We start from the raw sequence: 57,671 nt of genomic DNA on the forward strand, positions 1-57,671 counted from the left end.
ACCGGCCGCAACCTGACCAGCCGCGCGCTCAAGGCCCGCGACTACGCCCTCTCCGCGTCCCTCCTGTACGGACTGCTCACCGCCGCCGCGCTCGCCGCCCTCGCCGAACCCCTGGCCGGCCTGTTCCTGAGCGACACCGCCACCATCACCGCCGCCGGGCACGCACTCCCCGTCATCGCCATGGGGATGGCCGTCGCCGGGATCGGCCCTCTCGCAGCGGCCTACGCCCAGTCACTGGGCCGCCCCGCACCCGCCTACCTGATCTCCATCGGAACCCTGCTCCTGATCAAGGTTCCGTTGATCGCGGTCCTCGGCCGACTCGGCACCACCGGCGTATGGGCAGCACTGGCCACCGGCGAAGTGGCCACCGCAGCGGTCGCGCTCCTGCTCCTTCGACGCCTGCGGGACGCTACGCCGAAGACTCCTTGAGAAGCTGCTGGACATAGGAGCCCAGCACCGCACCCATGTCCACCGCGTCCGGACTCGTCAGCCACTGCACCTGCAACCCGTCCATCAACGCCCCGAACCCGGCCGCCGCCACCCGCGGATCAACCCCGTCCCGCAACGCCCCCCGCTCCGCAAGCTCCCGCAGCGCGCGATGCACGTACTCCCGCGTCGACCTGTAGTGCTCCCGGAAGTACCGATGCGCGGGATGGTCCTCGGTGATCGCCTCCGCCGCGAGGCGCACGTACAACTCCACCATGCCCCGACGCCGGGCGTTGTGATCGGCCAGGTCGAGCAGATGCCGCACCACCGCCCGGGGCGTGAACACCTTCGGCGCGAGCAGTGCGGAGTCCTCCTCGTCCCGGCGCTCCAGCACCGCCGCCAACAACGCCTCACGGCTGGGGAAGTAGTAGTGGAGACCCACATGGCTGATCCCGGCCCGCTTCGCGATCTCGCGCAGCGAGGCACTGTGAAACCCCTTGTCCGCATACACCGCGACAGCAGCGGTCACGATCTCCGCACGACGCGCACGCCCCTTCGCGTACCCCTCCGAAGACGTCGTCACCCTGGCTCCACCATCAGACATACCCCCATCCTCGCAGCGACGGCAGCCGGGCGACCGAATCCCGAGCAGTGCACGACACCCTGGCCCGTCCAGTGGACGTCAAGCACGCGCGGAAACACGATGGTGGCTCGCCGGAAGCAGGTGCGTTCCCCAGGCAGCGGGGGCGCCATGGGGGATGTGACGGCTGGAGCACCGGTGACCGGCGAGGCCGGAGCGAGGTCATGGCATGCGAGCTGCGGAAGCACCTGCCCGCGCTGTGACCGGTTCGCTCAGCCGATGTACGCCGGAGACACCGCCGCCGTGCTGATGCGTCGGGGTGTGCCCGTTCCGTCGGCCGGGATCGTGTAGAGGTCGGCTCCGTAGTCGCCCGGCAGGGCGTACGTCAGGGTCCGGTCGTCGTGCCAGACCGCCTGGTCGTCAACGCTGCGGGGTTCCGACAGGGCCGTTTCGTGGCCGGTGCGGAGGTCGAGGACGTACAGGTGCCACGGGGCGTCCGCCGCCCCGTGCGGGTGTCGACGATCGCTGCCCGCGTCGAGAAGTTCGTGCCCGCGTAGGAGTCGCCGCCGACGAACGCCGTCCAGGCCGCGTACCGCCCGCTGGGCGAGACCCGTGCCCGGGACGGGATTCCGGGCACGTCGCAATGCCCAGTCGCGCAGCCCGGCGTCGAGGATCACCGCCTGGTAGGTGTCCTGGAGGGCGCCGTGCTTCGCCCGGAGGCGCACGCCGGTGCCCGAAGCGGCAGGGAAGCGGAGGCACTTGACCTCAGACGCGACCCGCGGGCTCGACGGGTCGGACGCCAGCTACCGGCAGGGTGAAGAGCGGATGGAGCAGACACATCATGCCCGGCCTCCGTACCGCTGCTTCGGCGTCCGCACGCGGAGCCCATGTGCGTAGCAATCCCGTGGTCGTGCTGAGCCAAGGCCCCGATCCGGGGCAGCAGGGGGTGCGGGGCCGCAGTCGAGGGCTCCCGGGTGATCACACGAGGAGCGACATGACCAGTTCGTCATCCCGCCGTCTGCGGCGCAGGGCACGGGAAGTATTCGGCTGGCGGCAGCTGCGGCCGGAGCAGTTGGTGGCGATGGAGGCGGTGATGGAGGGGCGCGACACGCTGGTGGTGATGCCCACGGGCGCCGGGAAGTCGGCCGTCTACCAGGTGCCGGGGCTGCTGATGCCGGGGCCCACCGTCGTGGTCTCACCGCTGATCGCCCTTCAGCGGGACCAGGTGCAGGGACTGCTGCGGCGTGAGGGGGCCGACGCGGCGGCCGTGAACTCGAACCAGACCGAGAGACAGAACGCGGCGGTGTGGGACCAGATCAGAGCGGGTGACGTCGACTTCCTCTTCCTGGCTCCGGAGCAACTGGTGAAGGAGGAGGTGATCAGCCAGTTGGCGGCGGTGCGCCCTGCGCTGTTCGTGGTCGACGAGGCCCAATGCGTATCGGTCTGGGGGCACGACTTCCGCCCCGAGTACCTGCGGCTGGGGCAGGTGGTGGAGCGGATCGGGCGGCCGCCGGTCCTCGCGCTCACCGCCAGCGCCGCCGCTCCGGTGCGGAAGGACATCGTGGCGCGGCTCGGCATGCGTGAGGTCCGCGAGATCGTGACCGGCTTCGACAGGCCGAACATCGACCTGGAGGTCATCGCGTTCCGGGACGTGGCGGCCAAGCGGCGGGCCGTCGTGGAACGCGCGGCGGCCGAAGCGAAACCCGGCCTGGTGTACGCGGCGACGCGCCGGGAGGCGGAGGACTACGCGGAGGAGCTCGGCCTGTTGGGGCTGGACACGGCCGCCTACCACGCGGGACTTTCCGCGCAGGAGCGCTCCGACGTGCACGACCGTTTCATGGAGGGGGCATTGGACGTCGTGGTGGCCACGTCCGCGTTCGGCATGGGGATCGACAAGCCTGATGTGCGCTTCGTCCTGCACGCGTCCGCGCCGGGCTCGCTGGACGCCTACTACCAGGAGATCGGCAGGGCCGGCCGGGACGGCAAGCCGGCCCGCGCGATCCTCGCCTACCGGCCCAAGGACCTCGGCCTGCAACGTTTCTTCGCGAGCGGCCGCCCGGACCAGGACACGGTGGCCCAGGTGGCACGGGTACTGAAGGAGTACGACGGTCCCGTGCACCCCAGTGCGCTGCGCAAGCGGACCCGCCTTACGGCGAGCCGGCTCACGGCCGTGGTCAACCTCCTGGAGCAGGTGTCCGCCGTACGCACCAACGACGCCGGAGACCTGGTGCCGACGGGAGAGTTCAGTGCCTCCGAGGCCGCCCGGCGGGCCGCCGAACGAGCCAACGCCCACAAGCGGCTGGAGCGGTCGCGGGTCGACATGATGCGCGGCTACGCCGAGACCGATGGGTGCCGCCGCCGCTTCCTGCTCGGGTACTTCGGAGAGGCATTCGAGGAGGCCGGATCGTGCGGCTCCTGCGACCGCTGCGCGTCGGCCGAGGCGGACGGGCGGGGTGTCACCCTGGGCCCGGAAGTGCTGGCGGGCACCGGCGGGCTCATCGGCGAACCGTCACTCCTCTCGGGGGAGCACACGTTCCGGCCGGGTGCGTCGGTACAGCACGAGCGGTGGGGACGCGGCTCGGTGATGAGCGGCGAGGCGGAGCGGGTGACCGTGCTCTTCGACTCGGTCGGCTACCGCACGCTGTCCCTGACCGTCGCCCGGGAACAGGGGTTGCTCTCGGTCCTCTGACGTACGGGAGGGAAGGGCGTACCGGCGCCGCACGTCACCGCGTGCGGCGCCGGGCCTGGACACGGCGGTCAGCAGCTGAGGTTGCCCCCGGCGGGAACGCCGAATCATCCCTTGGGCAGAGGCTGGACGGCCGGAGTCTCGCGCTCCAGCGCGCCGACGGTGAGGCCCCGAACGCCGGGGGCGAAACACGGCGTGTACTGCTGAAGGGCGAAGATCATGGAACGTGTTTAGGTGGGTACGAACAATGACGTCGGATGCGAGTGGCCGCGCCTCAGCCCAGCACGCGGGGATGCAAGGTGCATTCACGACCTACCGGCGGCCCGCACCGTCGAGGGTCATCACGGCGTCCCGGCGTCCCCCCAAGATCCCTCGGCTCTCAGCCCGGCCGGCTCACTGCCGCCCGGCACGTGCCGTGACCGCGTTCCACGCGACGACGCGCATACGGCTCGTCTGCTCAGACCGCCTTTCCGTTGAGGAGAACATCATCATGAAGGTCCTCGTCGTCCTCACCTCCCACGACCGGCTCGGCGACACCGGCCGTGCCACCGGGTTCTGGCTGGAGGAACTCGCCGCCCCTTATCACCGCTTCAAGGAAGCAGGGTGGGAGATCACCCTCGCTTCCCCGAAGGGCGGCCAGCCGCCGCTGGACCCGAAGAGCAACGAGCCCGACGCTCAGACCGACCAGACCCGCCGTTTCGAGGCGGACATGGAAGCCATGACAGCACTGGCGAACACCATCCGCCTCGACTCCGTCAACGCCGACGACTACGACACCGTCTTCTACCCCGGCGGCCACGGCCCCCTGTGGGACCTCGCCGAGGACGCCGGCTCCGCCCGCCTGATCGAGACCACCCTGCGCGCCGGCAAGCCCGTCGCTCTGGTCTGCCATGCACCCGGCGTACTGCGCCACACCCGCAACGAAGACGGCACGCCCCTCGTCCAGGGCAGGAAGGTCACTGGCTTCACCAACACGGAGGAGGAGGGCGTCCAGCTCACCGAAGTCGTTCCCTTCCTTGTCGAGGACGAGCTCAGGAAACTTGGTGGCAACTACACCAAGCAGGCGGACTGGCAGCCCTACGTGGTCCAGGACGGCCTCCTCATCACCGGCCAGAATCCAGCCTCCTCAGGCCCCGCAGCCGACGCTCTGGTGGAGTTCGTCTCGGCCAACGCCTGAGCAATCGACCGCCTCGGGAACGCCCGATGGCGTGGTCCGGTGGTACGCCGACCGCAACCCCTGGGAGCGCTCGCTCCCGGGGTTCCGACGCTCGTCCCACGGGCCGGAGCCCGCGCCAGGCGGGCGATTGAGCCTGAAAGGTGACGTGGCGTTCGTCCTGACCTGACTGTCCATGTGATCAGGACTCGACCTGCCGCTGAGCTTGTCGGCCGTAGTCAACAGCGGTCCTCGCCCGTGAACGAATCAGTGACCAAACCGTCAAACCGGCACGATAGGAACCGTTGCAGTACTAGACTGCGACCGCTCCAAAACCTGGGATGATCGGGAGGGCGTGCAAGATGAGACGAGCACTGATCAGTGCGTTCGCGGCCGCGGCGTTAGTGATGTCCGGGGGGAACGCCGCCACCGCTTCCAACAGCGTTACGCCGCGCACCACGCATGGTCCTTGCGCGTACAGCCAGACCCCGGACGAGCCGCCGGCGCGCCCCGTTCCGCTGCCGCCCGACCCACGGCGCACGCCCACTCGCGGCACGGTCGACTTGGCTGTTCCGACCAGTCAGGGCCCGCTTCCGCTGGCCCTGGACCGAGCCAAGGCGCCTTGCACGGTCCAGAGTTTCCTGCACCTGGCACGGCACGGCTTCTACGACCGTACGGTGTGCCACCGCCTGACCGCGTACCCGACGCTGAAGGTCCTGCAGTGCGGCGACCCGACCGGCACCGGCGAGGGCGGGCCCGGGTACAAGTACAAGGACGAACTGCCGGTGGATCTGCCACCCGCAGCCACCGACCCCACGGGCACGCGCCGACTCTACGGCCGTGGCCTGCTGGCGATGGCCAACGCCGGCCCGAATACGAACGGTTCACAGTTCTTCGTCGTCTACGGCGACTCCGCATTGCGACCGGACTACACGGTGTTCGGCACCGTCGGCCCCGCCGGTCTGGTGACACTCGACAAGGTCGCTGCCGGAGGCATCGAGCCGACCGCGGAGAACCCGGCTCCGGTCGACGGCACACCTGTACTACGGACCGCGCTGCTCCACGTCCGGCCGTCCTGCCGGCGCTGACGCACGACGATGTCGCCGCGCCCGCGCCGCACATGCCTGGCGGTGTGCGGTGTCGGCTGCGGCGACACTCGAAGATCCTTACTGATCGCTCTTCGGCTCCTTCGGTATCCGCCTACGTCGACCTCGCGAGTCCAAAACGCCTCAGGATACCGCCCCATCGCCGGCCCGGGCGGGGGCCTCGGGCAGCGGAGGATCGGGGCGCCGGGGGTGGCGTAGGAACGGATCATGTGGGCGACAAGGCGGCGCCAGGCGTCGGGAGCAGCGTCGGCGGCGCCCAGGACGCCGGCGTTGGCGTGGGAGCCCCGGCCGTGCAATTCGCCGCCTCGCGTGGCGCGAAGGTGATCGCCACCGCCCGCCCCGGCGCGGAGGCCGCCTTCGTCACCGGCCTGACTGGCGCCGACGTCAACACGGTGGACTTCACCGGTGTTCATCGCCTATGTCGTCCTCCTCGCCCTGCCGTCCCTGATGCTGTTCGGCTCCGCCCATGGCGACCTCACCCGCGACCCGAAGGTCACCGAGCAACCCAGGGCAGTCAGCCTGCCGATCGTCATCATGCTCGTCTCGGCAGCCCCGCTGCCACTGGGCCTCGCGGCGGTCCAGGAGCCGTGCACTCGGCACTTCCGACGCTGCGGCCGGCGGATAGGTCCGCTGTCCGCAGCAGGTGATCGAGCTGTACCGGGCGGCCTGCGGGTGACGCCGGCCTGGCCCGCCGGCCCGGTGATGGGGTCGCGCATCAGCGGCGACATCCGGTGAGCGAGTGCAGTTGGCCGTCGAGGTTGACGCGATGTTCGTGCCGGACCCGGTGCACGTACCGGTGGCCGGGAACGCTGCCCGACCACCGCCCGCGTCCCTGCTCCTGCCTGATCGTCAACAGTGCCGGTGATCAATACACCAGGCCGCGTCAGTTGCCGGCCAGGGTGAGTCCGGCCTCGCGTGCCTGCTCCTTGGCGGCGGTGTGGTGCTGGTCCGCGAGGTCGCGCAGCTGCTCCATGGCGGGATTGGTGGCAGCCAGGGTCAGCTCGCGCTTGACCAGGGTGAGGTCGGCCTGCCACACGTCGCGGACGATGCGCTCAAGGTACGAAGTGGAGTGGTCCCAGCCTTCGCGCGGTGTGCCGGGGCCGTAGCCGCCGCCGATGGTGGTGATCAGGGCGGTGGGCTTGCCCTTGAGCACAGGGTCGGTGGGGCCGGCTCCGGCGATCACGAGGTCGACCCATGCCTTGAAGTGCTGGGAGACCCCGAAGTTGTAGAACGGCACCGCGAGGACGACCGCGTCCGCGTCGCGCAGCTCCGTTACGAGTGTGGCCGCGAGAGCGGCAGCGTCGCGCTGGGCCGGGCTCCGGTCCGCCTCGGGGGTGAAGCCGGCCGTGGTCGCCAGGGCCCAGGCATCGGAGGGGAGGGGGTCGGTGGCGATGTGCCGTCGCGTCACGGTGGCGCCGGGGTGTGCGGCAGTCCACTCGGCCTCGACCAGGGAGGCCAGTTCGGTGCTGGCCGAAGCGGTCGGAAAGATGCTGGCGTCCAGACGGAACAGGTTCATGGGGGAACTCCTCAAGGGCGGTTGTAGAGGGCGGGCGGCAAGAGGCCCGGGGTGGGAACTTCGCCGCCTCCCTTAACCGGACTATACCCCGTTTAGAGAGAGCGGTAGGTTGGACAGGTGAACGGATCTCTCATCCCCCTGGGCCGGCCCCGCCCCGAACGCGCCGATGCCGTGCGCAACCGCGAGCTGCTCCTGGCGGCCGTCCGGGAGATGATCGCCGATGGGGGCTCCTGCAGCGTCACGATGGATGCCCTCGCTGAACGCGCCGGCCTGGGCAAGGGCACGGTCTTCCGGCGCTTCGGCACCCGCGCCGGCATCTTCCGCGCCCTGCTTGACGCCGAAGACCGCGCCTTCCAGGAACGGGTGCTGTACGGCCCGCCTCCGCTGGGTCCGGGTGCGTCGGCGCTCGACCGCATGGTCGCCTATGGGCAGGCCAGGATCGCCTTCCTGCTGGACCATCACAGCGTTGCCCGCGCCGCCCTCGACCGGAATCAGCCCGTTCCCGCCGGCCCGGCGTCGATCACACGTGTGCACCTGCGCGTCCTGCTGGGACAGGCCGAGGCCGATCTCCCCGACCTGGACAGCCTGGCCGTCCAGCTGACCGGCGCCCTCGAAGGCCCGCTTCTGCTGTTCCTGGCCATGCCCGAGACCGACAGGCCCCTCTCCGCGGCCGAAGGGCGCCCACTGGCCGAGAGCTGGAGCATCCTCGTGCACCGCCTGCTGGGCGCCTCGCCCGACGGTGCGACCGGCCGGCCGTAAGTCGGCCTGCCACCGACGCGCAGGTCGCCGGGGTGGCGCACGCCGGTCGGGCGCGCCGGTGGTGACCGGTCGTGCCTACGAGAAGCGCGCCGGGTGCTCAGGGGCGGGCGGGCCTCATCGGCCGGGGGTGAGGAGGTAGGCGACGGCCATGTCGCCGAGTTCGTCCGCGTACCGGTGTCGGGCCGTTTCGCCCGTCATCGGGTCGGGGCGTACGGAGTTGTGGAAGCAGGCGCCGAGAAGGGCGCGGGCCGCAGTGTCCAGCGCCGCCTGCGGGTCGGAGCGACGGATCTCCTTCGCGTACGGAGCGGCCGCTTCGAGCAGGAACCGGTGGATCTCGGTGATGGCGCGCGCGCCGCGGTTCGTGGGACCGGCCCCTCGTGCACGCAGCAGCTCGGGGAAGAGGTTGCTGCTGTCGGCGAAGGACTGCAGCAAGGCGTGTGCGTACGCACCCATGACGCCGGACAGGGACGGCTCTGCCTCGCGGAGCTTCCCGGCGACGTACTCCTCACGCCGGTCCAGCATCCGCTCGGTGAGAGCGTTGATCAGCTGCTCCTTGTCCTCGAAGCGGCGGTAGATGGTGCCGACCGAGACGCCGGCGCGCTCCGCGACGCCGGTCATCGTCATCTCCTCCAGGCCGTCCTGGGAGGCGATCTCCTCGGCCGCTCGCAGGACGCGGGCCAGGGTCGCGGCGCTGCGCGCCTGCTGCGGCTCTTTGTACGGCGCCGGACGGTCGCGCTGGTCGGTCATGCCCCGCATCGTAACGGCGCAGGTTGAGGCGGGAACGGTTGACAAGGGGCGGGCCCCTCTGCGTAACCTCATAAAAAGAATGTGAATTCACATTCGCATAATGGTGGAGGGACGACGATGGCCGACAAGCAGACGCCCGCAGTGACCGTGACGCTCGCCTCCGGGCCGACCGGTGGCGGCAGCATCGACGACCTGGAGCTGTTCTACGCCCGCCGGGCCCTGGAACGCTTCCGGGCGCGCCTGGGCCGCCAGGGCCTGCTCGATCTGCTGGCCGCTGACATCGAGGAGGGCAACGCCTTCCTGAGGGAGTGCGCGCTCGCCTCCGACGGTGTGTTCCACGCGGGGACGACCGTACTCCGAGTGCGTGGTCTCACCTCAGGCGAGTTCCTGGAGTGGATGGACGCGGCGTTCGCGTCCGACGACTCCCGCCCGCTCCTCGCCGCGCACCCGGAGCACTACGCAATGGGCGCCGAGGAGCTCGGGGCGCGCGTGGTGGAGAACATCGGCGCCTACGTCTGCTCCTTCTACATGGGTGGCTGGGGCACGGCCGAGATGGCCTGGGCCGAGGACGCGGCCGAGCTACTCCCGGAGTCGGAGTTTCCGCGGAAGATGTCCTCGAACCTCTTCCTGGAGGACGGCACGGTCATCGGGCGTGCGCTGATCCAGTTCGGTGACACCGTCGGCGGGTTCACCGCCAACCTGACGGTCTACTTCCCCACGGCCTGTCCGCAGGAGGTTCTGGAGCACCACATGCGGCACTACGCCGTCGAGTTCAGGAACTGGATCGTCGCGGCGGCGGCCGCACGGCAAACCGGCCGCACGGCCTGCTGACCCAGATCCATCCCTCGCTGGAGCGGGTCCTGGGACCGCGGTTGCGGCATCCGGCGGTTCTCACCTGTTGGAACGGTCCGGCTCACCGGCACAGATGCGCAAACCGTCACCGTCTCGGAGGCCGAGGCGGCCGCACTGACCGTTCCGAGCCTGGCCGGATCGCCGGCCGCCGTCCTTTCCGCGTTCACCGCAATGGGCGACCCGACCTCCCGGGCCTACTGTGACAGGAAGGTCGCCCATGGCAAGCACCACCCCGGCCTGCTCTGCCTCGCCAGACGCCGGGCCGACGTTCTCGTGGGGAGTGAAGGTGGGTTTTGAGGGCACAGAGCGTCCAAGGAGGTTGATAATCATGGTTCCCATTCTTCTCGTTCTTCTGCTCGCTCTGATTCTCTTCGGTGCAGGTTTTGCGCTGAAGGCGCTGTGGTGGATCGCCATCATCGTGCTGGTGGTCTGGCTGCTCGGGTTCGTGATCCGGCCGACGGCAAATGGCAAGCGGGGTCGCTGGTACCGATGGTGACAACCGCGCATTGAACAGATTCCTTATGGCGTGCGGGTGGGCTGCGACGAGGCTTCGTCGCAGCCCACCCGCACGTCAGCTGCATGTCGGCCGCCCAAAAATGGGTGGGGAGCCGGGCATGGGAAACGCGTTGTGGGGCACCCGGAGAAATTGGCCGGGGATTCCATCAAGAACCATGACCTCCAGTGATGGGATCCCCGGCCAACCCCTTTACCTGAGGGCCTTCCGTAAATGATCTGCAGGCTGTTCCAGGGGCTTGGTCTGTTCCAACGGCGGTACGTGGGAGGCACCCGGGCCGGTGGTCATGATGCCGGCCGGTCGCTCACCGCGTACCCCATCCGCGCCGAGGAGGACTACCGCGCCCGTCTCGATGACACAGTCGGCCCGGTCGGCGCCGCCGTGACCTCGCACTACCCGGGCGCCCGCTGCCGTACGCCGCGGTTTCGGAAGGCGTAGCAGGGGCAACCGGCGTTCATGGACGTCAATGAGGGAAGTGCGGAAGTGGTTCCTACGCAGGGGGACGAGCACCATGTCGTCCTCAGCGCCGACACCAACGGGGACGGTAAGCCCGACGTCTGGATGACGGACACCACCGGTGATGGCAAAGCCGACCTCTACCAATTCGACACCACCGGCGACGGGGTGGTCGATGTGACCGTGGTCGAGGGGGCAGAAGCTCCCGGCACCGACCGACTCGTGGTCGAGGGCGATGGCGGTCACCCGCAATCCGTCTGAACCGGAGTCACCATCGGGCGGTGACCGGACAGGGGTGACCGCCCGGTGCTCGACCTCGGATGAATGTCGAGGTACCTGGACCGGGCGGTCCGCTATCGGATCCCGCGAGGGTCTCCGACGGCCTCTCAGTCGTAGAAGAAGAGCTCGAGGTCCTCGATCGATCCGGGCCCGTTGAAGAAGGCTTCGGCTTTCGATACCTCGTCCTCCGGGGGCAGTTCGCCCGCCAGGAGCCGGCCCATCCAGATCTCTCCCTGCTCGGCCATTACGTAGATGCCGGACAGCAATTCGGTCATTCCGGCACGGGGCGGCGGGTTCCGCCCGGCGACCGGTTGGAGCGCCCAGCCGCCCGCCCGGGCCGCCAGCCGCAGCACTCCGGCCCAGTTCGCGATCCTCCCCAGGCGTACGTGCCACGAGTCCTGCGTGAAGGGGGCCGCCCGCCCACCATGAAGTGGGTTGGTGGCGGCGCCGATGTCCAGGATCACCTGCCGCTCCACGGCGTCACGGACCCACCGCCCCTGCTGGGCCTCTTCGACGGCTGCATCCCACCATGCCCACCCGGCGTCCAGTCGGTCCGCGAACGTGTCCATGGGCAGATGCTTTCAGTCACGCTGCGAAGGTGATCGGAGGGGGTCACCGGCCGCGGATGGTGACGACGGCCGCCGGGCCGGTCAAGGTTGCCGTCCCGGGCGTGAACGGCAAGGGGGTCGACGCGGAGACCGGCGAGCGCAAGCGGTTCTCCTCGAAGATCCTCGCGCCGTGGTGCCGGAAGCCCCCGGAGGTCAGCGAGGTGCTGCCGATGCTCCATCCGCACGGCCTGTCCTCGGGTGACTTCGTGCCCGCGATGGAGCAGTTCCTGGGCTCCTCGGCTGGGCTGTCGTCGGCCACACGGTGACTCGGCTGACGAAGCAGTGGACCGCCGAAGGCCACCAAGAAGATCACCGGTGAGGTCGACGAGCTGCTGGCGGTCTACGACTTCCCCGCCGAACATCGGGTGCATCAGCGCACGACGAATCCGATCGAGTCGACGTTCAGCGCGGTGAAGCTCCGGACCAAGGTCACCCGCGGTGCCGGCACCCCGGCCGCCGCCCGCACCATGGTCTTCAAGCTCGTGGAATCCGCCCAGGCCCGTTGGCGAGCTGTCACCGCACCGCACCTCGTCGCCCTCGTCCGGGCCGGCGCCCGATTCGAGAACGGTCACCTCATGGAACGGCCGGAAGGCAAGGCAGCATGAACAGCCGACACCAAAGCGACGAGCCCGCCGAGCATCGGCGATTCGCCCACTACATCCAGGCCCTGCAAACCGTCGTCGCGGCGGACGAAGCCGACCTGCTGGCTGCTGTTCTGCGCGATGAGGACACCACCATGGCCGTCAGCGCGGTGAGCCGGCACATGGACCGCCGGGCAACCGAACTTCTCACCGCCCCGGCTTTCACGGCATGGGCCCAGGCCATGTCAAGGGTGATCGACCAGCACGACTTCCTCAGCACCCGGCTCCTCGAATGGTGCCTGCTCAGGACCCTCGCTCTGGGCGAACCGTGGGCTGCCGAGGAGCTCACCGACGCCTCCGACTGGCTCCAGCGCACAGCCGTGACCACACAGATCGTCACCGCACCCGACGTCTTGCAACTACTCGCAGAACGCGGGCGGACCCGCCGAGTCCGCAATGCGGCGCACCACCGACTCCATCACCTCAGGAAATCAGGCTGACCTGATCGCCGGAGTGGGCCCGCTCTCCATTGCGCGCTCCGGCGACGTGCCGGTGGGCTCGGGCCACCGTGGAGTCCGCTGACACCGTCCGAACGATGTCATCGTCGGCGTCCGCCGACGCCAGGACGGCTGCGAGGGTCCTCGCCCAGGTGCCATCGACGGCCCACTTGATCGGCCGCTTGTGGGCGGTCTGGAAATGGGGGCACCGCCAGAGCCGGTCCCCGACTTCTGTACGGAGCATTGACGCTGCCAACTCAAGTGGCTACGTTCCCACATGGCATCGATCCCATGTTGCGGAGAAGCCGACGCGGTGATCGGCGGTCGCGCACCGGGGACCGGGCCCGACCACCTACCCCGGGAGAGAACGTGCCGCCACCCCATCCCTCCGCCCCCGGCCGTGCCGGTAGTCCACGCCCTTGCGGTTCCCCGGCTCGGCCCGCCCGCCGGGCGGTCCTCGCCGCAGGAGCCGGAGCCCTGGGCGCGCTGGCCCTGACCGGCTGCGCCACGGCCTCCGGCAGGGAGCGGGGGCTGCGCGTCGCCTATCCGTTCTGGGGCGCCGACGACATCGTGCACCGTCAGATGAAGGACACCGCCGCCGCGTACGAGAAGGCGGTGCCGGGGCGACGAGTGGAACTCGTTCCCATACCCGACCAGCAGGGCAACTTCGCCACCAAGATCGAGCTGATGCAGCGGTCCGCGCCGAGCGCACCGGACGTGGTCTTCCAGGACACCGTGATGACCAACGCCGACGTGCAGGCGGGCTACCTCCAGCCGCTCGACCGTCATCTCAGCAGCTGGCAGGACTGGGAGCAGTTCGACGCCACCGCCCGGTCCGCCACGCGCGCCGATGACGGCCGCGTCTACGGTGTCCTCACCGGCACCGACGTGCGCGCCGTCTTCTACGACAAGCGGGTGTTCGCCAAGGCGGGCCTGCCCACCGCCTGGAATCCCCGGAACTGGGCCGATCTTCTGCACGCCGCCCGTACCATCCGCCGTCGTGTCCCCGGAGTGGTGCCGCTCAACATCTACGCCACCAAGGCCCTCGGCGAAGCCACCACCACCCAGGGCCTGCTGATGCTCCTGTACGGGACACGCGACGGCTTCTACGACGCCCGCGGACGCACCTGGACCGGCGACACCCCGGGGCTGCGCGAGTCCCTCGCCTTCGTCGACACCGTCTTCCGGGAGAAGCTCGGCCCCACCCCGCAGATGTCGTTCAACCCGACCGTACGGGACAAGATCGTCTCGGAGATGCTGCCCGCCGGCCAGGTGGGCATCGCACTCGGTGAGGGCTCCTGGACGCCGAAGACCTGGATCAGGGGCGGCTCCGCGCCCTGGCCGGGCTGGACCGAGCACATCGGGGTCGTCCCCATGCCCACCCAGGCGGGCCCGCTCCCGGGCGACAGCGGCCGGGTGAGCCTGTCCGGCGGCTGGATGCTCTCGATCGGTGGCCACAGCGCCGTGCCCGACGAGGCATTCCGCTTCATCACCCTGGCCACCGGCCGCCGCCGGGCTCTCGAGTACGCCGTCGAGAACGCCCAGATCCCGGTTCGCCAGGACGTCCTGAGCGACCGCGCGTACCTCGGCTCCCTGCCCACCAACGCCCTCTTCGCCGACCTGCTCAAGGTGACGAGGTTCCGCCCGACGCAAGCCTCGTACCTGATGGTCTCCAGCCGGGCCCAGATCGCCATGGAGGACGTGATGACCGGGCACGCCACCCCGGCCGAGGCCGCCCGCGCGTACGCCTCCGGGCTGCGCGACGACCTCGGCGACGGGCAGGTGAAGGACCGTGACTGAGGCGATCTCCGCCCGGCCCACCGCCGAGAAGGCGGCGCACGGTCCGGTCCCGGCGCCGGCCGCCGCGCCCCCGCCGCGCCGAGCCCGTCGCGACCTGCGCCGCTCGCTCCCGCTCGTGCCCGCGCTCGCCCTGCTCGTGGTGTTCTTCGTCGGGCCCGTCCTGTGGTGTGTGTACGCCGCGTTCACCGACACGGCGCTGACCGGCAGCGCGGCCCGTGACCCGCACTTCGTCGGGCTGCGGAACTTCACCCGCCTGCTCGGCGACCACCAGTTCGGCTCATCGGTCCTGCTCACCCTCGTCTTCGCGCTCGCCTCCGGGGTCCTCGGCCAGAACGGGCTCGGGCTCTCGCTCGCCCTGCTCATGCGGGGCCGCGCCCAGTGGGTGCGCACCACGCTCGGGGTGCTGCTGGTCGGCGCGTGGGTGCTGCCGGAGATCGTCGCCGGGTTCACCCTGTACGCGTTCTTCTCCGACGGCGGCACCCTGGACACCGTCCTGACGTCGCTGCACCTGCCCGCCCCCGATTGGCTCGTCAGCCACGCCATGCTGACCGTGGTCCTCGCCAACGTATGGCGCGGCACCGCCTTCTCCTGGATGGTCTACACGGCCGCACTGGACGAGATACCCCCGGAGATCGAGGATGCCGCCGCGACGGACGGTGCGAGCGGCGCCGCCCGCCTGTGGTGGGTGACGCTGCCGATGATCCGCCGCTCGGTCTTCACCAACCTCATGGTCGTGACCCTGCAGACGCTGGCGGTGTTCACGCTGATCTTCGTGCTGACCGGCGGCGGCCCCAGCGGTGCCAGCGAGACGATCCCGCTGTACATGTACCAGCAGGCATTCAAGTTCTTCCAGCTCGGACAGGGAACCGCGATCGCGCTCGTCCTGCTCGCCATCGGCGGCGTCTTCTCCTTCCTGTACCTGCGTGTCCTGAAGCCGGAGTTGAACCAGTGACCACCCCCGCCACCCCGACCACACCGTCCGTACTCTCGCTGACCCGGTTGAGCCTGCCGCGCCGCTCCGCGTCCACCACCGTCGTGTACGTCGTGCTGCTGGGCGTCGCCGTGTGCTTTGCCGCCCCGTTCGTCTGGCTGCTCGTCGCCTCGGTCGACGCGAAGGCGACGGCGAGCGCCGGGGTTCCCGACCTGACCCTCGGCAACTTCTCCGCGGTGCTGAACTGGAGTACCAGCATCCGCCCCATCCTCAACAGTCTTCTGCTGTGCGGTGGCGCGGCGCTGGTCAACATGGTCGTCTCGGTGTTCGCGGCCTATCCGCTCTCCCGCTACCGGCTGCGCTTTCGCCGTCCGCTCCTGTACGGCGTCCTGTTCGCCACCGGCCTGCCGGTTACCGCGATCATGGTTCCCGTCTACGAACTCTTCGTCCGTATCGAGCTGGTGGACTCCCTGTGGGGCACCATGCTCTTCCTCGCCACGGCTACGCTGCCGTTCTCGCTCTGGCTGACCAAGGGGTTCATGGACGGCGTGCCGGTGTCCCTGGAGGAAGCGGCATGGGTGGACGGGGCCTCGGGTCTCCAGTCGCTGCGCCATGTCGTTCTGCCTCTGATGGCACCGGGCATGGCGGTCGTCGCCGTCTTCACGTTCATCGGCGCGTGGGGGAACTTCTTCATCCCCTTCGTCCTGCTCCAGTCACCTGAGCGCGAGCCCGCCGCCGTCAGCCTGTTCACCTTCTTCGGCCAGTACGGCACGGTCGCCTACGGCCAGTTGGCCGCCTACTCCATCCTCTACTCGCTCCCCGCGATGCTCTTGTACGTCCTGGCCTCGCGCAAGCTCGGCGGCGGCTTCGGGCTCGGCGGAGGGCTCAAGGGCTGAGGCCGCGCGGCGGGGCCGTCGGACCAGCGGCGAGCCCGGCCGACGCACCTTTCACGACGACCCCAGAAGGAGCAGACCGAATGAACAGCTCATCCCTGTCGGACATCAGGGCCGTGCCACCGGAGCGGCGCCGATGGGTCCGGCCGCTGCTCGCGGCGTCTCTGGGCCTCGGCCTCCTGCTGACACTCTCCCCCCTCGCCCCGGCGGCCGCCGCCGCGCCGACGTCCGCGTCGCCGCGGGACCCGGCCTCCCTCGTCGACGTGTTCACCGGCACCGCGCCCAGCTCGCCCGCCCTGGAGAAGGCGATGGGCGAGAACTTCTCGCGGGGCAACACCCATCCGGCGGCCACCGCCCCGTTCGGCATGATCCAGTGGGGTCCGGACACGGTGAAGCCGGCGCCCGGCCAGTACGCGGCCGACGACGACCGGCTCAAGGGGTTCAGCCTCACCCACCTGTCCGGCGGCGGCTGCACCGCGTTCGGCGACGTTCCCGTGCAGCCCGTCCCCGGGGACATCGGCCGGTCGCCGGCCACGCACCCCGACGACTACGCCGCCACCTTCGACCACGCCAACCAGGATGCGGCGCCCGGGAGTTACCACGTACGAACAGACAACGGAGTCGACACCCGCCTCGCCGCCGGTACGCGTGCCGCGGCGGGCCGTTTCACCTTCCCCGCCGGACACGACGGCAAGGGCACCGTCCTCCTGAACACGTCCGGCAGTGCCAACGGAGCAGCCGGTGTCACGGCCCGCGTCGACGGCGACCGAACCGTCACCGGCACGGTGGGCAGTGGCGGAATCTGCAGCGCGAAGGCGCCCTACGACCTGTCGTTCCGGATCGAGTTCGACCGGCCGTTCACCGCTCACGGCACCTGGCAGGGCGAGCGGGTGCACCGGACGGCCGGCACCCTGGCCGAGAAGGACGGCAAGGACGGGAGCGGCGTCTACCTGACCTTCGACACCGCCCGGCACCGGGCCGTGAACGCCCGCGTCGCGATCTCCTACACGGGCGCCTCCGGCGCCGCCGCCAACCTCGCCGGCACCCGGCACCTCACCAGCGTCGAGGACCTGGCCGCCGCGACCCACGACGCCTGGAACGACGAACTGCGGCGCATCCAGGTCGCCGGTGGTTCCCAGGAGCGCACCCGCGTCTTCTACACCGCGCTTTACCACTGCCTCCTCGAACCCCGCACGCTGAATGACATCGACGGCCGCTACCGCGGTTTCGACCGGAAGATCCACCGGGTACGCCCCGGCCACACCTGGTACGGGAACTTCTCCGGCTGGGACGTGTACCGCACCGAGACACCCCTGCTGGCCTTTCTCGCGCCGGACCGCGCCTCCGACATGGCGCAGTCCATGGTCGACGCCGCCGACCAGTCCGGCCGGCTGCCCCGCTGGACGCTCCTCAACAACCAGACCAACGGCATGGTCGGCGACCCCGCCCCGGTGATGCTCGCCAGTGCGTGGGCGTTCGGCGCACGCGACTTCGACCTCGACGGCGCCCTGAAATACGCGGTCGAGGCCGCCACCCGAACGGGGCCCGAGCGCCCCGACGGCTACGTGGAGCGCCAGGCGGTGGCCCAATGGCGAGCCAACGGCTTCCTGCGCAACGGCGACTCCCCGCTCGGCTCCTCGGCCGCGACCAGCCTCGAATACGCCGTGGACGACTTCGCCGTCGCCCGGCTCGCGGCGGCCGACGGGGACACGGCCCGGCGCCGCGCCTTCATGCGTACCGCGCACAACTGGCAGAACCTCGTCGACGGTGCCGACGGCACCCTGGGGCCACGGCTCGCCGACGGCACCCTGCAGAACGCCTCCAACCCGGCCTCACTGTCCGGATTCCAGGAGGGCAGCGCGGCGCAGTACCAGTGGATGACCGGCCCCGACCTTGCCGCGCTCGCCGCGGGCATGGGAGGCAACCGCCGGGCCACGGCACGGCTCGACGAGCACTTCACCGAGGTCGACGCCGGGTCCAGCACGCCGCATGCCTGGATCGGCAACGAGATCACCTTCGGCGCGCCCTGGGCCTACCACGGCTTCGGAGCACCCAACCACACCAACGACGTGGTGCCGCGCATGCTCGACCGGTTCACCACGGGGCCGGCGGGCCTGCCCGGCAACGACGACCTCGGCGCCCTCTCGGCCTGGTATGTGTGGGCGAGCGTCGGGCTGTACCCGGAGGCGCCGGGAACGGCCGAACTGGCCCTCTCCACACCGGCGTTTCCCTCGTTCACCATCGACCGGGGGAGCGCCGGAACCCTGCGGATCGGCGCCCCGCGCTCAAGCGAGGACCAGACCTACGTCGCCGACGTGCGGCTGGACGGCCGGTCACACGCGGCGAACTGGGTCGCGGCGGACTCCCTGCGCGGAGACACCCGCCTCGACTACCGCCTGACGGGCGACCGGTCGACTCACTGGGGCACGGGCCGGGGCGACCTGTACCCGTCGTACGCGGAGGGGCGCGCGTCGGCCATCGCCTCCGTAGCACCCGTCACGACGGCACCCGGAACCACGTCGGCGACCCGGCTGGCGTTCCACCGCATCGGTGGTCGACCCGGCCCCGTGCACTGGCGGCTGCGCCCGCCGGCAGGGGTGACGGTCGACCGCTCAGCCGGCGTCACCGCCACCGGTGGACACGAGTCCGTACGCGTGCGGGTGCCCGCGTCCACGCCGCCCGCCTCCTTGGTCATCCCGGTCGACCTGCGCGCCGCCGACGGGACACGGCTGCCGTCCGCCGCGATACGGGTGTCGGTACTGCCGCGAGGTACGACGTCGGTACTGCCATGGGCGGACGAGGCGGGCACATCGACCGCAACCCGGCCCGTGGGCGACTTCAACGGCTACGGCGGCAGCTTCGTCGCCGAGGAGCTGGCCGAGGACGGCCTCGCCCCCGGGCAGGACGTCACCGTGGACGGCGTCGGCTACCGCTGGCCCGACGCCGCACCCGGCAACCCGGACAACATCAACGCGCACGGCCAGACCGTCACCGTCCACGCGCCGCCCGGACAGCGCCGCCTCGGCCTGCTCGGCGCCGGAAACGAGGGCGCGTCCACCGGTGACGTCACCGTCCACTACACCGACGGCACGACACGGCGCACGTCGGTGACCCTGGGGGACTGGCACCTCGACGGGGCCACCGCGCCACCCCCGGGCAACACGGCCGCCGCGACCATGCCGGTCCGGCAGATGGCGGGTGGCACCCCCGAGAAGATGACGGTCTACATCTGGGCGACGTCGGTCCCCGTCGACCCGCACCGCACGGTGGCGTCCGTCACGCTGCCCGAGCGGACGACGGGAGGCCAGATGCACGTGTTCGCGGTCGGGGTGGGGGAGGCGGGGAACTGACACCCGAGGTTGGTTGACGCCTCGTGGACCCTGCGGCATCGTTCTCATGTGGGATCGATACCACATGAGAACGATGCCGCCCAGCCGCGCAGGAAGGAAGGACCAGCTGTCGTGGGCCTCACCCGCATCACCGACCACGTCCACCGGTTCGAGGACACCTGTCACGTCTACGTACTGCGCCACGAACGCGAGGCGGTGCTCATCGACTTCGGGTCGGGCGGGGTTCTCGACCACCTCCACGAGCTGGGCGTGGAGCGGGTCACCGACATCCTCGTCACGCACCATCACCGCGACCAGGTGCAGGGGCTGGCCCGGGCCGTCGCCGCCGGAATCCGGATCTGGGTGCCGCCGGTGGAGCGTGACCTCATCGAGTCGGTCGACGAGCACTGGCGCACCCGCCCCCTGGACAACGACTACGACGTGCGCCAGGACCGGTTCTCGCTGCTGGAACAGGTACCGGTCACCGGCGCGGTCGCCGAGTACCGCACCACCCGTTACGGGGCCTTCGACGTGCACACCCTGCCGCTCCCCGGGCACACCGTGGGGTCGGTCGGGTACCTCGTGGACATGGACGGCCGCCGGCTCGCGTTCACCGGGGACCTTGTCCACGGGGAGGGGCGGCTGTGGTCGCTCGCGGCGACGCAATGGGCGTACACCGGTTTCCACCCCAACGCGGGCGTGGAAGGAGCGGCCGCCACCGTGCTCTCCTGCATGCAACTGCTCAGCCGGGAACCGGAGATCCTGCTGCCTTCGCACGGTGAGCCGGTCACCGATCCGCCCGCCTCCGTCAAGCGGCTCCGTACACACCTCCAGCAGTTGATCGACATGCGGCGCGTCACCCCCTGGCGGCCCGAGCCCCTCCTCGACAGCCCCTGGAAGGCCGTCACCCCGCACCTGCTGCGCAACACGACCAGCATGGCCAATTCCTACGCCCTGCTCTCCGAGCACGGAACCGCGCTCCTCATCGACTTCGGCTTCGACCTGACCACCGGACTGCCCGGCGGCCACGACCGCTCCTCGCGCCGCCCCCTGCTCGCCTCCATCGAGGCCCTGCGCCGCGACCACGGCATCGACCGTGTGGAGGTGGCGCTGCCCACGCACTACCACGACGATCACGTCGCTGGGTTCAACCTGCTGCGCGAGGTGCACGGCACCGAGATCTGGTCACCGGCCCACATCGCCCCCGTCCTGGCCGCGCCGGTCCGCTGGGACCTGCCGTGCCTGTGGTACGACCCCATACCCGTCGACCGGGTGCTGGCCGACGCCGCCCCGGTGCGCTGGCGCGAGTACGAGATCGGGGTCCACGAACTGCCCGGCCACACGCTCTACGCGGCCGCGTACTCCTTCACCGCCGACGGCCGTCGCGTCATCGCCACCGGTGACCAGCAGAACACCGCCTGGACCCCGGACGGGGGAGGGCCCGAACTCCTCAACTACCAGTACCGCAACCGATTCCGCATCGACGACTTCGTGCGCAGCGCCGAGCTGTACCGGACCCTGCGACCCGAACTGATGATCAGCGGCCACTGGTCCCCGTACGAGGTCACCGACGGCTATCTGGACATGCTTCTGAGCCAGGGCGAGAAGCTGGCCCGGCTGCACCGGGAGATCCTGCCCCGCGAGGTCGACTTCGACGCCGAGGGGTTCGGCGCGCGCATCGCCCCGTACCGAAGCGCCGTCGTGTCCGGCGGCGTCGTTCCGCTGCGAGTAGAGGTCCGCAACCCGTTTTCCGGACCCGACCGGGCCGTTCTGCGGACGGTGCTGCCGGCCGGCTGGTCGGCCGAACCACCCGTCACGGAAGTGGAGCTGCGCGCCGGTGAGGTGCGCGAGATCGACGTCAGGGTCCGCATCCCCGGAGACTGCTCGCCGGCCGAACGTGTCCGGATCGCCGTCGACCTGACCGTGGGAGGCATGGCCTTCGGACAACAGGCGGAAGCCCTGGTGAGCGTGCGATGACGGCGCGCACGTACGGCCCGGCACCGATCAGTACCCGACAGACCCCGAGCGTGACCGGCATCGACCACATCAACACGAGGAGCGACGTGACGATCATGGACACGGCGGCGGTGCGGGCGCACCGCGACGAGCAGGGGATACAGGTCACCGGCCCGGGGTGGCGGATGACCGTCGCCCCGGACGGGCTGACCGCCCTCCTGCACGGCCCGCAGGACGCCGCCCGTCCCGCCCACCCCGTACTCCTGCAACTGCACGCGGCACTGGACCGCACCGACCGCAGCGACGAGACGACCGCTGTCCAGCCACCGTGCCTGGAGTTCGAGGAAGGGCCGTCCGGCCGCGCGCACCCCGTCGTCACCATCGCGCGCCGCAGCACCGCGTGGTCGGCCGCCCGCACCCGTATCGTCTGCGGCCCGCGCGGCCCCGAGTTCACCTGGACCGTCGAGGGGAGCGGCGCCCTGCGCACGACCCGGCTGTTCGCGGTGCGGGCGGCGCTCGGCGGGCGCGGTGGCGGACTCCGCCCCAGCGGCCACGACTGGGCGACCCTGTTCACCCCGAACCCCGGCCCGCCGCGCCGGCTCACCCGGACCGCGCGGGAGAACGCCACGATCGCCGTCTGCGGTGACGCGCGGCCCGGCCGCGGACACTGGTTCTACACGCCCGCGCCGCTGGCCTTCGCGCTCACCGGCACCCCGATGGCCGACGACGCCGAACCGGAACGGGCCGACGCCGCGGACGGCTGGTGCCAGCTGGGCGTCGGCGCGCCCGTCGACGCGCTCACCTTCACCCGCCTCACCTACGAACCCTCCGACGGCGGCTTCCACCTGGCGCTCGACCACGAGGGACACACCCGCGTCGCACGCACCTACAGCACGCCCGCCGTCCTCGTCTCGCCCGGACACCGCGACCCGTACGAGGCCCTGCGCGCCCACCACGACTGGCTGACGGAGCGCGGCTGGTCTGCCAGGCCGGCGACGCATCCCGGTGAGCGGCCCGCCTGGTGGTCCGAGCCCATGTTCTGCGGCTGGGGCGCCCAGATGGCGCGCGCCCGCGATTCCGGCCTGGCCGCACCACTGCTGAGCAGTCGCGCCGAGTACGACGCGCACCTCGCCCACCTGGAAGGGCACGGGCTGATCCCCGGCACCCTAGTCATCGACGACAAGTGGCAGGAGGCGTACGGGCGGTGGCAGCCGGACGAGCAGCGCTGGCCCGACCTGCGCGCATGGATCGACGAGCGCCACGCGCGCGGGCAGCGGGTGCTGCTGTGGTGGCGGGCCTGGGCCCACGAGGGCGTTCCGGACGCGTGGTGCGTACGGACCCCCGACGGGGCGCCTGTCGCGCTCGATCCCGAACACCCGGACGCCCGTTCCCACTTGGCTGATAGCGTCCGGTACATGCTGAGTCCCGCGGGCCTCGACGCCGACGGGCTGAAGATCGACTTCACGGCGGACACCCCGACGGGCGAGAGCCTGCGGCACCACGGTGACGGCTGGGGCATCACCCTGCTGCACCGCTACCTCGGCGTCATGTACCGCACCGCCAAGTCGGCCAAACCGGACGCCCTCGTCATCACCCATACCCCGCACCCGGCCTTCGCCGACGTCACCGACATGATCCGGCTCAACGACATGCTGCGGCTCGACGACCCCGACCCGTACGCCTCCATCGTCCCGCAGATGCGCCAGCGGGCCGCAGTGGCCTCCGCGGGCTGCCCGGACCTTCCTGTCGACACCGACGACTGGTGCGCCCCGGATCTGGAGCAGTGGCGGGCGTACAACGCCATGAAGGACGAGCTCGGTGTCCCGGCCCTGTACGTGACGACGAAGATGGACCGTACCGGCGAGCCGCTGCAAGAGGTCGACTACGCTGCGTTGCGGCAGCTGTGGGCCCGCTGGCGCACGGCACACGGTCACGCGGCGAAGGAAGGGTCCGACTGATGGCGAGCGGCACTACGGGACGCGGGGGCCAGGCCGGAGGCAGACGGGTCCGCGCCACACTGCGCGACGTCGCCGAGGCGGCCGGCACCTCGCACTCCACCGCCTCACGGGCCCTCGGGGGGCACGGCTACGTCGCCGACCACATCCGCGAGCGGGTGCGGCAGGCCGCCGAGCAACTCGGCTACGTCCCCGACGTCAGCGCCCGCACCCTCAAGGGCCGCTCCAGCGAACGTGTCGGACTTCTCGTCTCCGACCTGCGCAACCAGTTCTACGCGGAACTCGCCGCCGGCGTGGAGCACGCCCTGTCCGCAGCGGGCTTCCAGATGGTCCTCGTCGACGACCACGGCGAGGAGCAGCGCGCACTCGCCGGGGCGCGCGCCTTCATCGCCATGCGGGCCGACGGGGTGCTGCTCGCCCCGGTCGGCCGGATGGCCACGGAGACCCTGGTCGGGCACGGGGTCCCCGTGGCCGAGGTGGACCGCAGATCGGGGGTGCGCGGCTGCGACGCCGTGACCATCGACAGCGAGCGGGGCGCCCGCCTGGCCGTGGAACACCTTCTCGCCCTCGGCCACCGCAGGATCGGCCTCGTCGTCGACGAGATCCGGTGGGACACCGGAAGGGGCCGCCTCAAGGGCTATCGCGGCGCGATGCGGGCGGCCGGGCTCGCGCTGTCGCGCCGACTGGTCCTGGACCTGAGCCACACGGCCGGACCGCCCGAGAAGGAGGTCGCCCGCTTCCTCGCCGCGAACGACGACGTGACCGCCGTCTTCGCCGCCAACAACGTGATGGCGGAGCTGGTCTGGCAGGAACTGGCCCGTCGGGGCACCTCGGTGCCCCGGGAGCGCTCGGTGATCGCCTTCGACGACCTCGGCTGGATGCGCATGGTGGACCCGGGGCTGACCGCGGTGCGTCAGCCTGTCTTCCACATGGGGAGCGAGGCCGCGCAAGCGCTCCTTGCCCGGATGGCCCGGGGCGGCGGTGGCCGCAGTGAACACCTGCTCCTCGAACCCGAGTTGGTCGTCCGGGGCTCCACCGCGCCGCCCAACGGCTGACCGCCGCACCTTCGAGGTCCGGGCGGCCGCCGCGCGAGGTGTGGATTCCGCCTGCGCGGGCTGCTCCCGTCCGCCATGCCCGAAGTCGTCTCCGATGAAAGCGGATCGGGCCAGGCCGTCCCAGGGAGATCGTCTCTGCCGGGGCCGGTTGAACCGTTGACGCTCGCCCCCGATGTGGCTACGTTCTCATGTGGGAACGATGCCACATGGCGGAGCCCCGGGCGCGAGCCACCACCGCCGCCCCGCGACTCCCTCCGCGTCGATCCCCGCAGCCGGCCCGCCGCTCGAAGGAGAGACCATGGCGGCTCCACCACCTCAGACCCGCTCCCGGGCACGCCGCAGGACGACGGGACTCGTCGCGGCCCTCGCCCTGTTTCCCGCGTTGACCGGATGCGGCGGCGTGACCTTCGCCGATTCCCGCACCGATACCTTCACCACCATGGGCTTCGGTCTCGGTGACGCCCTCGCCACGGACCGACTCGACACCGCGCGGACGGCCCTGAAGACGGAGGGCCTGACCGTCAAGGTCAATGAAGGCGCCTTCGACGAGCAGCAGTTCCTGTCCGCCGTCGCCGCCGGCGACCCGCCGGACGTGGTGGACATGGACCGCACCCTCATCGGCGGCTACGCGGCGCGGGGCGCGCTGATGCCCCTCACCGACTGCTTGGGGCGTGAGCGCATCGACACCGGCGACTACTACCCGAACGCGATGGCCGAGGGGTCGCTCGGCGGCGTCGTCTACGCCCTTCCCGACTCCTACGACAGCCGACTGCTGCTGACGAACGACCAGGTGCTCCACCAGTCCGGGACCGACGCCGCCCAGGTGGACACCGGGGACTGGAAGGGTCTGAAAGAGCTCGCGGGCTCCGTGGCCCGGCACGACGACGGGAAACTGACCCGGATCGGCTTCGACCCGAAGATCCCCGAATTCTTCCCGCTGTGGGCGAAGGCCAACGGTGCGGACCTGATCAGCGCCGACGGCCGCACCGCCGAACTCGACGACCCCAGGTCGGTCCAGGCCCTCACGTACGCGGTGAGCCTGATCGACGTACAGGGCGGCTGGAGCCGCTTCAAGTCGCTGCGCGACTCCTTCGACCAGTTCGGGGCGAAGAACCAGTTCGTGAAGAACCAGGTCGGTTCGTACCCCATGGAGGACTGGTACGTGAACGTGCTCGCCGGTGCGTCGCCTCAGGTCGATCTCACGGCCGGCGTCTTCAAGGACCGCCGAGGGAAGACCCTCAACTGGGCCTCCGGGCTCGGCTGGGCGATCCCCAAGGGCGCCAAGCACCCCGAGGCCGCCTGCACGTTCATCAAGAACATGACGTCCACGGCGTCGTGGGTGCACGCGGCGCGGGCGAAGGCGAAGGACGTGCGCGAGTCCGGGGCGCCCTACACGGGTGACGTGACCGCCAATATCGAGGCCGACCGGATCATCGAGCACGACCTGTGGAAGCCCACGGGACACGCCGCCTTCGACCGAGCGACCCGCATCGTGTTCGACCTGGCCCGCAAGGGCTTCTCCGTACCGTCCAACGCGGCGGGCACCGAGTTCAAGACGGCCTGGCAGAACGCCGTCAACCGGGTCCTGTCCGGTGAACAGACCCCACGGCAGGCTCTCGACCAGGCACAGCGCGAGGCGCAGAGCGCCCTCGATCTCGCCAACGAGGGGCGGAGGTGACCGGCGTGGCGCATCCGGGGACGACAACTCCCGCACACCACAAACCGCGAAGCGTCTGGCGGCGTCGCGAGACGTGGGCCGCGTACGGCTTCATCTCGCCGTGGATCATCGGCTTCCTCGGCTTCACGGCAGGCCCGATGATCGCGAGCCTCGTCCTGTCCTTCACCGACTACGACGGGATCGGTTCCTCCCACAACGTCGGACTCGCCAACTACCGGCAGTTGTTCCAGGACCCGGCCGTAGCCAAGTCCCTGCTGAACACGCTGGTGTTCGCGGCACTGCGCGTACCGCTGTCCATGGCGTTCGCACTCCTCCTGGCGATGCTCCTGCTCAAGGCCGGCCGTGCCTCCGGAATCTTTCGCACCCTGTTCTACCTGCCGGTGATGACACCGTCCGTCGCCGTGGGCATCCTCTTCCTGCTGCTGTTCAACGGCAACGTCGGCCTGATCAACCATGTTCTCGGCTTCGTCGGCATCCAGGGCCCGGCGTGGACCACCGACGGCTCCTGGGTCAAGCCAGGACTCGTCCTGACCAGCCTGTGGTCGGTCGGCTCCACCGTGATCATCTATCTCGCCGCGCTCAAGGGCGTCCCGAAGGACCTCTACGAGGCATCCGAGTTGGACGGTGCGGGACGGGCCAGGCGATTCTGGCACGTCACCCTGCCGCAGATATCCGGCACTCTCTTCTTCACCCTCATCGTCAACACCATCGCCGCGCTGCAGACCTTCACCGAGGCGTACACGGCCTTCTTCGGCAGCTCCAACTCGCAGACGTACAACAACGACGCCGCTCTCTTCTACGTCGTGTACCTCTTCCAGCAGGCATTCCAGTACATGCACATGGGCTACGCCTCGGCCCTCGCCTGGCTGCTGTTCCTCGTGATCCTCCTCATCACGATCGTGCAGGCCAAGGTCAGCAAGCGGTTCGTCTACTACGAGGGGGACCAGCGATGACCCAGCTGACCGCGCGGCCGGACACCACCGAGGCGCCCACACCCCCGCCGGACGTCGTCGCACGGGCCGCGTCCCGCCGCCGGGAGACGGCACGGCCCGTGCGCAGGGCCCTGCGGACCGCGAGCCTTCTGGTGGCGGCCGGTGTGTTCCTCTACCCGTTCCTGTGGCTGATCAGCGCCTCGCTGAAGCCCTCGACAGACGTCTTCGACAACGCGCTGATCCCCCACGTGTGGCAGGTGGGCAACTACGCCGAGATCTGGCGTGCCGTCCCGCTGCTCCAGTGGGTCGGCAACAGCATCGCCGTCACCCTCGCCGCGGCCGTCACGGTCACCGTCTCCAGCGCCCTCGTCGCGTTCGGCTTCGCGTACTTCCGGTTTCCCGGGCGTGACGCGCTGTTCGCGCTCGTCGTCGGCACGATGATGCTGCCCGCCGTGGTCACCATGGTCCCGCAGTACCTGATCTGGAACTGGCTGCACCTGGCCAGCAGCCAGGTCCCGCTGTGGGCGCCGAACCTGTTCGGCAGCGCCTTCTACATCTTCCTGCTGCGCCAGTTCTTCCTCGGCCTGCCCCGTGAGCTGTTCGAGGCCGCGCGCATCGACGGGGCCTCCTACTGGACGATGTTCTGGCGCATCGCGGCGCCGCTGTGCCGGCCCGCGCTCATCGTCACCTTCGTCTTCGAGGTGCAGGCTTCCTGGACGGACCTCGTCCGGCCCCTCATCTACCTGCGCGACCCGCAGCTCTACACCGTTCCGCGCGGACTGAAGGCCGTACTGGACCAGTTCGGCGCGGGCGGCGAGATGCGCTGGGACATCGTCTGCGCGGCGAGCGTCGTGGTGACGGTCCCGATGATCATCGCCTTCTTCGTCTGCCAGCGGCACTTCACCGAGGGCATCGCCACCACTGGAAGCAAGGGCTGACCTGTCAATGATCCTGTACGACGACCAGGGCCCGGACGACCGCGCGGTGCTCGCCCTCGACATCGGCGGCACGAAACTCGCGGCAGGCGTGGTCTCCTGCGACGGTACCGTCCGCTCCTTCGTGACCTGCCCGACGCGGGTCGAGGAGGGCCCGGACGCGGCCCTGGACCGGCTGTTCACGCTGGGCCGGGACGCGCTGGCCGCCGCCGGCATCTCCCCGGAGAGCGCCGCCGAACGGCTCGCCGGCTGCGGCGTGGGCTGCGGCGGTCCGCTCGACTCGGAGGCGGGTATCCTCGTCGCACCGCCGCACCTGCCGGGCTGGCTGGACATCCCCATCACGCGACTCGCGTACGAGCAGTACGGGCTGCTCGCCGTTCTCGACAACGACGGCACCGCGGGCGCGGCGGGGGAGTGGCGCTTCGGCGCCGGGCGCGGCACCCGCCACCTCGTCTACCTCACCGTGTCGACCGGCATCGGCGGCGGAGTCATCCTCGACGGCCGCACCTACCGCGGCGCCACCGGCAACGGCGGCGAGCCCGGTCACGTCACCGTCCGCTCCGACGGCCGCCCCTGCCGCGGCTGCGGCCGCACCGGCTGCCTGGAGGCGTACGCCTCGGGCACGTCCATCGCCGAGCGGGCCCGCGAGGCCCTCGCCGCCGGGCACCGGCAGAGCGTTCTCGCCGCACTGCCCCACCCCGGGCCGACGGCCGCCGACGTCGCCGCCGCCGCACGCGACGGCGACCCCCTCGCCACGGCGCTGTGGGACGAGACCACCGACCTGCTCGCCGAAGGTCTTGCCTCCATCGTCAACCTCTACGAACCCGAACTCGTCGTCCTCGGCGGCGGCGTCACCCGCTCCGGAGAGCAACTCCTCTCCCCAGTACGGGAGAAGGCGCGCCGCCTCGCCATGAGACCCGCGTCGAACGCCCGCATCGTGCGCGCCCAGGCCGGCGACCGGGCCGGAGTCCTCGGCGCCGCCGCCATCGCCCTCGAACGCCTCGTCGACGATCCCGCCCCCGTGCCGGTCGCCTGACCGCCCGGCCCCCACCGCAATCAGGAGCCCCATGTCCGCCCCAGCCCCCGGCCGCGTCCCCGCACCTCTGCAACTCGACGACCACCTCGCCGCCGCCCGCCGTCTGGAGGAACTGCTGCCCGCCCTGCACACGGTCGGCGACCTCCTCATCGGTGTATTCCGGCGCGGCGGCCGCCTCTACACCTTCGGCAACGGCGGCAGTGCCGCCGACGCCCAGCACCTCGCGGGCGAGTTCATCGGCCGCTACCTGCGCGAACGCCGCGCCCTGCCCGCCGTCTCGCTCGTCACCGACCCCTCCGTGGTGTCCTGCATCGGCAACGACTACGCCTACGAGGAGGTCTTCGCCCGCCAGGTCGAGGCCCTCGCCACCGCCGACGACATGGTGGTCGGTTTCACCACCTCCGGCCGCTCGGCCAACGTGATCCGCGGACTGGAGGAAGCCCGCAAGCGGGGCGCCGTCACCGTGCTTTTCGCGGGTGGCGAGCAGGGCGGCATGCCGGCCGCCGCTCACGCCGACCACGTGCTGATCGCACCGGCCACCGCCACCGCCCGCATCCAGGAAATGCACCTCACGATGCTCCACCTGCTCAGTGAGCACGTCGACGCCTGGGCCGCGGGCGTCGTACCGGCCCCCCTTACCGACGCGCGGCAGGAGACCCCCGCATGAGCACCGCCAACCCGACCCCGCCCGTGTCGCCCGCCTCGCGTGAGCGCACCCTCCACCTCGTTGGCAACGCCCACATCGACCCCGTATGGCTGTGGCGCTGGCCCGAAGGGCTCCAGGAGATCCGTGCCACGTTCCGGTCCGCCGTCGACCGCATGGAGGAGTACCCCGACTTCGTGTTCACCTGCGACTCCGTCATGTACCTGGAATGGATCGAGCGGCACGACCCGGAGCTGTTCGAGGAGATCCGCAAGCGGGTCGCCGAAGGCCGCTGGCAGATAGTCGGCGGCTGGTGGATCGAGCCGGACTGCAACATCCCGTCAGGTGAGTCCTTCGTCCGCCAGGCTCTCTACGGGCAGCGATACCTGATCGAGAAGTTCGGGACGGCGGCCACCGTCGGCTGCAACCTCGACCCGTTCGGCCACAACGCGACCATCCCGCAACTGCTGCGGGGCGCCGGAATGGACGGCTACGTATTCCTGCGGCCCGGGCCGCACGAGCAGGTCCTGCCCGGCCAGTTCTTTCACTGGGAGGCCCCCGACGGCTCCCGCGTCATCGCTTACCGGCTGCCCAACGAGTACTGCACCCCGGGCAAGGACATCGGCAACCACATCGACAAGTCCCTCGCGATGATGCCGCCGGACGAACCCGAGCTGATGGTGTTCTACGGCGTCGGCAACCACGGCGGCGGCCCCACCAAGGCGAACCTGGACTCCATCGCCCGCCTCGACGCCCTCGGCGGCCTGCCCCGCATGGAGCAGAGCCACCCCGAGAAGTTCCTCGCCCGGGTCCGCGACCGCGACGACATCCCCGTGCACACGGGCGAGCTCCAGCACCACGGGCCGGGCTGCTACTCCGCCCACTCCGGCGTCAAGGCATGGAACCGGCGCGCCGAGAACGACCTCCAGCGCGCCGAGAAGTGGGCCGCGGTCGCCGCCGCCGTCGCCGACGAGACGTATCCCGCTGACCAGTTGACGGAGGCGTGGAAGCTGGTCCTGTTCAACCAGTTCCACGACATCCTGGCCGGCACCTCGATCCGCTCCGCCTACGAGGACGCCCGCGACGACTACGGGCGGGCCCGCTCGATCGCCGCCGAGGTGTTCAACCGCGCCGTGCAGGCGATCGCCCGCCGCGTCGACATCCCGCTGCGCGAGGAAACGGTCCCCCTCGTCGTGTTCAACCCCCACCCCTGGGCCCTGGAGTCGGACGTCGAGTTCGAGTACGCCCAGGCCACCGCCGTACGGCTGACCGATGAAACCGGCGCCCCCGTGCCGGTCCAGCTCACCCGCTCCGAATCCACCATGCAGGGCAGCCGCGGCCGCCTCGCCTTCCGTGCCGAGGTGCCGCCCCTCGGCCTGCGCGTCTACCACCTGCTGCCCGGCGCCGACCGGAGCGGCGAGAGCCCGGTGCGTGCCACCGGCACGACGCTGGAGAACGAGCACCTGCGCCTGACGGTCGACCCGGCCACCGGCTGGCTCTCCTCCCTCCGCGACAAGGCCACCGGCGCCGAACTGATCCCCGAACGCCCCGGCGCGCACGCCGTCGTCGTCGACGACGCCGGCGACACCTGGGGCCACCGGGTCCGCGCCTACGACCGCGCGATCGGCACCTTCACCCCGCGCCGCGTCCGCCTGGTCGAATCCGGGCCGGTCCGCGCCGTACTGCGCGTCGAGTCGGCGTACGGCACCTCCACGATGGCCGAGGAGATCGTGCTGTCCGCGGGCGCCCGGCAGATCGAGGTGCGCACCGTCGTCGACTGGCACGAGCGCCTCAAGCTGCTCAAGCTGCGCTTCCCGACCGCCCTCACGGACGTCACCGCCACGCACGAGATCCCGTACGGCCACCTGGAACGCACCCCGGACGGCACCGAGGAGCCCACCCAGGCATGGGTCGACGTCACCGGCGCCCTGCCCGGGGGCACGCGCGCCGGACTCGCCGTCCTCAACGACAGCAAGCACGGCCACGACGTCCTCGGCGGCGAGATCGGCATGACCGCCCTGCGCAGCCCCGTCTACGCCTGGCACGAGCCGAAGATCCTCGACGAGGACGGCGTCTACGACTACCTGGACCAAGGACGCCAGGAGTTCCGCTACGTGCTGCTCCCGCACGGCGCCGACTGGCGTGCCGCCGACCCCGTGCGCCGCGCCGCCGAACTCAACCAGCCCCCGTTCGCCCTCCTGGAGACCTTCCACAGCGGCCCGATCGCCCAGCGCGCGAGCTGGGCCGACGACGGCGCGGGCGGTGTCGTGGTCAGCGTCGTCAAGGGCGGTGAGGACGGCGATTTCGTCGTACGGGGGTACGAATCACAGGGCCGGCCCACCACGGTACGCGTCGCCCTGCCCATGCTCGGCGAACAGCGCTGCGTGGAAGCCGAGTTCGGAGCCCACGAGATCAAGACGTTCCGGGTGCCCCGCGACCCCGCGTCGCCGGTCGCCGAGACCGACCTGCTCGAAAGGCCCCTCACCGCACCCGACGGCGCGATACCCGGGCCCGCGGCCCGGCCGGGCCCGGCCGGCACCTGACAGACGGCCGACCCGATGAAGCCGAGGGCCCGGCGGGCGCTCCGTACTCCTGAAAGGCTGGAACACCCATGACGGCGCACCGCGCTGCCACGAGCGGGAACCACGTCGTGCTGCGGACCCGGGCACAGGGCGGCCTGGCGGAGCTGCCCCACGTCGTCACGCTGCTGACAGCCGAAGGGCCGCCCCTGCCGGTGCCCGCCGACGAGATCGTCCGGGACGGCTCGGGCGCCCTCCGCCTGCGCGGCGAGGCCCACGGCTTCGCCGCGCGGCTGACCCTCGATCCGCGCGGCGACGAGCCTGCGTACGACGCCGCCCTCACCGTGGACCGCGTCGCCGACCGGGCCCTCGCCGCCGGACTCCGCGTCGAACTGCGGCTCGGCGCGGGCGACGACCCGGGCTGGCTCGTGCCCGGCGCCTTCTACGGCGAGAACCGGCGCGCCGACTGCACCCGCCCCTACCCCCGCTACCACCCCGACCCGGCCGAGTGCGCCGCCGACCCCACCGGTCTGACCGCGTCCGCCTGGTCGTTGCGCGCCGACCGGTGCGCCACGCCCGCCGTGTTCGCCCGCGACGCCCAGGGCGGAGCCGCGCTCGCCACCAGCGAGTACGGTCCGCTCGGCGAGCAGGGCGTGGGCTTCGCCGACGACGGCGGGCGGGCCGTACTGCGCCTGCACTTCCCGTACCGCGAGGAGCCCGTCTCCTACTACGGCTCCGGCACCCCGCGCCCGGCCGACACCCCCACCCACCACTGGCAGCCCGGGGAGCAGCACACCCTGCGTTTCACCGTCCACCTGCACGACTCCGACCCGCACGCCTACGCCCCCGTGATCCGGGCTCTGCACCAGGCGTTCCCCGCCCACCCGGAGCCGGCCGCGTGGACGGGCGTCGAGGAGGCCGCCCAGCTCTCCGCGGAGGGACTGCACCGCTGGCACTACCGCGCCGACCCGCCCGTCCTCCTGGAAACCGCGGCCTTCGACCGGGAAGCCCTCGGCGAGCGAGGCGACCGGCCCGCCATGCACGTCTCCTGGGTGAGCGGCACCCCGTACGCGCACGCCCTGCTGCTGCACGCCCGCCGTGTCGGCGACGAGACGATGGCCCGCGACGCTGCCGCCGTCATCGACCACATCTGCGCGAACCTCACCCCGGGCGGCACGTTCTGGGGCCAGTGGAGCGCGAGCGGGGGCTGGTCCGCCGGCTGGACCGGCGACCGGAGCCGCGTGCACGCCCGCACGCTGGGTGACGCCACCCTGTTCACGCTGCGCGCCCTCGCCGCCGAGCGGGCCCGCGGCGCGGACCACCCCATGTGGGACCGGGCGGTACGCTCCAATCTGGCCGCCGCCCTCGCCGGACAGGACCCCGTCACCGGGCGCCTCGCCGCCGCCCACGACACTGCCACCGGCAAGCCGCTCGACCACGAGGGCGCCGCCGGGCTCGCCTGGATCGCCGCCCTCGTCGAGGCCGCCGACATGTTCGTAGAGCCCGCGTACCTCGACGCGGCACGACGAGCCGGAGACGCCTTCGCCGACGACGTGCGCTCCGAGTTCCTGTGCGGCGCGCCCGAGGACGTGTCCCTCGCCCCGACCTCCGAGGACGGCTACAACGCGGTCATCGCGTACACGCTGCTCCACGAAGCGGGCGACCGGGACGGCCGCTGGCTCGGCCTGGCACGCCGCGCCGCCGACTGGACCCTCACCTTCCGCTACACCTACGACGTCACCTTCGCGGAACACACCCTGCTGGGCCGCTACGGCTTCCGCACCCGCGGCGCCGACCAGGCGTCCCCGTCCAACCAGCACCTGCACGCCTTCGGCCTGATCTGCCTGCCCGAGTGGGTACGGCTCGCCCGCCACCTCGGCGACCCCTACTACCTGCGTTCGGCCCGCGAGAACCTCGACTGCTTCCGGCAGTTCGTGGCCCGCGCCGACGGCGACTTCAACGCCTACCGGGGCATGGTCAGCGAACGCTTCTACCAGACCGAGTGCTTCCAGGCGAAGGGCATGCTGCTCACGCTCTCCCACGCCTGGTCCGCGGGCGTGCTCCTGTACGCCTGCGAGCAGGCCCGCGAACTCCCCGAATTCCAGGAGGACCTGTGACAGGCGCAGCCCCCCACGACAGGACAGCCGCCCCCCTGCGCTTCCCCGACGGGTTCCGCTGGGGCACCTCGACCTCCGCCTACCAGGTGGAGGGCGCCGTGGACGCCGACGGCCGGGGCGAATCCGTGTGGGACCGCTTCTGCCGGGCGCCCGGTGCCATCGAACGCGGTGACACCGGCGACGTCTCCGTCGACCAGTACCGGCGCCGCTCCGAGGACGTGGCCCTGATGGCCGGACTCGGCACCAACGCGCACCGCTTCTCGCTGGCCTGGCCCCGGATCCAGCCCGAGGGCACGGGCCGTGCCGAGCAGCGGGGCCTGGACCACTACGACCGGTTCGTCGACGACCTGCTCGCCCATGGCATCGACCCGCTCGTCACCCTCTACCACTGGGACCTGCCGCAGGGCCTCCAGGACCGCGGCGGCTGGCGCGACCGCGACACCGCCCACCGGTTCGCCGACTACGCCGCCGTGTGCCAGGACCGCCTCGGCGACCGTGTCCACGACTGGGTCACCGTCAACGAACCCTGGATCGTGGGCCTCCTCGGCCATCAACTCGGCCTGCACGCACCCGGCGAGAGAGACCTCAAGGCATCCGCGACTGTCATGCACCACCTGCTGCTGGCCCACGGCCTCGCCGCGCGCGTGCTGCACGACGGCGACGCACACGCCCGTACCGGCATCGCCTACAGCCTCTTCCCCCACACGCCCGACAACCCCGAAAGCGCCGCCGACCGGGCCGCCGCACATGCCTCCGACGGCTACGTGAACCGCTGGTTCCTCGACCCGGTGCACGGCCGCGGCTACCCCGACGACATGCGCGCCCACTGGGAACGGGCCCTGGGCGCCCTGGACTTCATCGAGGACGGCGACCCGGACACCATCGCCGCCGCGAGCGACTTCATCGGCGTCAACTACTACACCCGGCGCATCGTCTCGGCCCGCCCCGGCGACGGCCCCTGGCCCTGGCAGGTCGAATCCGGCCGGGCCGACGTGGACCGCACCGACCTGGGCTGGGAGATCGTCCCCGACGACCTGGCCTCGCTGCTGCTGCGCCTGCACCGCGAGTACCCCGGCGTCCCCCTCCTGATCACCGAGAACGGCGCCGTGTACGACCACGAGCCCGGGGCCGACGGCGCCGTCCACGACACACCCCGTACCGCGTTCCTGCACGCCCACCTCAAGGCCGTGCACCGTGCCCTCGCCCAGGGCGCTCCGGTCGAGGGCTACTACCACTGGTCGCTCCTCGACAACTTCGAGTGGGCGATGGGCTACCGGCCGCGCTTCGGCCTCGTCCACGTGGACCGGTCCACCCAGCGGCGCACCGTCAAGGACAGCGGTCACTGGTACGCCCGGGCCGCCCGCACGGGCAGTATCCCGCGATGACCCGACCGCACCGGCCGCAGGCCGCATCGTCCCGCCGCCGGGCCCGCACCGGAGGCCACCCGTGAGCCCACGACCACCGCTCCTCGCCGGCATCGACGTCGGCACCACCCACATCAAAGCCCTGATCAGCGACACCGACGGCACCGTCCTCGCCTGTGCCGTACGCCGCACACCCGTGGCCCCCGGGCACCGCCATCCGGCCGACGGCGTACTGGCCGCCGCCCTGGACGCCCTGGTCGAGTGCACCGACGCCACCGGGCGGCCGCCCGACGCGATCGGCGTGACCGGCATGGCCGAGACGGGCGTCCCTCTCGACCGCGACGGCCGGCCCCTCGGCGCCCTGCGCTCCTGGTCCGACCCCGAGCCCGCACCCGACGCGCACAGCCTCGGCGCACGGCTCGGTTCAGGCGCCCTGCACCGCGCCACCGGCATCCTGCCGAGCCCGAAGGTGCCCCTGGCGAAATGGTGCGCACTCGCCGCCCGGGAGCCGCTGACCGCCGCCCGGATGCACACCTGGGCGGGCGCCGCCGACCTGCTGGTCCACGCGCTCACCGGCCGCCTCGGCACCGACGCCACCTTCGCCCAGCGCACCATGGCCTGGGACCCCCACCACAAGCGGTGGATCGAGGAACTGCTCGCCGAGGCAGGGCTCACCACACGGCACATGCCGCCCGTGCACGCGCCCGGCGACCCCGTCGGCACCGTCACGCGGGCCGTCGCCCGGCGCCACCGCCTGCGCGCCGGGACACCCGTCGTCGTCGCCGGACACGACCACCTCGTCGGCGCGTGGGCGGCCGGAGCACGCACGGCCGGGCAGGTGGCCGACTCCATGGGGACCGCCGAGGCCGTCCTCACCGTCAGCGCCACACCACCCGACCACGGGGCGGCCGCCGCGGAGGGCATGTCCTGGGGGCGCCACGCGGACGGTGAGCACTTCATCGTGCTCGCGGGTATGCGCGGTTCGGGCGCGCTCGTGGAATGGTTCTGCGAACGGTTCCTGACAGGCGTGAGCAGCGGCGACCGATACGCCGCGTTCGAACGCCTCGCCCGGTCGCTGCCCGCGACGCCGAGCGGCCTCGTCCTCACCCCGTACCCCGGCGGGCGCAGTGCGCCGCGACCCGACCCGGACGCGACGCTCGACCTCAGGGGCCTGGGCCTGGACCACGGGCCGGCGGAGCTGGCCCGCGCCGTCCTGGAGGGCACCGCGCACCACGCCCGCTGGATGACGGACGTCCAGGCCACCGTGTGCGGCGCCGCGCCCGACTCGGTGACCCTGCTCGGCGGCTCGACCCGACTGCGCGTGTGGACGGAACTGAAGGCCGCCGTCTGCCCCTGGCCGACCCGGGTGTGCGCCGAACCGGAAGCGCCCGCGCTCGGCGCCGCCCACTGGGCGGGCGCCGCCCTCGGGCTCGACCCCGCCGCCGCCACCGCATCCTCGAACCCGGTCAACCCCGGCCCGACGACGGCCGATGCCCACCGGGCCTTCCACCACGACCGGTTCCTGGCGGCGGTGACACCGACGTCACCACCCTGATCCCGCGGCCCGAGACCGGCCGAACCACCCACGCACACACCGGAGACTCCGCCATGACCACGCCCGCCGACCACCCCGCCCAGCTCGCCGGGGGCTCCGTCGCCCCCGGCCGCCTCGCCCGCCCCACCGGCACCTTCGCGATGGTCGCCGCCGACCAGCGCGACTCGCTGCGCACGATGATGGCCGAACGCGCCGGGGTGCCCGGCGACCGTATCCCCGACGACGACCTCACCGAGTTCAAGCTCGCCGTCGCCCGCACCCTCGGCCCGTACGCCTCCGCGCTCCTCATCGACCGCCACTACGGCTACCGCAGGCTCATCGAGGAGCAGGTGCTCCCGGCGGGCTGCGCCCCGATCCTCGCCGTGGACGCCCTCGACCAGGAGCCCGGGCAGCCCGTCGAGGGCACCTCCCTGGACCCGCACATCGACGCCGCGAGCGCCGCCGCCGACGGCACCCGCGGCCTGAAGCTCCTCGTCATCTGGCGCCGCGACGGCCGACGCGACGAACGCGTCGCCCTCGCAGCCCGCTTCGTGGACCTCTGCCGCGCGGCCGGACTTGCCTCCGTCCTGGAACCCGTCGCCCGGCCCACCCCCGCCGAGGAAGCCGCGGGCACGTTCCGGCTCAACGACGCCATCGTCGAGGCCGCCCGCGAACTCGCGCCGCTGCGGCCCTCCCTCTACAAGGGCCAGGTACCCGACGGCGGCACCGGCCCTCTCGCCCGGCTCACCGCCGAGTGCGAGCGCATCGACGCCGTGGTGGACGTTCCCTGGGTCGTCCTGTCCCAGGGCGTCGCCCCCGCAGACTTCCCCACCGCGGTGGAGGCGGCCTGCCGCGCCGGAGCCTCGGGGTTCCTCGCCGGGCGCGCCCTGTGGACCGACGCCCTGACCGGCGACCGTGATGCCGCACTGCGCGGCCCCAGCACCGTCCGGCTGCGCAGGCTCGGTGAGATCGTGGACGCCTACGGCCGCCCCTGGTGGCAGGCGCCCGCCGCCCGTACGGCGGTGACCGCGTGAGCCGCCGCCCCCGTGTGTGCCTCGTGCACACCGTCGCCTCCCTGCCTGCTGTGTTCACGCCCCTGCTCGCCGAGCTCGCCCCCGGCGTCGACCCCTACCACGTCGTTGACGAAAGCCTCCTGGCCGACACGATCGCCCACGGCCGGCTGCCCCGCACCACGGCCCGTCTCGCCGCGTACGTCACACACGCCGAGGCCGCCGGGGCCGACGCGGTGCTCGTGACCTGTTCCTCCCTGGGGCCCGCCGCCGAGGAGGTCCGCGCGCTCACCGCCCTGCCCGTGCTGCGCGTCGACGAGCCGATGGCCGACGCGGCCGTCCGCACCGGAAGCCGCGTCGGGGTCCTCGCCACGCTCGATTCGACCCTCGCTCCCACGGCCGGGCTCGTCACCCGCAAGGCAGCCGAGGCCGGAACCCCGGTCACCCTCGACACCACCGTCTGCCCCGGCGCGTACGCCGCCCGGGCCGCCGGAGACCAGGACCGTCACGACGCCCTGATCGCCGAGGAGGTGCGCCGTCTGGCCGCCGACCACGATGTCCTCGTCCTCGCCCAGGCATCGATGGCGGCTGCCCTCACCGCACTGCCGGACGGCGCTCTCGGTGTACCCGTGCTCACCTCGCCGCGCAGCGGCGTCGCCCAACTCGCCTCCCTGTACGGGGAGGCCCAGGCCCAGGAGTCCGCCCGCTCATGACCGTACTCGGCTGCATGGCGGACGACTTCACCGGCGCCACCGACCTCGCGGGCAACCTCGTCGCCACGGGCCGCCGCACCGTGATCACCATCGGCGCGCCCGTGGACCCGCTGCCCGAAACGGACGCCGTAGTCGTCGCCCTCAAGACCCGTACCGTGCCCGCCGACGACGCCGTCCGGGCCGCGCTCGACGCCCACCGCGCCCTGCGGGAGCGGGGGTGCACGCGGTTCTGGTTCAAGTACTGCTCCACGTTCGACTCGACACCGCGCGGCAACATCGGGCCCGTCATCGACGCCCTGCTCGACGCGACGGGCGCACCCTGGACGATCGCCTGCCCGGCCTTCCCGGCCAACGGCCGTACGGTCTATCAGGGCCACCTCTTCGTCGGGGACCGGCTGCTGAGCGAAAGCGGCATGCGCCACCACCCGCTGACGCCCATGACCGACCCCGACCTGGTGAGGGTGCTCGGCCCGCAGACCCGGCACCCGGTCGGGCTGCTGCCGCACGCGGTCCTGCGCGCCGGAGCCGCCGCGACCCGGGCACACGTCGAACGGCTCACCACGGTCGGCGGCGCCCGCATCCTCATCACCGACGCCCTTGACGACGCCGACCTCGCCGCCGTCGAACAGTGCGCCCGCGAGCTGCCGTTGGTCACCGGCGGGTCCGGCCTCGCCCTCGCCCTGCCGCCGGGCGCCGCACCGGCCGCCGCCACGATCCCCACCGCACCCGGACCGCTCGCCGTTCTCGCCGGAAGCGTGTCCGAGACGACGACCGCGCAGACCGCCCACGCCCGCCGCCTGCTGCCGCACCGCAAAGTCCCCGTCGCGGAAGCCGTGGCCGACCCGGTGGCCACCGCCCGCAGCCTGGCGGCCTGGGCCCGGCCCCACCTCGACACCGGGACTGGCGTCCTCGTGTACAGCGCCGACCGCCGCGACGAAGTACGTGACGCCCAGAGGGAGTTCGGCGCGGAGCGAGTCGCCCTGGCCCTGGAGGAGACCCTCGCCGCATGTGCGCGCGACCTGACCGCCGGCGGGGTCCGGCGCCTCCTGGTCGCAGGCGGCGAGACGTCCGGGGCCGTCGTCTCGGCACTCGGCATCCGGGCCCTGACCGTCGGACCCGCCATCGCCCCCGGCATCCCGTGGACGAGCGCCGACCACCGGGGCGGCCCCCTCAACCTGGCCCTGAAATCAGGCAACTTCGGGCCCGAGGACCTGTTTACGACGGCGGAGGACCACCTGTGACCGGCTCGCACACCGACCCCGCGGCCGCGCTCGCCGCCGCGGGCCGCCACCTCGCCGCGCTCGGCCTGAGCCCCGGGACCTCGGGCAACCTCAGCCTCCGCACCGCCGACGGCGTCCTCGTCACCCCGACCGGTCGCCCCCTCGCCGCACTGGAGGCGAGGGGCCTGAGCCTGCTGGACCCCGGCGGCCGCGTCCGGACAGGGCCGCCACCGACCAAGGAGGTGCCCCTCCACCTGGCCGTCCACGACCGCCTCGCCGGGGCAGCCGCCGTTGTCCACCTGCACTCCACCTACGCGGTCGCCCTCGCCTGCACCGAACCCGACGACCCGGACGACGCGCTCATCCCCTTCACCCCGTACGCCGTTATGCGCCTGGGCCGCGTGCCCCTCCTCCCTTACGCCCACCCCGGCACGCCCGAACTGGCCGACGGCGTACGACACCTGCCCGAGGACACGGCCGCCTTCCTGCTCGCCCAGCACGGGCCGGTCGTCGTCGGCCGGGACCTCGACGAAGCCGTCGGCCGGGCGGTGGAACTCGAACAGGCGTGCCGCCTCCAGTTCGCCCTCGCGCCCGCACCCCGCGTCCGCACGCTGACACCCGCGCAGCGGGCCCACCTCACCACCCGGACCCGGCGCACCGCCGGAAACCCCACCGAGGACCCCGAATGAGCGACCCCCGTACCACCGAGCAGTGGTGGCGCACCGCTGTCGTCTACCAGATCTACATCCGCAGCTTCAGTGACAGCGACGGCGACGGCCTCGGCGACCTCCCCGGGATCACCGCCCGGCTGCCGCACATCGCGGACCTGGGGGCCGACGCGGTGTGGATCACCCCGTTCTACCGGTCACCCATGCACGACGGGGGCTATGACGTCGCCGACCACCGCGCCGTCGACCCGCGCTTCGGCACCCTCGACGACGCGGACGACCTCATCGGGCGCGCCCACGAACTCGGCCTGCGGGTGATCATCGACATCGTTCCCAATCACACCTCCGATCAACATGCGTGGTTCGAGGAGGCATTGACCGCGCCCCCGGGCAGCGATTCCCGTTCCCGGTACGTCTTCCGCGATGGCCAGGGAGACGGCACCGAGCCGCCCACCGACTGGCAGTCCGTCTTCGGCGGCCCCGCCTGGCGCCGCGTCCCGGACGGCCAGTGGTACCTGCACCTGTTCGGCCCCCACCAACCGGACCTCGACTGGAGCCATCCCGAGGTACGCGCCGACTTCGAGGACATCCTGCGCTTCTGGCTCGACCGGGGCGTCGACGGATTCCGCTTCGACGTCGCCCACGGCATGGCCAAGGACCTCGTCGGCCCCCTCCGCGACCTCGGCCCCGCCCAGGTGCACCACCGCATCGTCGGCGACGGCTGGCAGGGCGGCCACCCGTTCTGGGACCGCGACGACGTCCACGCCCTGCTCCGCGGATTCCGACGTGTCACCGACGCCTACACCCCGCCGCGCGCCACCGTGGCCGAGTCCTGGGCGGCGCTCGACCGCCGAGCGCTGTACACCCGACCCGACGAGCTCCACCAGGCGTTCAACTTCGACTTCCTGAACACGCCCTGGCGGGCCGACGCCCTGCGCGCCACGATCGACCGCTCCCTCGCCCTGGCCGCGGGCACCGGCGCGGCCCCCACCTGGGTGCTGTCCAACCACGACGTCGTACGGCACGCCTCCCGGCTCGCCCTGTCTGACGGCGTCGACCCCGACGACTGGCTCCTGACGGACGGCCGTACGCCGCACATCGACCCTGTCCGCGCCGCCCGCCGGGCCCGCGCCGCCGCATTGCTCCTCCTGGCGCTGCCGGGCGCCGCCTACCTCTACCAGGGCGAGGAACTGGGCCTGCCGGAAGTCGCCGACCTGCCCGCGGACGTCCTCCAGGACCCGGTGCACGACCGGTCGGCCGGGCGCCGCAAGGGCAGGGACGGCTGCCGCGTTCCGCTGCCCTGGTCGGCCACCGGCCCCTCGCTCGGCTTCGGCCCCGGCCCCGCGTGGCTGCCGCAGCCACCCTCGTACCGGTCCCTGAGCGTCGAGGCACAACACCTGGATCCGGACAGCATGCTCGCGCTGTACCGGAGGGCACTGGCCCTGCGGCACACGTGCATGAGCACCGGCACGGGCGCCGACGCACCCCTGCGCTGGCAGAGCGACAGCGCGCCCGGGCTCCTCGACTTCCGCGCCGGGGACCTGCGCTGCGTGGTGAACCTCTCCGACGGGCCGGCCAGGCTCCCGACCGACCGTCCACCGCTTCTCACCAGCGCCCTGTCGGGTGCACCCGGGGGAAGGCTGCTGCCCGACGAGGCGGCCTGGCTCGGCGCTGGAGGCGGAGAGGCCGAGGCATGACCCTCCATGGCCTGCTCCGGACGGCCGGTGGCCCGTTCGCGCGCGGCCGTCGTCGGCCGCTCCGCTTCGCGCGGCGCGGGGCTCAGACGGCTCAGCCGGCCGTAAGGGCGGCCATGTCGAGGATCTTCTGCAGACGCAGGCCGTGCGCTGCGTCGATGCCGGTGCCTGTGCCGGTGCGGACCGCGGTGGCGAACTCGCGCCGGAGGACCGGCCAGCATTCCTCATGGTCGATGCCGGCGGTGTCGTAGACCAACTCTTCGTCAGCTCCGAACAGTTCGACCCGGGTCCTCGCCCTGGGGAGCCGAACGCACCCGGAGAGGGACGCCTGACTGACGGCGCCGTTCTCGTGCTCGCAGGTGAGCTCGACCCAGCGGCGCGGGTCGCCGGTGGCCCGTACGGAGACGATGGGTGCGACAGCGGCGTCCAGGATGTCGAGGAGGTGCGGGCCGAGGTCCAGCAGCGCGCCGTGCTCCAGCCGCCAGGAGGTGGCGAACTCCCCGCCGAGGAAGGCCCCGTGCAAGTAGCAGGAACGGGCGCCCGTCACCTGGCGTCCGGCCGCTTCGGCGAGGAAGGCGCGGGTGACCGGGTGGTACCGCTTCGTGAGGACGAGCTGGGAGATCACGCCGTGCTCGCCCACGGCGTCCGCGACGGCGCGTGCGGTGTCGAGGTCCGCGCCCAGCGGCTTCTCCAGCAGGAGCGCCCGGCCCGCGGCGGCGGCGCGTGGTGCGAGGGCGGCCTGGACGGCCGGCGGTACGGCGAAGGCGACCGCCTCGCATGTGCCGAGGAGTTCCTCGAAGGAGCCCGCCACCGGCGCGCCGTACGGTGCGGCGACCTCGGCTGCCGCTTCCTGACGGCGTGCCCAGACCCCTGCGAGCACCGTCTCGGGTCCGGCGGCGAGCATCCGGGCGTGCATGGTGCGGGCCCACGGGCCTGCGCCCACGAGGCCCACGCGGACCGGTTCACGGGACCAGGCGGGCGCGAGGGGGGTGGTGCTGGACATGGTGCTCTCCGTGCGTGTGCGGGTGTGGCCGGCCACCGGGCGTGCCGGGTCTGCCGGAAGGGTCGGGCCTCGGGGGTGCCTCAGAGGCCGGTCGTGGCCGTGGCCAGTGCCGCGAGGCGGGCGTTGGCGCGATCGGGGGCGTACAGGTGGTCGACCACCATGCGGGCGGCGCCGAGCAGGGCCGCCCGGTCACCGAGTGCGGAGGTGACGACCTGGAGGTGCGCGGTGGTACGGGGCATGGCGCGCTGGTAGATGAGCTCGCGCACACCGGTGAGGAAGGGGGTGCCGGCGAGGTCGCCGCTGAGCATCAGTACACCGGGGTTGAGCAGGGTGACCACCGTGACCAGAACTTCGCCGACACGCTGACCCGCCTCCCGGGCGAGCCGGACGGCGTCGGGCTGTCCGGCGGCGAGGTGTTCGCGTACGTCCGATCCCGAGGCGGTGGGCACACCGGCCGCGGTGAGCTGGCTCGCGATGGACCGGCCGCTGGCGACGGCGGCGAGACATCCGTAGGACCCGCACATGCACAGGGCGTCGAGGCGGTCGTGCAGACGGATGTGGCCGATGTCGCCCGCTCCGCCGTCGATGCCCCGGTAGACCTCGCCCTTGACGACGACGCCGGCGCCGATCCCCGTGGACGCCTTGACCAGCACGAAGGCACTGCAGTCCGGATGGCCGGCCCGCTGTTCGGCCAGGGCCATCAGGTTGGCGTCGTTGTCGACGAACACGGGCAGGGGGCCCGCGTCCGGCATCGGCCCGACGTGCTCGGTCCACGCCTCGCGCAGCCGTTCCCGCACGGGGAAGCTGTCCCAGCCGGGCATGATCGGGGGCTGGACGATCCGGGCCGTCTCCCAGTCGACCGGCCCCGGCACAGAGAGCCCCACGCCGCAGACCCGTCCGGCTGCCACGCCCGCCTCGGCGAGCAGCGGCCCGAACCAGCGGGCCAGCCGGTCCAGGGCGATGTCGGGCCCGTCGGCGATGACGAGGGGGCCGGTGTGCTCGGCCAGGACGTTTCCGGCGAGGTCGAGCAGGGCGACGCGGGCGTGCCGGGTCTCCAGGTCCGCCACGAGCACCACGGCGTGCGACGGGTCGAACTCCAGCCGGGCGGACGGGCGTCCGCCGGTGGAGGTGCCGGCCGCGCCGCGCAGCCAGCCCGCTCCGAAGAGCTGGTCGAGCCGGTGCCCCACCGTGGAGCGGGACAGGCCGGTCGCCTGCTGGAGCTGGCCGCGCGTGGTGGCCTCGCCGCTGCGGATGAGCTGCAGCAGATGTCCCGCGCTGGCGTGGTTTCCTGCCATCCCCGTGGTCCTCGCCCTGTCTGTCGCGTCCGTGCTTTCCCCGAGGGGCTGTTGTGTTTCCCGCCGGACCTCCCGGCCCCGGTGGTCAGCCCTTGTCCGCGCCGCTGGTCAGACCCTCGGTGAGGAGCCGTTCGGCGGAGAAGAACAGGAGTACCACAGGGATGGTCAGTACGACCGACCCGGCCATGAGTACCGTCTTGGACACCTCGATGCCGTTGGCCAGTTGCTGGAGACCGAGCGAGACCGTCCACTTGTCGGGGTCCGCCGCCAGGAAGAGGAGGGCGAACAGGAATTCGTTCCAGGCGATCATGAACACGTACAGCCCGGTGGCCATCAGGGTCGGCAGGGCGAGCGGCAGGATGATCCTCCGTACGGTCTGCAGCCGTGACGCCCCGTCGATCGCCGCCGCCTCCTCGATACTGAAGGGGATGGTGACGAAGTAGTTCTTCAGCATGTAGATCGAGACGGGCACGGTCTGCGCGATGTAGACGATGGCGAGTCCGACGAGGCTTCCCGACAGCCCCATCTTCGCGAACATGACGAAGAGCGGCACGGCCAGCAGGGTGGCCGGGAAGAGGTAGACGGCCAGGAAGAGCGCGCTGACCTGACGGCTCCCGAAGAACTTCAGCCGGCTGACCGCGTAGGCGCCCGGCACGGCGGCGGCCAGCGTGAGCAGGACCGTGGCGACGGCGACGAGCGCGGAGTTGAGCAGCATGCCGAGGAAGCCCTGACCGCCGTCCTCCGTGGACTTGAGGACGCTCGCGTACGTGTCGAGCGTGAAGTCCTTGGCCGAGAGCCAGAGGTTTCCGGGGTCGAGGAGGAGTGCGTCGATGGGCTTCAGCGACAGCATCAGCATGTAGTAGAAGGGCACGATCGTGATCGCGGCGAGGAAGGCGATCACCACCCAGCGCATGACGCCGAAGAACCGCTCCTCGAACTGGGCCCGGGTGAGCCGTTTCCGCCGTGGTGCCGGCATCGGGCGGGTGCTGTGATCCGCCTGCTCGCGGGTGAGTGTGGGGGTGGAGGTCATGCCGACTCCTCCTGCATCTTCTTGCCGAAGAACTTGAAGTAGACGCCCAGGAGGGCCATGAGTACGACGGCGAGGACGAGTGCCTGAGCGGAGGCGGCTCCCACGTCGAAGCGCGAGGTGAGGAAGTCGTAGACGCGGACCGCCACCACGTCCGTGCCGGACCCGCCGCCGGTGAGCAGGTAGATGTCGTCGAACTTGTTGAACGTCATGATGAAGCGCAGGACGGACAGCAGGGCGATGACGGGCATCAGCTGCGGCAGCAGGATGTGCCGGAAGCGCTGGGAGAGCGTGGCGCCGTCGACCTCGGCGGCCTCCTCCAGGCCGGCCGGGACCGCCTGGAGACGGGCGAGCATGAAGAGGAAGGCGAACGGGAAGTAGCGCCAGGTCTCGAAGGCGATGACGGTGAGCAGCGCCAGCGGGATGTGGAAGTGGACGCCCAGGAACCCGACTTCGTAGGACCTGGTGGAGAGGAAGGCGATGGGGTCGTCCCACCCGAAGAGCTTGCGGCCCCACTCGTTCACGATGCCGTACTGCGGGCTGAGCGCGACCTCCCAGACGAAGGACACCGCGACGACGGGCGCGACGTAGGGCAGCAGCATGGCGGCCCGCAGCACGCCCCGCCCCCGAAAGGGCCTGCGCAGGGCGAGGGCGGCGATCAGCCCGAGGACGACGGAGCCGGCGGTGGCGCCGACGGTGTAGAGGAGGGTGGTGCCGAGGCTGCTCCAGAAGCCGGGGGAGCCGAAGACCTGGGAGAAGTTGTCCAGGGTCCACCGGCCGAAGAGGCCGTTCTCCTGGATGTTCACCAGCTTGGCGTTCTGGAAGGCGAGCAGGACGGTCCACAGGATCGGCAGGATCACCACGACCAGGACCACGAGGAAGGTGGGGGTCACGAAGGCGAGCCCTGCGCGGTTCTCCCGCCTGCTCGAACTCTGCGGTGGGACGCGGCGCTTCTTCGCGCCGCTCGTGATTGTGCTCATGGGACGGTTACCTCGTGGGGGAGCGGCGTAGGGCTACTGGAGGGACTTCTGGAGGGCGGTCACTTCTTCGTCGGCCTCCTCGGCGGCCTGGTCCGGCGAGATCTGGCCGCTGGTCATCGCGCCGATGGCCTTGGCTACGGGGAGCTCGCCGTTCGTGGCACCGACGAGGGTGCCCTGCCCCTGGGTGAGACCCCACCGCTGCATGCCGCCGACTCCGCTGACGAGCTGGTCCAGGAGAGCCGAGGGGTATGCCTTCTGCAGGGACTCGCGGTGGTCGACGCCCATGACGCTGGCGCGCCAGTCCTGCTCGAAGGAGCCGGGCTTCTGTGCCGTACCGGTGCGGACGGGGATCTTGCCCTCCGGGGCCATGCCGAACCAGTCGGCGTACCCCTTGCCCATCATGTACTCGATGAACTTCTGGGAGGCCCCCGTCTCGGCGGTCCTGGTGACGGCCCATGACGTGATCTCGCCGAACTGCGCGGGCTCCTTGCCGTCGGGGCCCTTCAGCGCGGTGACGACCCCGGTGTTGCGGGCGAGGAACTTGGGGTCCTTCTTGCACTCCGGGCAGCTGGGCAGCGCGTCGGAGCGGAGCCCGGCCAGCTCGTCGAGCAGGAAGGACGACCAGACCATCATCGAGGACTTGCCGGCGAAGTAGGTGGCGCGGGTGGTGTCCACGCTCTGGGTGCCGGGGGCTCCGTGCTCGCGGGCGAGGGTGTCGTACGCCTTGAAGGCCGTGCGGCACGCGGGGGAGTCGAGGGCCGGCTTGCCCGCCTCGTCGACCAGCTGGCAGCCGTTGGCCAGGGCGAGGTCCTCGAAGCTCTGCTGGGTGAAGACGTCCGAGGGGTCGCTGGCCAGCGAGATGCCGTCCCGGCCGCCCTTGTCGAGTGCGGCGGCGGCCTTCAGGGCGCTTCGGTAGTCGTCCGGGGCGTCGAGCCCGGCCTTGGCGAAGAGGTCCTTGCGGTAGACGAGGATCTGGAGCCAGGCGTCGGAGGGTACGCCGAGCCTGGTGCCCCCGTCGGAGGTGAGCGCGAGGGCGTTGCTGTTGAACGTGTCCGGTTCGAGGTCCTTCACGATGCGGTTCGCGACCTTGGTGTTGAGCAGGCCGTTGCCGTACATCTGCCAGACCTGGCCCATCGGGACCGCTCCGATGACATCGGGGAGCTTGCCGGCCGCCGCCGCGGACATGATCAGTTGCGGCAGCTGCGCCTCGTCCACACCCACGAGGTCGACCTTGACGCCGCTCTCCTTCTCGAAGCGGCTGATGACCTTTCTGGTCGCCGCCATCCGCGGCGGCAGGTTCTCCTGCGACCACACCGTGATCCTGTTGTCCGGACGGTCCGCGCCCGAGCTGCCGGAGCAGCCGGCCAGCAGGCCGCCCGCCAGGGTCGCGGCGAGCCCGAACAGGGCCGCCCTCGACCGTCGGGTCGTTATCACCATGCTCTGTCCTCACGCCACTTACGCAGTTACCTGATGCATCTCAGCACCACTTTTGCTTATTGACAAGACATAACTCTGGGATATCTTCGACTGAAGTCAGCGAACAACACCCCTCCAAGCGCTATCGGAGCCCCCCGTGGAACGCGTCGTCCAGTTCACCGGCCCCCGTCAGGTCGAAGTAGCCGAGCACGAGAGCGCTCCGCTGCCCGCCGGGCACCTCCGGGTCCGCACCCGCTACTCGGGCATCTCGGCGGGAACGGAACTCACCGCCTACCGGGGTACGAACCCCTACCTCACGCGCACCTGGGACGCCGAGGCGCGGATCTTCCGCGACGGCGCCGCCGGGATCGAGTACCCGGTCGCCGGCTGGGGCTACTCCGAGGTCGGCGAGGTCACCGAAGTCTCCCCCGAGCTCGTCGGCACGCCCGGAATGCCGGTCGTGGGCGACCTGGTCTGGGGCATCTGGGGCCACCGCAGCGAAGGCATCGTCCCGGCCGAGCGCATGATCGGCCACACCCTGCCCGCTGGTCTCGAACCGCTCGCCGGGGCCTTCGCCCGGGTCGGCGCCATCGGCTACAACGCGATCCTGGCCGCCGACATCCACCTGGGCGAGGACGTCGCCGTCTTCGGCCAAGGCGTCATCGGGCTGCTCACCACCCGCCTCGCCCAGCTCAACGGCGCGCGCGTCACCGCGGTCGACGCCCTCGACGGACGCCTCGCGACGGCTCGCGAGTACGGCGCGAGGCACACCCTCAACGCCCGCACCGACAGCGTCGCCGAACGCATCCGGGAGGCCACCGGAGGGGCGGGCGCCGACGTCGCCATCGAGATCAGCGGGGTCTACCCGGCCCTGCACGAAGCGGTCCGGTCCGTCACCGTCGGTGGCCGGGTCGTCGCCTCCGGCTTCTACCAGGGCGACGGCGCGGGGCTGCGCCTCGGCGACGAGTTCCACCACAACCGGGTGCAGCTGATCTGCTCCCAGATCGGCGGGGTCCCCCCGCAGCTGGCGGGCCGCTGGACCGTCGAGCGGCTCCAGCAGACCTTCCTGTCACTGGTCGCCGAGGGCCAGGTCGATGTGAAGTCCCTGGTCAGCCACGTCGTCCCGGTGGCAGAGGCCGCCGACGCCTACGTGCTGCTCGACCAGACGCCCGCCGACGCACTCCAGGTCGTCCTGGAATTCTGAGCCCGGCCCGCCCGGCTCCGCCCCACCCACCGAATGCAACGAGCGCCCGACGTCGGCGCCGAAAGGCCCCCCATGCTGAAAACCGCCTGCCAGGAACAGCTCCTCCCCGGCGACACGCTCCAGGAGAAGTGGGCCTTCGCCCAGGACGCCGGCTACGACGCCGTGGAGCTGCGGTCCAAGGGCGACTTCCACTTCCGTGACCGGCTGCCGGAGCTCAAGCAGGCCCTCGCCGACGGCGTGGTCATGCCGACCGTCTGCGTCGAGATGCTGCACTTCTTCGCCGCGTTCGACGACGACCTGCGCCGCGACGCGCTGGAACAGCTGAAGTCCCAGCTCTCCGTCGCCGCCGAGATCGGCGCCCTCGGCGTGCAGACCCCCGCGTCGTACGGGATGTTCTCGCGCCGGCTCCCTCCCTTCGAGCCCCCGCGCACCGAGGAGCAGGACCGCGAGGTGCTGCTGGCCGGTCTCTCCGAGCTGGGTGAGCACGCCCACCGGGAGGGTGTCACCCTCTACCTCGAACCGCTGAACCGCTACGAGGACCACATGGTCAACCGGCTGGACCAGGCCGTCGACCTGATCCGCACGGTGGGCCTGGACTCCGTCCGTATCGGCATCGACAGCTACCACATGAACATCGAGGAGGCCGACCCCTCGGCCGCGATCCTGGCCGCCGCTCCCTACCTCGGCCACGCCCAGGTCAGCGACTCCAACCGGTTCCAGCCGGGCGCCGGACACCTCGACTGGCCGGCCTGGATCGGGGCGCTGCACAGCATCGGCTACGACGGTTATCTCGCCGCCGAGTGCCGCCTGACCGGCGACCCGCTCGCGGCGGTGCGGTCCATCCCCGCCTTCCTCCGGAGGTCCGGCGCGTGACCTCGCTGCTCGAAACCCCCGTGCCCGCCGCCGCCGACGACCTGACCCTCCGGCGCGGCGCGGCACGGGTACTCCTCACCAACTGGACCGGCTCCTCCACCGTCCCCTCGCACGGCCTGTATCCGCACCAGTGGAGCTGGGACTCGGCCTTCATCGCGATCGGACTGCGCCACCTGTCGGTGCGCCGCGCCCAGCGCGAGCTGGAGAGCCTGCTGGGCGCCCAGTGGACCGACGGACGCGTCCCCCACATCGTGTTCAGCCCCGAGGTACCCCTCGACGCCTACTTCCCGAGCCCCGATTTCTGGCGCTCCTCCACCGACGGTGCCCCCTCGGGAGCCCCGGCGGGCACCGAGACCTCCGGCATCGTCCAGCCCCCGGTCCACGCCCTCGCCGCCTGGCTCGTCCATCGGGCCGACCCGGAGACCTCCCGCAGCCGCGGCTTCCTGCCGCGAATGTACGACCGGCTGGTGGCCTGGCACGACTACCTCACGGACCGTCGCGACCTCGGAGGCGGCGGCCTGGCGGCCATGGTGCACCCGTGGGAGCCAGGCATGGACAACAGCCCCTGCTGGGACGATCCGCTGCAGCGCGTCGAACCGGCCGCCCCCGGTTCCTACCGGCGCGCCGACCTCGCCCACGGGCAGGCCGCGGAACGCCCCACCGACCTGGACTACGGACGGTACGTCCGGCTCGCCGCCGACTACCGGGACAGCGGCTACTCGGACGCACGAGGCACACACGCCTTCGCCGTCGAGGACCCGTGTGTCAACGCGCTGCTGATCGTCTCGGAGCACGCCCTGGCCCGGATCGCCGCTGAGACCGGCGCGGACCCCACCCCCCACGAGGAGCGGGCGTCCCGCCTGACCGACGCCCTGGTGGAGCGGCTCTGGTCGCCCGCCGACGGCATGTTCCTCGCCCGGGACCTGGTCGCCGACGAGCTGATCCCCGAGCGCAGTGTCGCCGGCCTCGTCCCGCTCATCGTCCCCGGCCTCCCTCAGGACATCGTCGACGCCCTCCTCGATACGGCCGGGGGGAGCGGGTTCCTGCTGGGCCAGGTGCCGATGGCGCCCTCGTACGACCTCACCGGGCACGCCTTCGACCCGTCGCGCTACTGGCGCGGCCCCGCATGGTTCAACACCAACTGGCTCCTGGAGCGGGGGCTGCGCCAGTACGGGCAGGCCCACGCAGCGACCGTACTGCGGGCGGCCATGCTCGACGCGGCGGGCGCCAGTTCCTTCGCCGAGTACGTGGACCCGTTCACGGCCGAGGCCCGCGGCACCCGCGCCTTCGGCTGGACCGCGGCCCTCACCCTCGACCTGCTGGCTGACGACACGGCTTCGCCCGACGCCCATTCGATCGGAGTGCGCACATGAACGACGCGGCTTCCGGAACGGACACCACCCTGGTCCACGCGGGCACCTTCGCCGTCCTCGGGGCCGACGGCGGGGTGGGCGGCCGTCGCGGAACCTCCCCCGACGGGCTGTTCCACCGCGACGCACGGCATCTGAGCCGGTGGACCCTGACCGTCGACGGAGCCACGCCGGAGGTACTGGTGCCGTCGGGCGGTGACGCGTCCGCCCTGTGCGTCCTCACCCCACCAGGCACCCGTGACGAGCCGGCCGCGTACAGCGTCTTTCGTGAACAGGCAGTGTCCGCAGGCGTTCTGACAGAGAGTCTGCGCCTGGTCAACAACCGTCCGGTGCCTGTGGCGGCGCTTCTCTCCCTCGTCGCGGACGCCGACTTCGCGGACCAGTTCGAACTGCGGTCCGACAAGCGCCGCTATGAGAAGGTGGGCGCCCTGCGCACGGCTCGCGCACACGCGAAGGGCGTCACCTTCACGTACGAGCGCGGCGCGTGGCTGTCGCGTACGGCCGTCCGCTCTTCCCCCGCCCCGACCGCGGTCCGGCCGGCCGGCGCGCCGGACACGGCCCACCGGCTGGACTGGAATCTGGAGCTGCCCGCCCACGGCGCGGCCGAACTCCGCATCACCGTAAGCGCGTTCGCCCACGGGGCGGGCGATCCGGACCGGGTCGGCTCCCCGGCCGAGGCCGTTGCGCACCACAGGGCGGACACGGCGGCCTTCACGGCCACCCCGTTGCCCATTCCGGCCGGTGCCCCCGACGGGCTGGCCGACGCGTGCGCCCGCGGGCTGAGCGACCTGGCCGCACTCAGGGTTCCGGCCACCGGCCCGGACGGTGAGCGCGTCCTGGTGCCGGCGGCGGGGATCCCCTGGTTCCTCACGCTCTTCGGGCGGGACTCCCTTTTCACCTCACTCTTCGCGCTGCCGTACCGGCCCGAACTGGCGGAGGGCACCCTGCGCGCCCTCGCGGCGACCCAGGGCACGGAGTACGACACCGGGCGCGGGGAACAGCCGGGGCGCATCGTCCACGAGATCCGGCACGGCGAACTGGCCCACTTCCGCCAGGTCCCGTACGGCCGCTACTACGGCTCCGTCGACGCCACCCCGCTCTTCCTCGTACTCCTGGACAGCTATACGGAGGCGACCGGCGACCGGACCCTCGCAACCCGCCTCGAAGGCCACGCCCGTGCCGCCGTGTCCTGGATGTTCCAGGACGGCGGCCTGGAGAGCAGCGGATACCTGGTCTACTCACCCGACCCGAACGGCCTGGTGAACCAGAACTGGAAGGACTCCGAAGGCGCGATCTGCTTCCTGGACGGCTCCCAGGCCGAGGGCCCGATCGCCGTCGCGGAGGCGCAGGGTTACGCCTACGACGCGCTGGTGCGCACCGCGCGGCTGGCCCGCTCGGTATGGGGCGACGCCGCGTACGCCGACCGCCTCGACCGTGCTGCCGCCGGCCTGCGGGACAGGTTCCAGCGGGACTTCTGGATGCATGGCCCCGCCTTCCCGGCGCTGGCCCTGGACGGCCGCGGTCGGCAGGTCGACTCGCTGGCCTCGGACGCGGGCCACCTGCTGTGGTCCGGAATCCTGGACACGGCGCACGCACAGCGCGTGGGCCGGCGCCTGCTGGAACCGGACTTCTTCTCGGGCTGGGCGATCCGTACCCTGGCGTCCGGTCAGCCCGCATACCACCCCCTCGCGTACCACCGGGGCACCGCCTGGCCGCACGACAACGCGGTCATCCTGCTCGGCCTGGCACGGTACGGCCTGAAGGAGGAGACACGAAAGGTCGCCCTCGGACTGCTCGAAGCGTCCTCCCACCACGGTCACCGGCTGCCCGAGGTCATGGCGGGCTACGCACGATCGCAGCACCCCCGACCGGTGCCCTACCCCCACTCCTGCTCACCACAGGCATGGGCTGCGGCGACGCCCTTGGCCGTGCTCACGGCGTTGCGGATGCCGGCACACTGAACCGCAGGCGCACGACATCGTTCGAGGCTCACCGGCCCGGCAGCCGCCCCGCGGTCGTGCCGTCCGCTCCGACGTTGCACTGGCACCCCCCGAAGGTATGCCGCGGACCGGAAGGGCGTGTCAGGGGTGAAGGGAGTCCACCGAAGCGTGGGCCGACCTGCTGCGCGACTGCCGCCGCCGCGGCATGCGCGACCCCGAGCGGGTGATCGGCGGCGGTGCCAGGGGCCCTTCATGCCAGCCGGCGCCCGTGCGCCCGGACGAGGCCCACTGCGGATCGAATTCGCCCTACCGCATCCGATGAGTATCGCCCGCCTCGACCCCGTACTCGCCGGGCGCACGCCCCTGCGACGTGATGAGTCAAGCCGAAGCGGCCCGAGCGCACGGTAGGTTCGGACTTCGCAGTATGTTCAAATGGCTCTGGCCAAAGCGTTGTTGTATGAACCGAACGTGTCATCGCGCGAAGGAGATCGTGTGTTCCCCAACGGGTCGTTCGAACAGGGAAAGCCGCACCCGGCGCGCGTCTACGACAGCCTCCTCGGCGGCAAGGACAACTACCCGGTGGACCAAGCCGTCGCGGAGGGCATCGCCCAGCGCTGGCCGGAGATCCAGCGCAGTGCGCAGCAGAACCGGGCATGGATGGCGCGCGCCGTACGGCACATGGTGAACGAGGGGGGTGTCACACAGTTCCTGGACATCGGCACTGGCATCCCCACCCGGCCCAACCTGCACGAGATCGCTCAAGGCTTGGTGCCCTCGGCTCGGATCGTCTACGTGGACAACGACCCTGTGGTGCTGCGGCACGCCGAGGCGCTGCTCACCCCGATATCACCAGAGGGCCGCTCGACCTACCTGCAAGCCGACCTGCGTGACCCGCGCGCGGTACTGGAATCGCCTGAGGTGACCGAGACACTCGACATGACACGTCCGGTGGGCCTGGTCCTGGCCGCGATCCTGCACTTCCTCGACGAGGACGAGGACCCGGCGGGCGTCCTGCGGGTTCTCGTGGACGCTCTTCCGGCCGGCTCGTATGTCGCGTTGTCCCATGCCTGCGGTGACGCAGATCCCGTCAGGGCAGCACAGGCATCGGCCTTCTACCGGCAGAACAAAGTCTCCAAGCCCGTGGTGCTGCGCACACAAAAGCAGATCGAGGAGTTCTTCACGGGACTGGAACTGCTGGAACCGGGCGTAGTGACCGTCGACCGCTGGCACCCGGACGCATCGGTGTCCGAGGGACCTGACGACATGGGGTTCCGTGGCGGCCTGGGCCTGAAGCGCGGAGCTGCGTGAGGTGTGAGAGGGCGGTTCGTGAGTCTTTGAGTGGCTTTATCGTCGCCTGATGGTGTGAGTGCGGGGCGGAATCAACCGGTCCGCAGTGGGCTCTGAACGAGCGCCCTGGCAAGCCTTATCCGCCCAGCACCCCACGTCGGCCTCGGCGAGCGCGTCGACGCGGCGATCCGGTCGATCAGCAGTAGGGTGCCGTCCGGAATAATCACGAAGGCGTTCGCCCGTACGGTCTTCATCGCCCCGGCCAGGGGCGGCGCGGCGGCGGCCAGGACGTCGATCACCTCGCGTATGTACCGGTACACGGTAGCGACGCCGATGCCGAACCCGGCAGCGAGCCGCGCGTAGGTGCCAGTAGTCGGCCCCGTTTCGGTCGAGAACGCGTGTGTGCCGGAGCCGGAGGCGGCGGCCGAGGTGCCGTCCGTTGGGGCACCCGCGCGGGCGGGTTCGATCGTGCCGGTGTGGCGGCCCGCGCTGACCGCGGATGTGCCTGCAGTGAACTACCAGCAGATTCTCGCCGCCCTGGCGGAACGTCATACGAAAGAGGACGGGGTGATGACGTGCCAGGAGATCGCCGTCGTACTCGGGCTGGAACCGTGCCCGGCCGGCGTGGAAGGGGTACCGTCGAAGAGGAAGCGCCTTGCGGACCGCGGCTGGGCAGCCGAGCCCGCCCCCGGCCGATTCACCCTCGCCGACGGGCCATCCTGCGGCTCATGAGCATCGAGACAAGGGAAGCTCTCTATGGATTGCCGGCCCCCACTGTGCGTCGTGATCACCGGGCCTTCTGCCGCCGGGAAATCGACGTTGGCGGCCGCCGTCCAGGAGCACGCCCGTGAGCCCCTGCTGCGCTTCGGAGTGGACGAGCTTTACCGAATGGTTCCCGGGCAGTGGGCCGGTGGCGTTGCACATGCCCGATTCGCAGAACGCGGTTTCACCTACCAGGACGTTCCGGCCATGCCTGGGGCGCGCCGAATCAACAATGGTGTGGACGCCATTGCCATGCTCCGCGCGATGAACGCGGGAATCGTGGGAATTCTCAGTGCTGGCGTCGGTGTGATCGTCGACGGCCAGGCGTTCGAGCCCGTCGTCAACGCGGACCTCGAAGGCCGACTCCTCGACTTGCGTGCACGAGGGCTGGCCCGGGTTGCCTTCATCGAGCTCTCGGTCACCGACGAGCCGCTGGCCGACCGCCAGCGCCGCCACGCTCATCCGGTCGGTCTCTCACTGCATCAGAACAGCCTGCCCAAGCAGGCCACCAAACCCGACCTCGTCGTCGAGACGAGCGGCATACCGGCCGCCAAGGTGGCAGCGTTCGTGCGCCGTTGGCTCGACCAGGAGTATCTGGCGGCCTGACCGCGGGCTTACCGGCCTCACCTTGTCTCCGATCGGTGCAGACCGCAACCTGATCAGGCATGATCTGCTCTGTGAACGCGACAACGTTGGCGGGCCCCGGGCCGGTTCACGCTCGCCGACGGGCCGGCCTGCGGCTCATGAGCATGGTCATCGACCACCTGACCATCCACTCGTGGACGGCGGGCAGCGTCTCGTACTCCCGTACCAGGCGGCGCGAGCGGAACAACAACCAGCGCACGCCGCCGGAACGGCGGGGCGAGGTCCGCTCACCCGCCGGATCGGTGGATGGAGTTCCTCCGTTCTCCTGATGGCCGGGGCCAAGTGCAGCGTGCGTGAAACGCCACGTGCCGTGTTTGCGGCTCCGTCGCCGGCACCGCTGGAGCGCAAAGCGGCTGCGGGCGGCACACGGTCTCACGCCGGAGTAGTTCTGAACGTATTGCAGATCGGTGATTGTGACGTACTGTCACGATGCTGCCGAACCAGTGTTCCCACCCGAATGATGGCGGGAGCGTTACTTGACGCCCCATGGAGGCTTTGTGGCTAAGATCCCCGGCCCGTCCCGCACACGTATAGCCGCTCGTGCTGCGGCCGCGGCGCTCGCTGCTGTCCTTGTTGCCGCAGGCACTTCTGCGGTCGCGGCCGATATTCCGAAGCCGTCCGACCGTGCACAGTCGCACCCGTCTGCGGCAGCGGCGGCGACCGCAGTACCGACCCCTCAGTTCAACCTGTGCGGCATCCATCCGAGTCTGTTCCGCGTGTGCTGGTCACCGACGTACGAGGGTGACGGCCTAGTTTCCGACAGCAGTGAGGAACGTGGCTGGAGCGGAATCCGTGCAGTGGTCAAGGTGGATCACACGGGTGACGGCCGGGCCGACGGGATCTACACCTTCGGGACATCCGGCAGTGTCAACTACCGCCCGCCGAGCGAGTTGTGGGGCGATGACGTCGGCTATGGCTGGGATATCTACAACATGACGTTCTCGCCGGGCAACCTCGGCGGTGACGTGCCCAGTGACATCCTCGCCCGTGACGCGAAGGGCGACCTCTACCTCTACCTGGGGTACCCGAGCGGGAAGCTGGCCAAGCGCGCCAAGGTGGGCTACGGCTTCGACATCTACACCGCCTTCGCCGGCAACGGCGACCTGGACGGTGACGGCAGGAACGAC

At 71.3% G+C, this 57,671-nt stretch carries 49 protein-coding genes and 5 pseudogenes (2 of these 54 only partly in view); 42 read left to right on the top strand and 12 right to left on the bottom strand.

Annotated elements, in window-relative coordinates; all coding sequences use genetic code 11:
• On the top strand, positions 1-429 hold the final stretch of the coding sequence (locus tag OG867_RS31190) for an MATE family efflux transporter (RefSeq protein WP_406290504.1). The gene continues 933 nt to the left of window position 1, outside the view; the window shows 429 of its 1,362 coding nt (coding positions 934-1,362); the start codon falls outside the window, past its left edge; its stop codon occupies positions 427-429.
• On the opposite strand, the gene OG867_RS31195 is transcribed toward OG867_RS31190, so the two are convergent.
• Both OG867_RS31195 and OG867_RS31200 read right to left on the bottom strand, forming a co-directional pair.
• Positions 410-1,030 (bottom strand): TetR/AcrR family transcriptional regulator, encoded by a 621-nt coding sequence (locus tag OG867_RS31195; RefSeq protein ID WP_406290506.1) that lies wholly within the window; start codon positions 1,028-1,030, stop codon positions 410-412. The two genes, OG867_RS31190 and OG867_RS31195, sit on opposite strands and share 20 nt — an antisense overlap.
• A 248-nt stretch (positions 1,031-1,278) precedes the next feature.
• Positions 1,279-1,806: pseudogene (locus OG867_RS31200) on the bottom strand (TolB-like translocation protein); the annotation flags it as partial.
• Positions 1,807-2,000: 194 nt separating this feature from the next.
• On the opposite strand from OG867_RS31200, the gene OG867_RS31205 reads away from it, so the two are divergent.
• From OG867_RS31205 to OG867_RS31220, 4 genes are all read left to right on the top strand, one after another.
• Positions 2,001-3,695: a RecQ family ATP-dependent DNA helicase gene (locus tag OG867_RS31205; protein ID WP_406290508.1), complete on the top strand. Its 1,695-nt coding sequence runs from the start codon at positions 2,001-2,003 to the stop codon at positions 3,693-3,695.
• A 487-nt stretch (positions 3,696-4,182) separates the two neighbouring features.
• Entirely contained in the window at positions 4,183-4,869 is a 687-nt protein-coding gene (locus tag OG867_RS31210) for a type 1 glutamine amidotransferase domain-containing protein (protein ID WP_406290510.1), read from the top strand.
• Between the two features lie 539 nt (positions 4,870-5,408).
• Complete coding sequence (locus OG867_RS31215) at positions 5,409-5,933, top strand: peptidylprolyl isomerase (RefSeq protein ID WP_406290513.1); 525 nt, start codon at positions 5,409-5,411, stop codon at positions 5,931-5,933.
• Between the two features lie 423 nt (positions 5,934-6,356).
• Entirely contained in the window at positions 6,357-6,686 is a 330-nt protein-coding gene (locus tag OG867_RS31220; RefSeq protein ID WP_406290515.1) for a hypothetical protein, read from the top strand.
• 148 nt (positions 6,687-6,834) lie between these two features.
• Here the strand turns inward: OG867_RS31220 and OG867_RS31225 are convergent, their stop codons facing one another.
• The gene (locus OG867_RS31225) at positions 6,835-7,467 is read right to left on the bottom strand and encodes an NAD(P)H-dependent oxidoreductase (protein ID WP_328898625.1); all 633 of its coding nucleotides are present in this window, start codon (positions 7,465-7,467) and stop codon (positions 6,835-6,837) included.
• Between the two features lie 117 nt (positions 7,468-7,584).
• Here OG867_RS31225 and OG867_RS31230 point away from each other — a divergent pair, with 117 nt between their 5' ends.
• Complete coding sequence (locus OG867_RS31230; RefSeq protein ID WP_406290518.1) at positions 7,585-8,226, top strand: TetR/AcrR family transcriptional regulator; 642 nt, start codon at positions 7,585-7,587, stop codon at positions 8,224-8,226.
• 114 nt (positions 8,227-8,340) lie between these two features.
• On the opposite strand, the gene OG867_RS31235 is transcribed toward OG867_RS31230, so the two are convergent.
• The gene (locus tag OG867_RS31235; RefSeq protein ID WP_328898623.1) at positions 8,341-8,973 is read right to left on the bottom strand and encodes a helix-turn-helix domain-containing protein; all 633 of its coding nucleotides are present in this window, start codon (positions 8,971-8,973) and stop codon (positions 8,341-8,343) included.
• A gap of 117 nt (positions 8,974-9,090) precedes the next feature.
• On the opposite strand from OG867_RS31235, the gene OG867_RS31240 reads away from it, so the two are divergent.
• The 4 genes and pseudogenes from OG867_RS31240 to OG867_RS31255 all read left to right on the top strand — a co-directional run bounded on the left by OG867_RS31240 (position 9,091) and on the right by OG867_RS31255 (position 11,056).
• The gene (locus tag OG867_RS31240) at positions 9,091-9,804 is read left to right on the top strand and encodes a hypothetical protein (protein WP_328898622.1); all 714 of its coding nucleotides are present in this window, start codon (positions 9,091-9,093) and stop codon (positions 9,802-9,804) included.
• Positions 9,774-9,901 (top strand): annotated as a pseudogene (locus OG867_RS31245) (IS110 family transposase); the annotation flags it as partial. The gene OG867_RS31240 and the pseudogene OG867_RS31245, both read left to right, overlap by 31 nt.
• 252 nt (positions 9,902-10,153) lie before the next feature.
• Positions 10,154-10,321, top strand: a complete 168-nt coding sequence (locus OG867_RS31250) for a hydrophobic protein (protein WP_073969395.1) — start codon at positions 10,154-10,156, stop codon at positions 10,319-10,321.
• 474 nt (positions 10,322-10,795) lie between these two features.
• Positions 10,796-11,056, top strand: coding sequence for a hypothetical protein (locus OG867_RS31255; protein WP_328898621.1), 261 nt, complete (start codon positions 10,796-10,798; stop codon positions 11,054-11,056).
• A 125-nt stretch (positions 11,057-11,181) separates the two neighbouring features.
• Here the strand turns inward: OG867_RS31255 and OG867_RS31260 are convergent, their stop codons facing one another.
• The gene (locus tag OG867_RS31260) at positions 11,182-11,643 is read right to left on the bottom strand and encodes a hypothetical protein (RefSeq protein WP_406290521.1); all 462 of its coding nucleotides are present in this window, start codon (positions 11,641-11,643) and stop codon (positions 11,182-11,184) included.
• A gap of 29 nt (positions 11,644-11,672) precedes the next feature.
• Between OG867_RS31260 and OG867_RS31265 the strand changes: the two are divergent.
• Together OG867_RS31265 and OG867_RS31270 are read left to right on the top strand one after the other, a co-directional pair.
• Positions 11,673-12,287: pseudogene (locus tag OG867_RS31265) on the top strand (IS256 family transposase); the annotation flags it as partial.
• The gene (locus OG867_RS31270) at positions 12,284-12,763 is read left to right on the top strand and encodes a hypothetical protein (protein ID WP_406290523.1); all 480 of its coding nucleotides are present in this window, start codon (positions 12,284-12,286) and stop codon (positions 12,761-12,763) included. The pseudogene OG867_RS31265 and the gene OG867_RS31270, both read left to right, overlap by 4 nt.
• A gap of 31 nt (positions 12,764-12,794) precedes the next feature.
• Here the strand turns inward: OG867_RS31270 and OG867_RS31275 are convergent.
• Positions 12,795-12,974 (bottom strand): annotated as a pseudogene (locus OG867_RS31275) (IS5/IS1182 family transposase); the annotation flags it as partial.
• A 155-nt stretch (positions 12,975-13,129) separates the two neighbouring features.
• On the opposite strand from OG867_RS31275, the gene OG867_RS31280 reads away from it, so the two are divergent.
• The 21 genes from OG867_RS31280 (at position 13,130) to OG867_RS31380 (ending at position 42,745) form a co-directional block, all read left to right on the top strand.
• Entirely contained in the window at positions 13,130-14,560 is a 1,431-nt protein-coding gene (locus OG867_RS31280) for an extracellular solute-binding protein (RefSeq protein WP_406290525.1), read from the top strand.
• Entirely contained in the window at positions 14,553-15,512 is a 960-nt protein-coding gene (locus OG867_RS31285; RefSeq protein ID WP_328898617.1) for a sugar ABC transporter permease, read from the top strand. The genes OG867_RS31280 and OG867_RS31285 overlap by 8 nt, the downstream gene beginning before the upstream one ends.
• Positions 15,513-15,565: 53 nt before the next feature.
• Complete coding sequence (locus OG867_RS31290; RefSeq protein WP_406291243.1) at positions 15,566-16,387, top strand: carbohydrate ABC transporter permease; 822 nt, start codon at positions 15,566-15,568, stop codon at positions 16,385-16,387.
• Between the two features lie 80 nt (positions 16,388-16,467).
• Positions 16,468-19,734 carry a GH92 family glycosyl hydrolase gene (locus tag OG867_RS31295; RefSeq protein WP_406290528.1) on the top strand — a complete coding sequence of 1,089 codons (3,267 nt, stop codon included), beginning with the start codon at positions 16,468-16,470 and terminating at the stop codon, positions 19,732-19,734.
• 111 nt (positions 19,735-19,845) lie between these two features.
• Complete coding sequence (locus OG867_RS31300; protein ID WP_406290530.1) at positions 19,846-21,690, top strand: MBL fold metallo-hydrolase; 1,845 nt, start codon at positions 19,846-19,848, stop codon at positions 21,688-21,690.
• Positions 21,691-21,740: 50 nt separating this feature from the next.
• A complete protein-coding gene (locus tag OG867_RS31305) occupies positions 21,741-23,627 on the top strand; it encodes a hypothetical protein (RefSeq protein WP_406290532.1) in 1,887 nt (628 codons plus the stop codon).
• Positions 23,627-24,679 (top strand): LacI family DNA-binding transcriptional regulator, encoded by a 1,053-nt coding sequence (locus tag OG867_RS31310; protein WP_328898613.1) that lies wholly within the window; start codon positions 23,627-23,629, stop codon positions 24,677-24,679. Before OG867_RS31305 ends, OG867_RS31310 begins: the two co-directional genes overlap by 1 nt.
• Positions 24,680-24,977: 298 nt before the next feature.
• Entirely contained in the window at positions 24,978-26,357 is a 1,380-nt protein-coding gene (locus OG867_RS31315) for an extracellular solute-binding protein (protein WP_406290534.1), read from the top strand.
• Between the two features lie 5 nt (positions 26,358-26,362).
• The gene (locus OG867_RS31320) at positions 26,363-27,310 is read left to right on the top strand and encodes a sugar ABC transporter permease (RefSeq protein WP_328898611.1); all 948 of its coding nucleotides are present in this window, start codon (positions 26,363-26,365) and stop codon (positions 27,308-27,310) included.
• Complete coding sequence (locus OG867_RS31325) at positions 27,307-28,227, top strand: carbohydrate ABC transporter permease (RefSeq protein ID WP_328898610.1); 921 nt, start codon at positions 27,307-27,309, stop codon at positions 28,225-28,227. Before OG867_RS31320 ends, OG867_RS31325 begins: the two co-directional genes overlap by 4 nt.
• Positions 28,228-28,234: 7 nt before the next feature.
• Positions 28,235-29,260 carry an ROK family protein gene (locus OG867_RS31330; protein WP_328898609.1) on the top strand — a complete coding sequence of 342 codons (1,026 nt, stop codon included), beginning with the start codon at positions 28,235-28,237 and terminating at the stop codon, positions 29,258-29,260.
• 31 nt (positions 29,261-29,291) lie between these two features.
• Positions 29,292-29,927: an SIS domain-containing protein gene (locus OG867_RS31335; RefSeq protein WP_328898608.1), complete on the top strand. Its 636-nt coding sequence runs from the start codon at positions 29,292-29,294 to the stop codon at positions 29,925-29,927.
• Positions 29,924-32,446, top strand: a complete 2,523-nt coding sequence (locus tag OG867_RS31340; RefSeq protein WP_406290537.1) for an alpha-mannosidase — start codon at positions 29,924-29,926, stop codon at positions 32,444-32,446. Before OG867_RS31335 ends, OG867_RS31340 begins: the two co-directional genes overlap by 4 nt.
• Positions 32,447-32,514: 68 nt before the next feature.
• The gene (locus OG867_RS31345) at positions 32,515-34,539 is read left to right on the top strand and encodes a hypothetical protein (protein WP_406290539.1); all 2,025 of its coding nucleotides are present in this window, start codon (positions 32,515-32,517) and stop codon (positions 34,537-34,539) included.
• Positions 34,536-35,924, top strand: coding sequence for a GH1 family beta-glucosidase (locus tag OG867_RS31350; RefSeq protein WP_406290541.1), 1,389 nt, complete (start codon positions 34,536-34,538; stop codon positions 35,922-35,924). Before OG867_RS31345 ends, OG867_RS31350 begins: the two co-directional genes overlap by 4 nt.
• 61 nt (positions 35,925-35,985) lie before the next feature.
• Positions 35,986-37,458 (top strand): L-fuculokinase, encoded by a 1,473-nt coding sequence (locus OG867_RS31355; protein WP_406290543.1) that lies wholly within the window; start codon positions 35,986-35,988, stop codon positions 37,456-37,458.
• A 53-nt stretch (positions 37,459-37,511) separates the two neighbouring features.
• On the top strand, positions 37,512-38,471 hold the full coding sequence (locus OG867_RS31360; protein ID WP_406290545.1) for a hypothetical protein: 960 nt from the start codon (positions 37,512-37,514) through the stop codon (positions 38,469-38,471).
• A complete protein-coding gene (locus OG867_RS31365) occupies positions 38,468-39,160 on the top strand; it encodes an aspartate/glutamate racemase family protein (RefSeq protein WP_406290547.1) in 693 nt (230 codons plus the stop codon). Before OG867_RS31360 ends, OG867_RS31365 begins: the two co-directional genes overlap by 4 nt.
• A complete protein-coding gene (gene otnK / locus OG867_RS31370) occupies positions 39,157-40,401 on the top strand; it encodes a 3-oxo-tetronate kinase (RefSeq protein WP_406290549.1) in 1,245 nt (414 codons plus the stop codon). Before OG867_RS31365 ends, otnK begins: the two co-directional genes overlap by 4 nt.
• Entirely contained in the window at positions 40,398-41,069 is a 672-nt protein-coding gene (locus OG867_RS31375) for a class II aldolase/adducin family protein (protein ID WP_406290551.1), read from the top strand. Before otnK ends, OG867_RS31375 begins: the two co-directional genes overlap by 4 nt.
• The gene (locus tag OG867_RS31380) at positions 41,066-42,745 is read left to right on the top strand and encodes an alpha-amylase family glycosyl hydrolase (RefSeq protein WP_406290553.1); all 1,680 of its coding nucleotides are present in this window, start codon (positions 41,066-41,068) and stop codon (positions 42,743-42,745) included. The genes OG867_RS31375 and OG867_RS31380 overlap by 4 nt, the downstream gene beginning before the upstream one ends.
• A 91-nt stretch (positions 42,746-42,836) precedes the next feature.
• On the opposite strand, the gene OG867_RS31385 is transcribed toward OG867_RS31380, so the two are convergent.
• The 5 genes from OG867_RS31385 to OG867_RS31405 all read right to left on the bottom strand — a co-directional run bounded on the left by OG867_RS31385 (position 42,837) and on the right by OG867_RS31405 (position 48,484).
• Positions 42,837-43,745 (bottom strand): Gfo/Idh/MocA family protein, encoded by a 909-nt coding sequence (locus OG867_RS31385; RefSeq protein WP_406290555.1) that lies wholly within the window; start codon positions 43,743-43,745, stop codon positions 42,837-42,839.
• Positions 43,746-43,825: 80 nt separating this feature from the next.
• Positions 43,826-45,040, bottom strand: coding sequence for an ROK family protein (locus tag OG867_RS31390; RefSeq protein ID WP_406290557.1), 1,215 nt, complete (start codon positions 45,038-45,040; stop codon positions 43,826-43,828).
• An 85-nt stretch (positions 45,041-45,125) separates the two neighbouring features.
• Positions 45,126-46,016 carry a carbohydrate ABC transporter permease gene (locus OG867_RS31395; RefSeq protein ID WP_406291246.1) on the bottom strand — a complete coding sequence of 297 codons (891 nt, stop codon included), beginning with the start codon at positions 46,014-46,016 and terminating at the stop codon, positions 45,126-45,128.
• A 50-nt stretch (positions 46,017-46,066) separates the two neighbouring features.
• Complete coding sequence (locus tag OG867_RS31400; protein WP_406290559.1) at positions 46,067-47,047, bottom strand: carbohydrate ABC transporter permease; 981 nt, start codon at positions 47,045-47,047, stop codon at positions 46,067-46,069.
• A 33-nt stretch (positions 47,048-47,080) separates the two neighbouring features.
• Positions 47,081-48,484: an ABC transporter substrate-binding protein gene (locus OG867_RS31405; RefSeq protein WP_406290561.1), complete on the bottom strand. Its 1,404-nt coding sequence runs from the start codon at positions 48,482-48,484 to the stop codon at positions 47,081-47,083.
• A 136-nt stretch (positions 48,485-48,620) separates the two neighbouring features.
• Here OG867_RS31405 and OG867_RS31410 point away from each other — a divergent pair, with 136 nt between their 5' ends.
• From OG867_RS31410 to OG867_RS31430, 5 genes are all read left to right on the top strand, one after another.
• Positions 48,621-49,667 carry a zinc-binding alcohol dehydrogenase gene (locus tag OG867_RS31410; protein WP_406290563.1) on the top strand — a complete coding sequence of 349 codons (1,047 nt, stop codon included), beginning with the start codon at positions 48,621-48,623 and terminating at the stop codon, positions 49,665-49,667.
• Positions 49,668-49,739: 72 nt separating this feature from the next.
• Positions 49,740-50,540, top strand: a complete 801-nt coding sequence (locus OG867_RS31415) for a sugar phosphate isomerase/epimerase family protein (RefSeq protein ID WP_328898593.1) — start codon at positions 49,740-49,742, stop codon at positions 50,538-50,540.
• A complete protein-coding gene (locus OG867_RS31420; RefSeq protein WP_328898592.1) occupies positions 50,537-51,913 on the top strand; it encodes an MGH1-like glycoside hydrolase domain-containing protein in 1,377 nt (458 codons plus the stop codon). The genes OG867_RS31415 and OG867_RS31420 overlap by 4 nt, the downstream gene beginning before the upstream one ends.
• Positions 51,910-53,871, top strand: a complete 1,962-nt coding sequence (locus OG867_RS31425; protein WP_406290566.1) for a glycogen debranching N-terminal domain-containing protein — start codon at positions 51,910-51,912, stop codon at positions 53,869-53,871. Before OG867_RS31420 ends, OG867_RS31425 begins: the two co-directional genes overlap by 4 nt.
• A gap of 471 nt (positions 53,872-54,342) precedes the next feature.
• Entirely contained in the window at positions 54,343-55,158 is an 816-nt protein-coding gene (locus OG867_RS31430; protein WP_406291249.1) for an SAM-dependent methyltransferase, read from the top strand.
• A gap of 158 nt (positions 55,159-55,316) precedes the next feature.
• On the opposite strand, the pseudogene OG867_RS31435 reads toward OG867_RS31430, so the two are convergent.
• Positions 55,317-55,502 (bottom strand): annotated as a pseudogene (locus OG867_RS31435) (transposase family protein); the annotation flags it as partial.
• A gap of 37 nt (positions 55,503-55,539) precedes the next feature.
• Between OG867_RS31435 and OG867_RS31440 the strand changes: the two are divergent.
• The 4 genes from OG867_RS31440 to OG867_RS31455 all read left to right on the top strand — a co-directional run.
• The gene (locus tag OG867_RS31440; protein ID WP_406290568.1) at positions 55,540-55,869 is read left to right on the top strand and encodes a hypothetical protein; all 330 of its coding nucleotides are present in this window, start codon (positions 55,540-55,542) and stop codon (positions 55,867-55,869) included.
• 51 nt (positions 55,870-55,920) lie between these two features.
• A complete protein-coding gene (locus OG867_RS31445) occupies positions 55,921-56,505 on the top strand; it encodes a chloramphenicol phosphotransferase (protein ID WP_406290570.1) in 585 nt (194 codons plus the stop codon).
• A 137-nt stretch (positions 56,506-56,642) separates the two neighbouring features.
• Positions 56,643-56,813 (top strand): hypothetical protein, encoded by a 171-nt coding sequence (locus OG867_RS31450; RefSeq protein ID WP_406290572.1) that lies wholly within the window; start codon positions 56,643-56,645, stop codon positions 56,811-56,813.
• Between the two features lie 537 nt (positions 56,814-57,350).
• Positions 57,351-57,671: the 5' portion of an FG-GAP repeat domain-containing protein gene (locus tag OG867_RS31455; protein WP_406290574.1), read on the top strand. Its footprint extends 300 nt past the window's final position; only the first 321 of its 621 coding nucleotides appear in the window; the start codon lies at positions 57,351-57,353; its stop codon lies off the right edge, out of view.

Origin of the sequence: Streptomyces sp. NBC_00209, from assembly GCF_045206345.1 — a bacterium.
Lineage (GTDB): Bacteria > Actinomycetota > Actinomycetes > Streptomycetales > Streptomycetaceae > Streptomyces.

What these genes read in the sequence shown, in the direction of transcription:
- OG867_RS31195 (WP_406290506.1), bottom strand. Translation starts at nt 1,030, where the DNA reads ATGTCTGATGGTGGAGCCAGGGTGACGACGTCTTCGGAGGGGTACGCG.
- OG867_RS31205 (WP_406290508.1), top strand. Translation starts at nt 2,001, where the DNA reads ATGACCAGTTCGTCATCCCGCCGTCTGCGGCGCAGGGCACGGGAAGTA.
- OG867_RS31210 (WP_406290510.1), top strand. Translation starts at nt 4,183, where the DNA reads ATGAAGGTCCTCGTCGTCCTCACCTCCCACGACCGGCTCGGCGACACC.
- OG867_RS31225 (WP_328898625.1), bottom strand. Translation starts at nt 7,467, where the DNA reads ATGAACCTGTTCCGTCTGGACGCCAGCATCTTTCCGACCGCTTCGGCC.
- OG867_RS31235 (WP_328898623.1), bottom strand. Translation starts at nt 8,973, where the DNA reads ATGACCGACCAGCGCGACCGTCCGGCGCCGTACAAAGAGCCGCAGCAG.
- OG867_RS31240 (WP_328898622.1), top strand. Translation starts at nt 9,091, where the DNA reads ATGGCCGACAAGCAGACGCCCGCAGTGACCGTGACGCTCGCCTCCGGG.
- OG867_RS31250 (WP_073969395.1), top strand. Translation starts at nt 10,154, where the DNA reads ATGGTTCCCATTCTTCTCGTTCTTCTGCTCGCTCTGATTCTCTTCGGT.
- OG867_RS31255 (WP_328898621.1), top strand. Translation starts at nt 10,796, where the DNA reads ATGGACGTCAATGAGGGAAGTGCGGAAGTGGTTCCTACGCAGGGGGAC.
- OG867_RS31260 (WP_406290521.1), bottom strand. Translation starts at nt 11,643, where the DNA reads ATGGACACGTTCGCGGACCGACTGGACGCCGGGTGGGCATGGTGGGAT.
- OG867_RS31270 (WP_406290523.1), top strand. Translation starts at nt 12,284, where the DNA reads ATGAACAGCCGACACCAAAGCGACGAGCCCGCCGAGCATCGGCGATTC.
- OG867_RS31295 (WP_406290528.1), top strand. Translation starts at nt 16,468, where the DNA reads ATGAACAGCTCATCCCTGTCGGACATCAGGGCCGTGCCACCGGAGCGG.
- OG867_RS31310 (WP_328898613.1), top strand. Translation starts at nt 23,627, where the DNA reads ATGGCGAGCGGCACTACGGGACGCGGGGGCCAGGCCGGAGGCAGACGG.
- OG867_RS31315 (WP_406290534.1), top strand. Translation starts at nt 24,978, where the DNA reads ATGGCGGCTCCACCACCTCAGACCCGCTCCCGGGCACGCCGCAGGACG.
- OG867_RS31325 (WP_328898610.1), top strand. Translation starts at nt 27,307, where the DNA reads ATGACCCAGCTGACCGCGCGGCCGGACACCACCGAGGCGCCCACACCC.
- OG867_RS31330 (WP_328898609.1), top strand. Translation starts at nt 28,235, where the DNA reads ATGATCCTGTACGACGACCAGGGCCCGGACGACCGCGCGGTGCTCGCC.
- OG867_RS31335 (WP_328898608.1), top strand. Translation starts at nt 29,292, where the DNA reads ATGTCCGCCCCAGCCCCCGGCCGCGTCCCCGCACCTCTGCAACTCGAC.
- OG867_RS31340 (WP_406290537.1), top strand. Translation starts at nt 29,924, where the DNA reads ATGAGCACCGCCAACCCGACCCCGCCCGTGTCGCCCGCCTCGCGTGAG.
- OG867_RS31345 (WP_406290539.1), top strand. Translation starts at nt 32,515, where the DNA reads ATGACGGCGCACCGCGCTGCCACGAGCGGGAACCACGTCGTGCTGCGG.
- OG867_RS31360 (WP_406290545.1), top strand. Translation starts at nt 37,512, where the DNA reads ATGACCACGCCCGCCGACCACCCCGCCCAGCTCGCCGGGGGCTCCGTC.
- otnK (WP_406290549.1), top strand. Translation starts at nt 39,157, where the DNA reads ATGACCGTACTCGGCTGCATGGCGGACGACTTCACCGGCGCCACCGAC.
- OG867_RS31380 (WP_406290553.1), top strand. Translation starts at nt 41,066, where the DNA reads ATGAGCGACCCCCGTACCACCGAGCAGTGGTGGCGCACCGCTGTCGTC.
- OG867_RS31385 (WP_406290555.1), bottom strand. Translation starts at nt 43,745, where the DNA reads ATGTCCAGCACCACCCCCCTCGCGCCCGCCTGGTCCCGTGAACCGGTC.
- OG867_RS31390 (WP_406290557.1), bottom strand. Translation starts at nt 45,040, where the DNA reads ATGGCAGGAAACCACGCCAGCGCGGGACATCTGCTGCAGCTCATCCGC.
- OG867_RS31395 (WP_406291246.1), bottom strand. Translation starts at nt 46,016, where the DNA reads ATGCCGGCACCACGGCGGAAACGGCTCACCCGGGCCCAGTTCGAGGAG.
- OG867_RS31400 (WP_406290559.1), bottom strand. Translation starts at nt 47,047, where the DNA reads ATGAGCACAATCACGAGCGGCGCGAAGAAGCGCCGCGTCCCACCGCAG.
- OG867_RS31405 (WP_406290561.1), bottom strand. Translation starts at nt 48,484, where the DNA reads ATGGTGATAACGACCCGACGGTCGAGGGCGGCCCTGTTCGGGCTCGCC.
- OG867_RS31415 (WP_328898593.1), top strand. Translation starts at nt 49,740, where the DNA reads ATGCTGAAAACCGCCTGCCAGGAACAGCTCCTCCCCGGCGACACGCTC.
- OG867_RS31425 (WP_406290566.1), top strand. Translation starts at nt 51,910, where the DNA reads ATGAACGACGCGGCTTCCGGAACGGACACCACCCTGGTCCACGCGGGC.
- OG867_RS31450 (WP_406290572.1), top strand. Translation starts at nt 56,643, where the DNA reads ATGAGCATGGTCATCGACCACCTGACCATCCACTCGTGGACGGCGGGC.